General features: G+C 57.1%; 56 protein-coding genes (1 of these 56 running past the window's edge). 43 read left to right on the forward strand and 13 right to left on the reverse strand.

The window, feature by feature from the left end:
- The 26 genes from flgI to HCG46_RS15925 form a co-directional block, all read left to right on the forward strand.
- Window positions 1-41, forward strand: partial view of a flagellar basal body P-ring protein FlgI gene (flgI, locus tag HCG46_RS15800; RefSeq protein ID WP_055654466.1) — the end only. 1,066 nt of this gene lie to the left of the window's left edge; only the last 41 of its 1,107 coding nucleotides appear in the window; the start codon falls outside the window, past its left edge; it ends in the stop codon at window positions 39-41.
- Window positions 42-235: 194 nt separating this feature from the next.
- Window positions 236-778, forward strand: a complete 543-nt coding sequence (locus HCG46_RS15805; RefSeq protein ID WP_055654463.1) for a MotE family protein — start codon at window positions 236-238, stop codon at window positions 776-778.
- Window positions 778-1,482 carry a flagellar basal body L-ring protein FlgH gene (gene flgH, locus HCG46_RS15810; RefSeq protein WP_168686779.1) on the forward strand — a complete coding sequence of 235 codons (705 nt, stop codon included), beginning with the start codon at window positions 778-780 and terminating at the stop codon, window positions 1,480-1,482. Before HCG46_RS15805 ends, flgH begins: the two co-directional genes overlap by 1 nt.
- Before the next feature lie 30 nt (window positions 1,483-1,512).
- Window positions 1,513-2,013: a flagellar basal body-associated FliL family protein gene (locus HCG46_RS15815; RefSeq protein WP_055654461.1), complete on the forward strand. Its 501-nt coding sequence runs from the start codon at window positions 1,513-1,515 to the stop codon at window positions 2,011-2,013.
- Window positions 2,010-2,753 carry a flagellar type III secretion system pore protein FliP gene (gene fliP / locus HCG46_RS15820; RefSeq protein ID WP_022998502.1) on the forward strand — a complete coding sequence of 248 codons (744 nt, stop codon included), beginning with the start codon at window positions 2,010-2,012 and terminating at the stop codon, window positions 2,751-2,753. The genes HCG46_RS15815 and fliP overlap by 4 nt, the downstream gene beginning before the upstream one ends.
- Window positions 2,754-3,060: 307 nt before the next feature.
- Entirely contained in the window at window positions 3,061-3,963 is a 903-nt protein-coding gene (locus tag HCG46_RS15825) for a flagellin (protein ID WP_031268437.1), read from the forward strand.
- A gap of 167 nt (window positions 3,964-4,130) precedes the next feature.
- Window positions 4,131-5,777, forward strand: coding sequence for a flagellar basal-body MS-ring/collar protein FliF (gene fliF / locus HCG46_RS15830; protein ID WP_055654459.1), 1,647 nt, complete (start codon window positions 4,131-4,133; stop codon window positions 5,775-5,777).
- Window positions 5,777-6,415 (forward strand): hypothetical protein, encoded by a 639-nt coding sequence (locus tag HCG46_RS15835; protein WP_055654457.1) that lies wholly within the window; start codon window positions 5,777-5,779, stop codon window positions 6,413-6,415. The genes fliF and HCG46_RS15835 overlap by 1 nt, the downstream gene beginning before the upstream one ends.
- Entirely contained in the window at window positions 6,415-7,911 is a 1,497-nt protein-coding gene (locus HCG46_RS15840) for a MotB family protein (RefSeq protein WP_168686780.1), read from the forward strand. The genes HCG46_RS15835 and HCG46_RS15840 overlap by 1 nt, the downstream gene beginning before the upstream one ends.
- Window positions 7,911-9,146 carry a chemotaxis protein gene (locus HCG46_RS15845; RefSeq protein ID WP_168686781.1) on the forward strand — a complete coding sequence of 412 codons (1,236 nt, stop codon included), beginning with the start codon at window positions 7,911-7,913 and terminating at the stop codon, window positions 9,144-9,146. Before HCG46_RS15840 ends, HCG46_RS15845 begins: the two co-directional genes overlap by 1 nt.
- Window positions 9,136-10,425, forward strand: a complete 1,290-nt coding sequence (locus HCG46_RS15850; protein ID WP_168686782.1) for a flagellar hook-length control protein FliK — start codon at window positions 9,136-9,138, stop codon at window positions 10,423-10,425. Before HCG46_RS15845 ends, HCG46_RS15850 begins: the two co-directional genes overlap by 11 nt.
- A complete protein-coding gene (locus HCG46_RS15855) occupies window positions 10,379-10,954 on the forward strand; it encodes a transglycosylase SLT domain-containing protein (protein WP_062488687.1) in 576 nt (191 codons plus the stop codon). Before HCG46_RS15850 ends, HCG46_RS15855 begins: the two co-directional genes overlap by 47 nt.
- A 169-nt stretch (window positions 10,955-11,123) precedes the next feature.
- Window positions 11,124-12,398 carry a flagellar hook protein FlgE gene (locus HCG46_RS15860; protein WP_168686783.1) on the forward strand — a complete coding sequence of 425 codons (1,275 nt, stop codon included), beginning with the start codon at window positions 11,124-11,126 and terminating at the stop codon, window positions 12,396-12,398.
- Window positions 12,399-12,431: 33 nt separating this feature from the next.
- Entirely contained in the window at window positions 12,432-13,922 is a 1,491-nt protein-coding gene (gene flgK, locus HCG46_RS15865; protein ID WP_168686784.1) for a flagellar hook-associated protein FlgK, read from the forward strand.
- Between the two features lie 5 nt (window positions 13,923-13,927).
- Window positions 13,928-14,974 (forward strand): flagellar hook-associated family protein, encoded by a 1,047-nt coding sequence (locus HCG46_RS15870; protein ID WP_168686785.1) that lies wholly within the window; start codon window positions 13,928-13,930, stop codon window positions 14,972-14,974.
- Window positions 14,975-15,025: 51 nt separating this feature from the next.
- Window positions 15,026-15,376, forward strand: coding sequence for a flagellar biosynthesis regulator FlaF (flaF, locus tag HCG46_RS15875; RefSeq protein WP_022998513.1), 351 nt, complete (start codon window positions 15,026-15,028; stop codon window positions 15,374-15,376).
- Between the two features lie 4 nt (window positions 15,377-15,380).
- Window positions 15,381-15,854: a flagellar biosynthesis repressor FlbT gene (flbT, locus tag HCG46_RS15880; RefSeq protein ID WP_022998514.1), complete on the forward strand. Its 474-nt coding sequence runs from the start codon at window positions 15,381-15,383 to the stop codon at window positions 15,852-15,854.
- Between the two features lie 11 nt (window positions 15,855-15,865).
- A complete protein-coding gene (gene flgD, locus HCG46_RS15885; RefSeq protein WP_022998515.1) occupies window positions 15,866-16,261 on the forward strand; it encodes a flagellar hook assembly protein FlgD in 396 nt (131 codons plus the stop codon).
- Window positions 16,262-16,275: 14 nt separating this feature from the next.
- On the forward strand, window positions 16,276-16,542 hold the full coding sequence (fliQ, locus tag HCG46_RS15890; RefSeq protein WP_022998516.1) for a flagellar biosynthesis protein FliQ: 267 nt from the start codon (window positions 16,276-16,278) through the stop codon (window positions 16,540-16,542).
- Window positions 16,543-16,927: 385 nt separating this feature from the next.
- Window positions 16,928-19,018: a flagellar biosynthesis protein FlhA gene (flhA, locus tag HCG46_RS15895; RefSeq protein WP_055654445.1), complete on the forward strand. Its 2,091-nt coding sequence runs from the start codon at window positions 16,928-16,930 to the stop codon at window positions 19,016-19,018.
- Window positions 19,015-19,791: a flagellar biosynthesis protein FliR gene (gene fliR, locus HCG46_RS15900; protein ID WP_022998518.1), complete on the forward strand. Its 777-nt coding sequence runs from the start codon at window positions 19,015-19,017 to the stop codon at window positions 19,789-19,791. The genes flhA and fliR overlap by 4 nt, the downstream gene beginning before the upstream one ends.
- 30 nt (window positions 19,792-19,821) lie before the next feature.
- Window positions 19,822-20,202: a hypothetical protein gene (locus tag HCG46_RS15905; RefSeq protein WP_055656561.1), complete on the forward strand. Its 381-nt coding sequence runs from the start codon at window positions 19,822-19,824 to the stop codon at window positions 20,200-20,202.
- 179 nt (window positions 20,203-20,381) lie between these two features.
- Window positions 20,382-20,804 (forward strand): rod-binding protein, encoded by a 423-nt coding sequence (locus HCG46_RS15910; protein ID WP_031268441.1) that lies wholly within the window; start codon window positions 20,382-20,384, stop codon window positions 20,802-20,804.
- The gene (locus tag HCG46_RS15915; protein ID WP_055654443.1) at window positions 20,804-21,232 is read left to right on the forward strand and encodes a hypothetical protein; all 429 of its coding nucleotides are present in this window, start codon (window positions 20,804-20,806) and stop codon (window positions 21,230-21,232) included. Before HCG46_RS15910 ends, HCG46_RS15915 begins: the two co-directional genes overlap by 1 nt.
- Window positions 21,229-21,684 carry a hypothetical protein gene (locus HCG46_RS15920; RefSeq protein WP_168686786.1) on the forward strand — a complete coding sequence of 152 codons (456 nt, stop codon included), beginning with the start codon at window positions 21,229-21,231 and terminating at the stop codon, window positions 21,682-21,684. Before HCG46_RS15915 ends, HCG46_RS15920 begins: the two co-directional genes overlap by 4 nt.
- A 200-nt stretch (window positions 21,685-21,884) precedes the next feature.
- Window positions 21,885-22,079 carry a hypothetical protein gene (locus HCG46_RS15925; RefSeq protein ID WP_168686787.1) on the forward strand — a complete coding sequence of 65 codons (195 nt, stop codon included), beginning with the start codon at window positions 21,885-21,887 and terminating at the stop codon, window positions 22,077-22,079.
- Between the two features lie 67 nt (window positions 22,080-22,146).
- On the opposite strand, the gene HCG46_RS15930 is transcribed toward HCG46_RS15925, so the two are convergent.
- The 8 genes from HCG46_RS15930 to motA all read right to left on the reverse strand — a co-directional run bounded on the left by HCG46_RS15930 (window position 22,147) and on the right by motA (window position 28,167).
- On the reverse strand, window positions 22,147-22,404 hold the full coding sequence (locus HCG46_RS15930; RefSeq protein ID WP_022998524.1) for a hypothetical protein: 258 nt from the start codon (window positions 22,402-22,404) through the stop codon (window positions 22,147-22,149).
- A 229-nt stretch (window positions 22,405-22,633) separates the two neighbouring features.
- Window positions 22,634-23,080, reverse strand: a complete 447-nt coding sequence (locus HCG46_RS15935; protein ID WP_022998525.1) for a hypothetical protein — start codon at window positions 23,078-23,080, stop codon at window positions 22,634-22,636.
- Window positions 23,081-23,105: 25 nt separating this feature from the next.
- On the reverse strand, window positions 23,106-24,179 hold the full coding sequence (flhB, locus tag HCG46_RS15940) for a flagellar biosynthesis protein FlhB (protein WP_168686788.1): 1,074 nt from the start codon (window positions 24,177-24,179) through the stop codon (window positions 23,106-23,108).
- A gap of 52 nt (window positions 24,180-24,231) precedes the next feature.
- On the reverse strand, window positions 24,232-25,296 hold the full coding sequence (locus tag HCG46_RS15945) for a flagellar motor switch protein FliG (protein ID WP_022998527.1): 1,065 nt from the start codon (window positions 25,294-25,296) through the stop codon (window positions 24,232-24,234).
- Between the two features lie 69 nt (window positions 25,297-25,365).
- Window positions 25,366-25,758, reverse strand: a complete 393-nt coding sequence (fliN, locus tag HCG46_RS15950; RefSeq protein ID WP_022998528.1) for a flagellar motor switch protein FliN — start codon at window positions 25,756-25,758, stop codon at window positions 25,366-25,368.
- Window positions 25,758-26,327: a hypothetical protein gene (locus tag HCG46_RS15955; RefSeq protein WP_168686789.1), complete on the reverse strand. Its 570-nt coding sequence runs from the start codon at window positions 26,325-26,327 to the stop codon at window positions 25,758-25,760. Before HCG46_RS15955 ends, fliN begins: the two co-directional genes overlap by 1 nt.
- Window positions 26,308-27,267 (reverse strand): FliM/FliN family flagellar motor switch protein, encoded by a 960-nt coding sequence (locus HCG46_RS15960; RefSeq protein ID WP_006934597.1) that lies wholly within the window; start codon window positions 27,265-27,267, stop codon window positions 26,308-26,310. The genes HCG46_RS15955 and HCG46_RS15960 overlap by 20 nt, the downstream gene beginning before the upstream one ends.
- 3 nt (window positions 27,268-27,270) lie before the next feature.
- A complete protein-coding gene (motA, locus tag HCG46_RS15965) occupies window positions 27,271-28,167 on the reverse strand; it encodes a flagellar motor stator protein MotA (RefSeq protein WP_022998531.1) in 897 nt (298 codons plus the stop codon).
- Between the two features lie 185 nt (window positions 28,168-28,352).
- Here motA and HCG46_RS15970 point away from each other — a divergent pair, with 185 nt between their 5' ends.
- From HCG46_RS15970 to HCG46_RS16020, 11 genes are all read left to right on the forward strand, one after another.
- Window positions 28,353-29,141, forward strand: coding sequence for a DUF1217 domain-containing protein (locus tag HCG46_RS15970; RefSeq protein ID WP_022998532.1), 789 nt, complete (start codon window positions 28,353-28,355; stop codon window positions 29,139-29,141).
- A gap of 3 nt (window positions 29,142-29,144) precedes the next feature.
- Window positions 29,145-29,876 (forward strand): flagellar basal-body rod protein FlgF, encoded by a 732-nt coding sequence (gene flgF / locus HCG46_RS15975; RefSeq protein ID WP_022998533.1) that lies wholly within the window; start codon window positions 29,145-29,147, stop codon window positions 29,874-29,876.
- Window positions 29,873-30,664 carry a hypothetical protein gene (locus tag HCG46_RS15980; RefSeq protein ID WP_168686790.1) on the forward strand — a complete coding sequence of 264 codons (792 nt, stop codon included), beginning with the start codon at window positions 29,873-29,875 and terminating at the stop codon, window positions 30,662-30,664. The genes flgF and HCG46_RS15980 overlap by 4 nt, the downstream gene beginning before the upstream one ends.
- Window positions 30,633-31,979, forward strand: coding sequence for a FliI/YscN family ATPase (locus HCG46_RS15985; protein ID WP_022998535.1), 1,347 nt, complete (start codon window positions 30,633-30,635; stop codon window positions 31,977-31,979). Before HCG46_RS15980 ends, HCG46_RS15985 begins: the two co-directional genes overlap by 32 nt.
- A 328-nt stretch (window positions 31,980-32,307) precedes the next feature.
- Complete coding sequence (locus HCG46_RS15990) at window positions 32,308-33,084, forward strand: winged helix-turn-helix domain-containing protein (protein ID WP_022998536.1); 777 nt, start codon at window positions 32,308-32,310, stop codon at window positions 33,082-33,084.
- 442 nt (window positions 33,085-33,526) lie between these two features.
- Window positions 33,527-35,128 carry a HAMP domain-containing sensor histidine kinase gene (locus HCG46_RS15995; protein ID WP_209009497.1) on the forward strand — a complete coding sequence of 534 codons (1,602 nt, stop codon included), beginning with the start codon at window positions 33,527-33,529 and terminating at the stop codon, window positions 35,126-35,128.
- A gap of 7 nt (window positions 35,129-35,135) precedes the next feature.
- Window positions 35,136-37,373, forward strand: a complete 2,238-nt coding sequence (locus tag HCG46_RS16000) for an EAL domain-containing protein (RefSeq protein WP_208992338.1) — start codon at window positions 35,136-35,138, stop codon at window positions 37,371-37,373.
- A gap of 280 nt (window positions 37,374-37,653) precedes the next feature.
- A complete protein-coding gene (locus HCG46_RS16005; protein WP_055654423.1) occupies window positions 37,654-38,364 on the forward strand; it encodes a carbon monoxide dehydrogenase subunit G in 711 nt (236 codons plus the stop codon).
- A gap of 232 nt (window positions 38,365-38,596) precedes the next feature.
- Window positions 38,597-39,088 (forward strand): (2Fe-2S)-binding protein, encoded by a 492-nt coding sequence (locus HCG46_RS16010; RefSeq protein ID WP_031268448.1) that lies wholly within the window; start codon window positions 38,597-38,599, stop codon window positions 39,086-39,088.
- Window positions 39,089-39,304: 216 nt separating this feature from the next.
- On the forward strand, window positions 39,305-41,665 hold the full coding sequence (locus tag HCG46_RS16015; protein WP_168686791.1) for a xanthine dehydrogenase family protein molybdopterin-binding subunit: 2,361 nt from the start codon (window positions 39,305-39,307) through the stop codon (window positions 41,663-41,665).
- A 71-nt stretch (window positions 41,666-41,736) separates the two neighbouring features.
- Window positions 41,737-42,534, forward strand: coding sequence for a xanthine dehydrogenase family protein subunit M (locus HCG46_RS16020; protein WP_022998542.1), 798 nt, complete (start codon window positions 41,737-41,739; stop codon window positions 42,532-42,534).
- A gap of 133 nt (window positions 42,535-42,667) precedes the next feature.
- Here the strand turns inward: HCG46_RS16020 and glp are convergent, their stop codons facing one another.
- Genes glp through HCG46_RS16045 form a run of 5 tightly spaced genes read right to left on the reverse strand, consistent with a single transcriptional unit; the run spans window position 42,668 to window position 48,138 of the window.
- On the reverse strand, window positions 42,668-43,873 hold the full coding sequence (gene glp, locus HCG46_RS16025) for a gephyrin-like molybdotransferase Glp (protein ID WP_168686792.1): 1,206 nt from the start codon (window positions 43,871-43,873) through the stop codon (window positions 42,668-42,670).
- Complete coding sequence (gene moaC / locus HCG46_RS16030) at window positions 43,873-44,385, reverse strand: cyclic pyranopterin monophosphate synthase MoaC (protein WP_168686793.1); 513 nt, start codon at window positions 44,383-44,385, stop codon at window positions 43,873-43,875. Before moaC ends, glp begins: the two co-directional genes overlap by 1 nt.
- A 6-nt stretch (window positions 44,386-44,391) precedes the next feature.
- Window positions 44,392-45,204, reverse strand: a complete 813-nt coding sequence (gene trpC, locus HCG46_RS16035; RefSeq protein ID WP_168686794.1) for an indole-3-glycerol phosphate synthase TrpC — start codon at window positions 45,202-45,204, stop codon at window positions 44,392-44,394.
- A gap of 3 nt (window positions 45,205-45,207) precedes the next feature.
- The gene (gene trpD, locus HCG46_RS16040) at window positions 45,208-46,221 is read right to left on the reverse strand and encodes an anthranilate phosphoribosyltransferase (RefSeq protein ID WP_168686795.1); all 1,014 of its coding nucleotides are present in this window, start codon (window positions 46,219-46,221) and stop codon (window positions 45,208-45,210) included.
- Between the two features lie 24 nt (window positions 46,222-46,245).
- A complete protein-coding gene (locus HCG46_RS16045) occupies window positions 46,246-48,138 on the reverse strand; it encodes a peptidylprolyl isomerase (protein WP_168686796.1) in 1,893 nt (630 codons plus the stop codon).
- A 231-nt stretch (window positions 48,139-48,369) separates the two neighbouring features.
- Here HCG46_RS16045 and tpiA point away from each other — a divergent pair, with 231 nt between their 5' ends.
- From tpiA to HCG46_RS16075, 6 genes are all read left to right on the forward strand, one after another.
- Window positions 48,370-49,128, forward strand: a complete 759-nt coding sequence (tpiA, locus tag HCG46_RS16050) for a triose-phosphate isomerase (protein ID WP_055656557.1) — start codon at window positions 48,370-48,372, stop codon at window positions 49,126-49,128.
- Between the two features lie 125 nt (window positions 49,129-49,253).
- Window positions 49,254-49,637, forward strand: coding sequence for a preprotein translocase subunit SecG (gene secG / locus HCG46_RS16055; protein ID WP_022998549.1), 384 nt, complete (start codon window positions 49,254-49,256; stop codon window positions 49,635-49,637).
- A 133-nt stretch (window positions 49,638-49,770) separates the two neighbouring features.
- On the forward strand, window positions 49,771-51,399 hold the full coding sequence (locus HCG46_RS16060; RefSeq protein WP_022998550.1) for a CTP synthase: 1,629 nt from the start codon (window positions 49,771-49,773) through the stop codon (window positions 51,397-51,399).
- Window positions 51,400-51,427: 28 nt separating this feature from the next.
- Window positions 51,428-52,255 carry a VOC family protein gene (locus tag HCG46_RS16065; protein WP_062488702.1) on the forward strand — a complete coding sequence of 276 codons (828 nt, stop codon included), beginning with the start codon at window positions 51,428-51,430 and terminating at the stop codon, window positions 52,253-52,255.
- A gap of 295 nt (window positions 52,256-52,550) precedes the next feature.
- Window positions 52,551-53,711: an efflux RND transporter periplasmic adaptor subunit gene (locus HCG46_RS16070; protein WP_208984171.1), complete on the forward strand. Its 1,161-nt coding sequence runs from the start codon at window positions 52,551-52,553 to the stop codon at window positions 53,709-53,711.
- A complete protein-coding gene (locus tag HCG46_RS16075; protein ID WP_168686797.1) occupies window positions 53,712-56,867 on the forward strand; it encodes a multidrug efflux RND transporter permease subunit in 3,156 nt (1,051 codons plus the stop codon).
- Window positions 56,868-57,087 lie beyond the last annotated feature (220 nt).

Consider the following 57,087-nt stretch of genomic DNA (forward strand, 5'->3'; position numbering starts at 1 on the left):
AGACAGCCGGCGCGCTGCAGGCGGAACTCGTGGTGCAATAAGTCAGACTTGCTCCTAGCCCAACAGGGAAACCAGCACTCATGTGGTCTGAACCCCTGAAGGCCGGGGAGATGTCTCCTTCATGTGAGCAATTCTGAAACGCCGCTTTTTGAAGCGGCGTTTTTTTTGCGACAGCCTCACGCAAGCTCGATCTCCGATTGTGCGGTCAAAGAGGTTCTGCACAAGGGAAGGCCTTATGCCACGACATTTGGACCGCGGCCGCACATTCACGCTTCTGGTGCTTGCGGCAGTTTCGCTCACATTCGGCGGCCAGGCCATTGCCCAAGCGCCGCGTCAGAAGCCGCAGGCACGCGAAAGCGCGATTGCGCCCGTACCGCCACAGGACAGCGAGCTCTATTGCAAGAACATCGCCGAAGCGGCTTCGGATGCGCGCATCAAGTGGCAGACCTGGAAACTGATCAGCCTGGAGGCAAGCCTCCGGGACAGGATTGAAGAATTGCAGCGCAAAGAGCGCGAATTCGAAAAATGGGTCGAGCGGCGCGAAGACCTTCTCAACGAAGTCGAGGATCAGGTCGTCTCCATTATCGGGCGCATGCGTCCGGAAGCAGCTGCGGCGCAGCTGCAGACGACCGACGAGGAAGCCGCTGTTGGCGTTCTCCTGAAACTGAAGGCCCGTGTTGCAAGCAGCATTCTCGACGAGATGGAGCCTTCCCGTGCTGCCCAGCTGACCCAATCGATGATGGGCCTGACCCATCCCGAAATACAACGGAGTTTCTGATGCGCGCTTTTGTGATCTCCCTAGGAGCTGCGATGCTGACCGGCTGTGCCGGGCAGCTGGAAGACGTTGGCCGCGCACCGGAGATGTCTCCGGTCGGGTACGGCCTTGCCGTTCAACAGCCGGCAGCTTATCCGCTGAGCACTTTCGGGCAGGGCACGGTCAAGGATTACAACTCCTTGTGGGCCAGCGGTCGCGACAATTTCTTTGCAGACCCGCGTGCGAAGAAGGTCGGTGATGTGCTGACCGTGACCATCCAGATCAATGACCGCGCGAACATGGACAACAGTTCGGATCGCCGCCGCACTTCCGATATCGGTTGGGGTGGCACCTTGGATTACGACTGGGATGGCATCGGGCATGGCGGCAGCGGCAATCTTGGCGTTGATTCCGGCTCCGGATCCGCGGGTTCCGGCTCTATCGATCGGTCGGAAGAAATCCAGCTGTCCGTTGCGGCCGTGGTCACGGACCGCCTGCCGAACGGCAACCTGGTGATCTCCGGCTCGCAGGAAATGCGCGTCAACTTCGAGATGCGCATCCTGCAAATCGCCGGGATCGTGCGTCCGCGGGACATTCAGGCCAACAACACCATTCCTTACGACAAGATTGCCGAAGCGCGGGTCTCCTATGGTGGTCGCGGCAGGATCACCGAGGTTCAGCAACCGGCCTGGGGGCAGCAGATCTACGACATCGTGACGCCCTTCTGAGCCCTTCCTGAAAGTACCGGAAAGACCCAAATGCCTAATATCATTGAAGTTCCTTTTGAGGGGGCGCGGGAAAATCAGCGCAGCTCCGGTTTCGTCGCGGCGTTGGTGCTCCTGACGCTGATTGGCGGTGGCGCTGGAGCGGGCCTTGCAAAATATGTTGCGGACTATACGGAAGAGGAAGTTCATGGCCGGCTTCGCCAGCAACAGAGCTTCACCGAAACGCTGCCGTTTTCGCCTTCGACACGCCTGCAGACGCTTGAACCGCTCGTGACAAATCTGGCGTCGCCGCAAGACGCCTGGATCAGATTGCAGGCTTCAATTCTTCTGGAAGACGATCCTGACGGCGATGTTGGTGTGCTCAAGAAAAAGGTCGAGGATGATTTTCTAGGCTACATGCGCACGCTTACGCTCTCTCATCTGGAAGGGGGGATCGGTTTGCAGCATCTTCGCGAAGATCTCACCGAGCGCGCTCAGACACGCACCAAAGGTCAGGTGAACGAAGTCATTCTGGAATCGGTGGTTATTCAATGAGCCGTCTTCTTGTTGCCGGCCTTGTACTGGTCGCGATGACGGGGGCTGCGGCTGCCCAGGTGCCGGATCTTTCCGCGTTGCTACCTGCAGGAGAGGGCAGTGCCAGCGGCCGTATCATCCAGATGATTGCACTCTTGACGGTGCTTTCTCTGGCTCCGGGCATCCTGATCATGGTGACAAGCTTCACCCGATTCGTGATCGCTTTCTCGTTCCTGCGGTCCGGTATCGGTCTTCAAACAACACCGGGTAACCTGATCCTCATTTCGCTCGCTCTCTTCATGACTTTTTACGTCATGGCTCCAACTTTCGACAAAGCCTGGGAGCAGGGTGTTCAGCCTCTGATGAACAACGAGATCTCCGAGGAAGAGGCCTATGTGCGGATCACAACGCCATTCCGGGACTTCATGCTCAGCCAGGTGCGCGAAGAAGATCTCGTTCTCTTTGATGATCTTGCAGCCGGCCGCGTGACAGAAAATGAAGCGGCCTCTGCAGAGGAAGTTGAACTGCGTGTCTTGATCCCGGCTTTCATGATTTCCGAGTTGCGCCGGGGTTTCGAAATCGGATTTTTGATCGCGTTGCCGTTTCTCGTGATCGATATGATCGTCGCAACGATCACCATGTCCATGGGTATGATGATGTTGCCACCAACAGTCATATCGTTGCCTTTCAAGGCGTTGTTCTTTGTTTTGATCGACGGATGGAACCTTCTGGTCGGTAGTCTTGTGCGATCATTCTTGTAACCGACGGGGGCGTCGGGGCGCAAAAGGGCGGGGCCGAAAGGCTCCGCTTTTTTGTTTTTGGCGATAAGATCGTGCGCGACTATATCTTTTGGTCAAAGATTAGGTCTTGGAGAAATTCGAAAAAGATCAAATTGCCCGTATCGACGTAAGCTTCACGCAAGATTGAGCCGCTAGGGTCCTTTTCACAGCAGGTTGAACCCCAAACTACCCACGGTTCAAAAGCATGACGCTGCTCCTGCTGTGCCGGTGCAAACCCGGCATGTCCCAATCCAATCCAGTACACACTGACACATTGAAGGGACATATCATGTCTAGCTTGATGACGAACGCTTCCGCAATGACCGCTCTGCAGACTCTGCGGAACACCAGCGCCAACCTGGCAGAGACGCAGAACCGCATCTCCACCGGTTATCGCGTTGCCGGCGCGGAAGACAACGCTGCCTACTGGTCCATCGCAACCACCATGCGTTCTGACAACATGGCTCTTAGCGCCGTTGAAGACTCTCTGGGTCTGGGTGCTGCGACCGTCGACGTCATGTACACTGCTATGGACAGCACTGTTGATGTCATGAACGAAATCAAAGCCAAGCTTGTTGCTGCCCGTACTCCGGGTGTCGACCGCGGCAAGATCCAGTCCGACATCAACGAACTGCAGAACCAGCTTAAGTCGACTGCCGAATCCGCTGTTTTCAACGGTGAAAACTGGCTGTCTTCCGACGTGACCACCGTTACGTCGAAAGAAATCGTCAGCTCCTTCACCCGCGTCGGTGGTGCGGTTTCCGTTCTGACGACCACGGTTGATATCACCGCTACCCAGCTCTATGACACCACGGGTGGTGGTACCGGTATCCTCGATCGTGCTCTGACGAACGGTAACGTTGTCGACACCATCGACATCTCCGCTCTGACGGACAGCGCTGCCGACCTGACCACTCTGGAAGGCATGATCTCGGATGTCGACGAAGCTCTGGGCCTCATCACAGACTCCGCAACCCTGCTCGGTTCCACCAAGAAGCGCGTTGATTTGCAGAAGGACTTCGTGTCCGCTCTGATCGACTCGATCGACCGTGGTGTCGGCCAGCTCGTGGATGCTGACATGAACAAAGAATCGACCCGCCTCCAGGCTCTGCAGACTCAGCAGCAGCTCGGTATCCAGGCTCTGTCGATCGCCAACCAGGGTTCGCAGAACATTCTGTCCCTGTTCCGTTAATCCAACCAGTTTATCTGACCGGATTTCCAGGCAAGAGGACCGCGCCCTTCGGGGCGCGGTTTTTTTGTGTCCAGAATTTCCGTCTTCAGGCCCGGGTGACAGGCTCGCGCAAGGTCCAGTTCCGATAGTGGGTCAAACAGAACGTTACGTGCATGAAGGGGTTATGCATGCCGGGCCGTGAACACGCCGAAAAACTATGGGCAAACCTGATGGAACTGGGAGTGCGCAGACTTATCGCGCTCGCCTTGATCGGGCTCGCCACAATCGCGACCGTCGGCGCGGGAGCATATTACTTGAGCCGACCGGAACAGACCGTCCTCTATACGGGTCTCGATGGTGAAGACGTCACCCGCATCGGTTCCGCGTTGCGGGACGCCGGCATTCCTTTCGACATCAATTCGGAAGGCTCCGCCGTCATGGTGAGCCATGCGCAGACAGCCAAGGCGCGCATGCTTCTGGCCGAAAAGGGGCTCCCGCGTGGAGCCAACTCCGGCTACGAGCTCTTCGACGAGTTGGGGTCGCTTGGGTTGACGTCCTTCATGCAGGAAGTGACACGGGTGCGAGCGCTTGAAGGTGAGCTTGCCCGAACCATCCAGCTCATGAAGGGGATCCGGGCAGCGCGCGTTCATATCGTGTTGCCAGAGAAAGGATCTTTCAGGCGCGATCAGCAGCCGCCGTCGGCATCTGTCGTCATCCGTTCCGATGTGCCAGACGATGTGCGAACCGCCGATGCCATCCGCCACCTGGTTGCTGCCGGTGTTCCGGGCATGCAAGCCGACAAGGTTACTGTGCTCGACACGTCCGGTGGTATCCTGGCGGCCGGCCAGGATCCGACCAAGGCCTCCGCAGGCCAGCTCGCCAGCCTTGAGACGGCTGTCAGCAGCCGGATCCAGGAAAACATTCGCAAGACCCTGACGCCATATCTTGGCCTGGACAACTTCGAGGTCAGTGTCGCCGCGGAGCTCAACACGGACCGCAAGACGATTGCCGAGACGATTTTCGATCCGGACTCGCGGACCGAGCGCTCCATCCGGACCATTCGCGAAAACGAGAACGCTCAGAACTCCAGCGTCTCGGCACCGACAACGGTCGAGCAGAACCTTCCTGAAGAGGATGTGTCCGCGGACAACGGTGAGCGTTCCAGCGAAGAAAACGAGCGGCGCGAGGAAACCGTCAATTACGAGATCTCCTCCAAACGCATCGAGACGTCTCAGGATGGCTATCGTGTCGACCGTCTGTCCATTGCGGTTCTGGTTGATAAGTCCCGTCTTGCACAGTCTCTTGGCGGCGAACCGACCCAGGCTCAACTGGATGAACAGCTGACGGAAATCGAAGCTCTGGTTGCCTCTTCTGCGGGGATTGAAAAAGAACGGGGAGACCTGGTCAAGGTTGCTGTCGTCGACTTCATTGACGGCGGCCGGGCCATGGAGCCGATCCCGCCGATCAGCATCACTGAATATCTGATGCGCCAGTCCGGCAACATCATCAATGCGCTCGCAATCCTGACCGTGTCGATGCTGGTGATCTGGTTTGGTCTGCGGCCTGCCGTGGCTGCACTGGTGCCGCAAATGGCCAAGCCGCAGGTCGAAATGGCCGAACTCGGAATGCTGCCGGAAGCTGCGGAAGGGACTGCAGAAGCAGTCGACGGGGATCAGACCTTCCTGATGCCGCCGGATCATTCCGACATGCTGCAGGACCTCAACAGCCGGCGCAACAAGTCCGCGCTCCGGAAGCTGGAATCCTTGCTGGAGTTCAACGAGGAACAGTCTGCCGCGATCCTGCGCCAGTGGCTCTATGAATCGGAGCGCATCTAATGACCACCTCAATCGCTTCCCATATTCCCGTCCTGTCCGCCTCCAGATTCAAGTCCTTCGGTGCATTCGACCCCGCTCTCGTGGACGTTCTGGAGCCTTGCGAGGAAGCTGTGCCCGAACCCAGCCTGGAAGAACAGCTTCAGGCCGAATACGAGCGCGGCCTGGCGGAAGGCAGTGACCGCACGATGGCTCATTTTCAGGCCATCCTGGAACAGGAGCGCGAAGAGCACGCAAGGCAGCTCAAAGACGAGCGTGACCGGTTCGACATGCGTGAATCGGCCAACGTGAGCGCCTCCATCGAAGGCTTCCTCAATGTTATGGAGCAGCGGATCTCCTATTCGCTTTCCAAGCTTCTTCAACCTTTCCTGACAGAGCAGATCGTCGACCAGCTGGTCGATGCCTTTGCCGGCAATCTTCGGCAACTGACCGAGGAAACGGAGGGCAAAATGATCAGGCTGCGCGGACCGGAAACTCTGGTCAGCCGAGTGCTGGAGCAGTTGCCGGCCTTGAGAGACCGGATCGACGTTCAGCATGCTGATCAGGTCGAACTGGTGGCTCTGCTTGACGAGACAACCATTGAAACACGGCTCGGACAATGGCTCGGCCAGCTTGAAGCCTTGAAAGGGGAGGCAGACTGATGTTGGACGGCGTCCCGAATGAAATCGTAATTGTCCGGCGCAAGAACAGCTGGGAAGACGATCAGCTGCCACATGGCGTCTGGAAGATTGCCTACGCGGATTTCATGACCGCATTGATGGCCTTTTTTCTGGTCATGTGGCTGATCAACGTGACCGACGACAGCGTGCGTCGCGGCGTTGCGCAGTATTTCAACCCGGTCAAACTTGCCTCCACGGCTCCGAACCGTAAGGGCCTGAACGATCCGGAGATCAACGGCGATACCAACGAAGCCGGCACCAAGCTTTTCACCGGTAAATTGGGTGGGTCTGATGCGCCGGTCGATCAGGATGAGAACTTCGGTGATGGCCTGGACAAGGGACACAGACTGGAGGAGGTGGTCGAGACACCGGAGATGGGTGGGGCACCGGCCTCTGGGCAGTTTACCCAGACCCATTCGGAATCGATCCTTTTCACGGATCCCTATGCCGTACTCGACACCCTTTCGCAGAAAATCCGTGTCGCTGATGTGCGGGAGGACAACCCAAAGGGTATCGGTACAGGTCTTCAGAAAAACGAAGGCTTTCAGGGTGGGCAGGCCTATCGGGATCCCTTTGATCCGATGTTCTGGCAGTTCCGTCCTGGCCGAGGTGTCGCCAGTGCCGAGGCAGCTCCTGACGTAAGTTTGCCGGGCGATGGTACCGCGCCTTCTTCCCAGGCTCTGGCCGGCGAATTCGCCTTTGCTGCGCCGTTTGAAGATGGCTCTCAACCTGAGACCGGCATTACCCGGCAAAACGGAAACGCTGTCCCTGGAAATGGGCCTAGCAACGGGGACTACATGGCGGAACAATCCGGAACGACGTCCTTTGAATTTGTCGGCAACGGCGCACTTCCCGACAACGGGGATACGACGGATCAGGTCGTCGCTCATGTGCTTGGCAAGTCGCTTCAGGCGTCTTCAACCGAGGTGATCGCTGAAGTCCAGACAGAAACGGTCATTGGTACCGGAGACGGTGAGGGCACCTACGAAGAAGACTTCACGGAAAGCAGCGCCGAGGTACTGGTCGCCCGTCTTTCGGAAGTCCTTGCCCAGACTGAAGGGACAGCTCTTGAGGAAACCGCCAGTCAGATTACGGTGACGAGAGAAGGTGAGGGAGCCTTGATCAGCCTTACCGATGACCAGAACTTCGGTATGTTCGCCATCGGGTCTGCCGAGCCGCGCCCGGAACTCGTCAAACTGCTTGAACGGATTGGCAAGGTGGTTGCCGAAACTCCGGGACAGATTGTCATCAAGGGTCATACGGACGCGCGCCCTTTCAAAAGCAAGACCTATGACAACTGGCGCTTGTCGTCGGCACGCGCCCACATGGCTCTCTACATGCTCACTCGCGGAGGTGTCGGCAAGGACAGGTTCAACCGGGTCGAAGGCTATGCCGATCAGGATCTGAAAGTTCCGTCCGATCCTCTTGCTGCCTCCAACAGGCGGATTGAGATCTACTTGCTGGAAGGGGTTCGGTAATGCGCTGCCTCTCCAACAGGATCCCATGCTTCAAAGGTCTGTTCCTTGGCTTGATGGCGGCCGTCTTCTGGGTGTCGGCAGGCTGGGCGCAGCAGGTTGGCAAGCAGACTTCGGATCCGGAACCATTTGAAATGATCCGGTCGCTGCAGTCCTTGCAGGAGCAGATCGCACAGGGCAACAGCCATGCGATGCAGGCGCAGCGAGCCTTGCTGACTAAGATGGACGCAAGTTTCGTCGTGTTGCCAGCTGATGCGTGGCAGGAACCGCGCAACGCGCGGGCGGCCGTCATCCATCTTCTGAGTGGCGGACACCCAGACATAATGCGGTATCTCTTGTCCCTCGATCCGGCACCCGCTGTCGACCGCAAACTCATGGAAGCGTCGCTTGCCTATGTCGAAGGCAGGGAAGAGGACATGATCGTTCTTCTGGCGGAGATCGATCCGCTGGAACTGCCGGCAAGCCTGGGGGGGCATGTCGCACTGGTAAAGGCTGCACCCTACATCCGCACGGATCCGGAAAAGGCGATGGAACTGCTTCAGGTCGCCAGCCTACTGATGCCTGGAACGCTCGTCGAGGAAGCTGCTCTTCGCCGGGAAGTATTCGTCGCTGGGATGACCGGCAACGTCGATCGCTTTCGAGTTCTCAGCATCCGGTATCTTCGCCGGTTCCGCACGTCGGTTTACGCTGGTGATTTCCGCAGGCGATTTGCCCTGTCACTGGACACGCTCGGATTTGTCAAAAGCGAGGACAAGTTCGCGCTCCTGGATGACGTGCTGCACGAATTCGATGCCGACAGCAGGCGCGGTCTTTATCTTCGGCTGGCCCGTTCCGCCCTGCTGGCAGGCCATCTGAATGTCGCGCGAAAAGCAACGGGAGAAGCGTTGACGCTAACCGTCGACGGCACCAAGGAAAACGAAATCCTGAAGATCTATCTTGCGGCAACCCGTCTCGACCCGGAATTCATCACAGCCAACCGAGACCTGTTGTGGTCGATCGACAAGTCGATCCTGACTGCGCAGGACCTGGCGATGCTTGACGGCGTCTACACCGTGCTTAACTCGGTCCGGCATTTTCCGGAGCCGCCACCCAACGTGATCGGCGAATTCAACGTCGCGACCAATATGGACGCTCCTGAAGATCAAAGCTGGGTCAGCGCGGACATGGAACTTGCAAATGTTCTGTTGCGCCGGACGGGAAAGTCCCTCGCTCAATTGGGAGAACAGGATGAGCGTTAACACTCAGGCTTTCGTTCCGACTGCGCCGAAGTCCGGCAAGTCGACGGACGCTGGAACGGGCGAGCGCGGGCAAACCTCTTCCAAAGAAGCCGCGGCTGCATTCCAGGCCGTCATGCAGAACATGAAAAAAGGCGATGCTGCCGAAGATGCGGCAGGAAAACCCGGGTCTGAAACATCTGATCAGGCAGACGGGACTACGGGCGACGCCAACGGCAAGACCGGTTCCGGCAAGGAACAGGCGGCAGGTTCGGCGGCGTTTTCGACCAGCAATCTTGTCGACGCCCTGCGTCAGGCTTCCCAGAACGCACTGTCACGCAAGGCGAAGGATGGCGAAGGCCTGGATGGTGCGGCCAAGGGACAAACGGACCCGAAGGCAGAAACCATGTTGCAGAGTTCAGCAGCCCATGTGGGATTGTCGCTAAATGCGGTGCTGGCTGGAAAACCCGGGCAGGTTCCCTCGTCACAGGCCCAGCCTGGCGCGGCCCCTATGCCTTCGCTCCTGCAAGGGCAGGCCAACGGCATGCCGGTTGGCGATCCTGATGGACCTGCACAGACCGGAACTTCTTCGCTCTTCGCGCAGTTCGGCGTCGAACCGGAGGCAATTTCCGACGGCGAGGGACGTGGGGCTATTGGCCGGTCCATGTTGCCGGAGGAAGCGGCGGGAACCGTCAAGGTTCTGCGCCAGGAAACCCACTTTGCACCGAATATGCGACTCTCCCCCGCGCAACAGGTTGGTGACCAGATCGCCGCTGCGGTCAAGGATATGGCTTCCAGCTCCGCATCACTTGACGGTGGCATATCTGCCAAGGCGGAAGGCCCTGTTCTGAAAACACTGGATATCCAGCTCACGCCTCATGAGCTCGGCACCGTGAAAGTGTCTCTCAGGATGGTCGGTGATACAGTGGAAGTGTCGCTTGTAACGAGCAGGGTGCAAACTGCGGAACTCCTGAAGCAAGACCGGCAACTGCTCGATCAGATGCTCAGGGCGACCGGGGTCAAGGCTGATGCCATCACGATCCAGGCCGGAGACGACCGGATCCAGGTCCAGGCGGGAAGCAACGCTTCAGGCCCTCAGGCCCAGAACCAGAACCAGAGTGGCGCTGGTGGCGGTAACCCGTTTGACGGCCAACCGCAGAGTTCCGGCAACGGTGCCGGACAGCAGAATGGGCGTCCGGGTCAAAACTCCAGAGAAGACGCGTATCAGGCTTCTGAAACAACAAGAGGAACAGGTCATGAGGAAGGTTCTGACATCAGCCTTTCTGACGGCATCTATCTTTAGTGCTCTCGCCGTTAGCGTGCCTGCGGCTGCCGAGACCCAGAACGTTTGCGAACGCGAGATGATCTCGGCAGCGCGAAAATACAACGTGCCGCTCGGCGTGCTTTATGCGGTCGGGCTGACGGAAACCGGGCGGCGCAATTCGCTGTACCCCTATGCCCTCAATATCGAGGGAAAGTCCGTGTTTCCTCCCAGCCGGCAAGCCGCGAAGCAGGACGTGATTGATGCACAACAGCACGGCAAGAAGCTGATCGACATCGGCTGCATGCAGATCAACCATCATTACCACGGTGACCAGTTCCGTTCGGTGGATCAGATGCTGGAACCACGTGCAAATGTGCAATATGCGGCAAGGTTCCTGAAGGACCTGAGGCGGCGCCAGGGATCCTGGACGATGGCTGTTGCCCGCTATCATGCGGGTCCGAACAATGATCCCGCGCAAAAACGGTATGTCTGCACGGTGATCCGCAATATGGTTGCTTCCGGTTTTGGAAACTGGACACAGCAGTCAAAGCAATTCTGCGGCGCCTGATCTCTGAAAAGCACCGGACAGCTTGCCCGGTGCTTTCGTTTTGTTTGATAGATAAATTTTTACATAATTAAGTATCTGAATGGAAAGAATAACTATTTTCTCGCAACAGCTTCGCGCAAGTTAGGTCGGTTTGACTGTCTCCAGTTGATTTGGACACAGGAGACCTGTCATGGGCCTTTTCGGAGTTATGCGAACCGGCGTTTCCGGCATGAACGCACAGTCGAGCAAGCTCGGCACAGTTGCCGAAAACATTATGAACTCGAGCACGACAGGCTATAAGCGCGCCCAGTCGGAATTTTCCTCACTGGTTGTTTCGCAAGGGGCTGGCTCGTTCAACTCCGGCGGCGTCGAGGCGCACACCCAGTACCAGGTTTCCAAGCAGGGAAACATCAGCTTCACCACGTCGAAGCTTGATCTTGCGGTGGATGGCAACGGCTTCTTCGTTGTCGGCAACGAGGCAGGTGAAAGCTTTCTAACCCGCGCCGGTCACTTCGTTCCGGATGGAGATGGCTATCTCCTGAATACGGCCGGCTATTATCTCCAGGGCTATCCGATCACGGGCAACACCGCGCCAACAACCGTTGCCAACGGTCTTGGTGGTCTGGAGCGGATCAACATCACCCAGAACCAGCTGGAAGCCACTCCCACCAGCGAAGCGTTCCTGCGCGTGAACGTGAGTGAAGACGCGGCGATTGTACCGGCGGCGGATCTGCCCTCCGCCAACGCAGCAACCGCGAGCTATTCCCACAAGACGTCCATGATCGTGTACGATAACCTCGGCAACGAGGTGAAACTGGATGTCTATTACTCCAAGGTCACGGAAACGGCTGCAGACAGTGACTGGGAAGTCTCGATCTACAACGCGGCAGATGCCGCACCCGGTGGCGGGTTTCCCTATACCTCTCCGGCATTGAATACCCAGACGCTGACCTTCGACGTCACCACAGGCAATCTCACCGGTGCCAGTGCGACCGCAATCAATATCGCGGTTCCCAATGGTGGCACCTTCGACCTGGACCTTGATCAGTCGACCTACCTGAATGCCGATTTCACGGTCACCAACGTTGATGCGGACGGGAACGCGCCGAGTGCGGTGAAGAACGTTGAATTCTCTGACGACGGCACTCTGTTTGCCATCTACACCAACGGTGACCGTCGGGCGATCTACAAGATCCCGCTGGCGGATGTACCGAGCCCGGACAGGCTCTCCAACAAATCCGGCAACGTCTACAGCACGTCCTTCGATTCCGGTGATGTCCGGGTCGGTTTCGCGGGCGAGGGCGGCCTGGGCAGCATCAAGGTTGGTGGTCTTGAGGACTCCAACGTCGATCTCGGCAACGAGCTCACCTCGATGATCGAATCCCAGCGCACCTACACGGCCAATTCCCAGGTGTTCAAGGCCGGTTCCGACCTGCTCGAGCAGCTCGTCAACCTGGTCCGCTAACACGGCTCACCCGCCAATCGGAAAGTTATTGTCATGAGTTTGTCTGTAGCCCTCAAAGTCGCCCAGTCCGCGCTGGCCGCAAGGCAGACAGAATCCTCCGTGGTTTCGCGAAACATTGCCGGGGCTCAAGACCCCGGCTACTCGCGCAAATCCGTTCTGTTGAGCCAGACCTACACCGACACCGGTCAGGCCGGCGGCCTCAAGGTCGACGGTATCGGCCGGGTGACGGACAGCGCGCTGTATTCGTCGCTCCTGTCCTCCACCTCCACTGGATCCTCCCAGGAAGCGGTCTTGGCGGGCCTTACCCGTCTCGCTGAAACCACAGGCGATACCCAGAACCACATGTCCGCTGCGGCAAAACTCGGGGCGCTGAAGCTGTCGCTTCAAAACTATGCTTCCGACCCCAGCAACGCGATCCAGGCGCAGGACGTTCTGCAGGCCTCCAAGGACATGGTGCAGACGCTCCAGTCCGGAACGGCACTGGTGCAGGGTGTGCGTACTAACGCGGATGCGGACATGGCGACCTCCGTGCGTGAGATCAACACGCTGTTGAAACAACTCGAAGATCTCAACTCGGTTATCGTGCGGGGAACGCAATCGGGGGCTGATGTCACCGATGCCCACGACAGCCGCGACCAGGTTCTGCTCAAGCTGTCCGAGGAAATCGGCATTACCACGCTGAACCGCAGCAATGGCGATATTGTGGTCTACACGGACAGCGGCGTGACGCTGTTTGAAACCAAGGCCAGAGCGGTCACCTTCGAGCCGACCATTGTTTATGGTGCTGCTACCACGGGTAATTCCGTGATGGTGGACGGCGTTCCCGTGGCGGGACCGGGCGCTCTCATGGAGATCAAGTCCGGCAGGCTGCAAGGTCTTGCTGAACTGCGCGACGAAGTCGCGGTGACCTACCAGAGCCAGCTCGACGAAATCGCGCGTGGTCTGATCGAAGCCTTCGCCGAAAGCGATCAGAGCGGTGGCGGCAATCCGGATCAGGCTGGCCTGTTCACGTGGTCCGGTGCACCGGCGGTGCCGGCATCCGGCACCCATATCACCGGGCTTGCTGCGGAAATCGTCGTCAATGCTAACGCCGATCCGGATCAGGGCGGCGACCTGGACAGGTTGCGCGATGGCGGCATCTCCGATCCGTTCGATCCCAATTACAACTACAACCCGTCCGGCGCTGCCGGGTTCTCCGACCGTCTGCAGGTACTGGTTTCCGCGTTTGACAAGGACACCGTTTTCGACAGCGGCGTGGAACTCGATCCGACCGACACGTTGTCCGGCTTTGCCGCTTCGTCCGTCAGCTGGCTGGAAGCCGGCCGAAAGACCATGACGAGCAATGTCGAGGTGCAGACCGTCATTCTCAGTCGGACGGCTGAAAACCTCAACAACAAGACAGGCGTCAACATCGACGAAGAAATGACGCTGCTACTGGAAATCGAGCGATCTTACTCAGCGGCGACACGGCTCATCAGCGCCGTCGACGGCATGCTGGAAGACCTTCTGGCCGCGGCGAGGTAACAGTTATGAAAACCACCTATATCTCCACGATCACACTCGCCGATGCGTCTCGCCGGCAGATCCAAAACCAGTCCAGCCTCGTGCAGAAGCTCAGCATTGAGCTGTCCTCCGGCCGCAAATACGACGTCGGCCTGGATCTTGGGACCAAGACCGGCGAAAGCGTGTCGCTTCGGTCCGAGTTTCATTTTCTTAATGGCATCATGGATACCAACGCGCTTACCGCGTCGCGGCTCGATGTCAGCCAGGCGGCAATGGGCGACATTCTGACCGATGCGCAGGACTTTCTGGCGACCCTTGTGGCCCTGCGTGAGAACAACGGCAGTTCGGACATCGTCAAGGCGGATGCCGTCGGCAATCTGGAGCTTCTGACGTCCCGTCTGAACACCCAGCTCAACGGCAATTTCGTCTTTGCCGGCATCAATACGGACCAGGAACCTTTCGCGGATTATTCCGATCCGACGTCTCCGAACAAATTGGCCGCCGATGCAGCGTTCATGACCGAGTTCGGGATGGCGCAATCCAACCCGGGCGTTTCGGGCATCACACCTGCGGCAATGTCCACTTATCTGAACGGTGCCTTCGAGACGATGTTCCAGAACCCGGCCTGGGGCACGTCCTGGTCGAGTGCGTCCAGCAACGTGATGGTCAGCCGTATTTCGGCGAGTGAAACGGTGTCCAGTTCCGTCAGCGCCAACGAGAAGGCCTTCAGAGACCTGGCCGCGGCCTACACGATGATGTCCGACCTCGGTAACGAGGACCTTGATCCCGAAACCTGGAAGGTCGTGGTCAACAAGGCCATCGAGAAGCTCGGCACCGGTATTGCCGATGTCACCAGCCAGATGGGCAAGCTCGGCAATGTGCAGGAGCAGGTCAAGTTGGCGAGTGAACGGTTGAAGGTTCAAACCGACATCCTGAACCGGCGCATCAACGACCTTGAAAACGTCAATCTGGAGGAAACGTCGGTGCGTCTCAACACGGCTCTGACACAGCTTGAGACCACCTATGCGGTCACGGCCCGCATGCAGGGTCTGAGCATTCTCAACTACCTGTGATCGTGGCCGAATGTCTGATTTTTCGTATCAAACCCAACCTTGAGAGGGCCCATGTACAATTTGTCTTACGCTGAGGTTATGGACGATCTTTGCTCTGACCAGCGGCTCAACGAACATGAGGCAATGTCGATCGTGATCGGCAAGCTCAACGTCGCCCAGGAGCGCGGCGTCAAGTCTCCCGAAGCCGTCGACGCGCTGTTCTACACACGGCGCCTGTGGAGCTACTTCCTGGAACACCTGGCGGACGACGCCAACGAATTGCCGATCGAAACGAGAGCCAATCTGATCTCTGTCGGCATCTGGGTCCTGAAAGAGGTCGAATCCTTGCGCCAGTGGGAGCAGGAGGACTTCTCCGACATCATCCAGATCAATTCCATCATCCGCGACAGCCTGGACGGTTAAACTCATGAAAATCGGTTTGAAAGCGGGCGAACGCCTGTTCATCAACGGTGCGGTGATCCGGGCCGAACGGAAAACCAACATCGAACTGCTGAATGATGCCGTATTCCTGCTGGAAGCCCATGTGCTTCAGCCAGAAGAGGCGACGACGCCGCTTCGCCAGCTCTACTTCATTCTCCAGACCATGATCATCGATCCGGCAGCCGCCGGTGCGGTTCAGGACATGTTCCATCTCGTGCTTGGTTCCGTGAAGTCGGCGTTCTCGAACAAGGAGGTGCTGATGCATCTCGACAAGGTTGAGGAGCTGGCAAAAACGGATCGGTGGTTCGAGGCAATGAAGGTTGTGCGTGCGCTCTATCCGCTGGAGGCAAGCCTGATGCTGGCCGAAAAGAACCGGCGCGCGCAGGAAACCCGGCAGACCGCCCCCCGGCCGGCGCCAAGAGAAAATTTTCAGTACGGCCCCAGGCTGGCCGTTGTTTAAGGAGTGATTAGATGACCAGTGTTGAAGGCGTCAGCGCCACCCAGGGTGCTGCCTCGACTGCATCCGCTCAGAAGCAGCTGACTGTCGACTACGACACCTTCCTGCATCTGATGATGGCTCAGATGCAGAACCAGGATCCGACCAATCCCATGGACGCGTCCGAACAGCTCGCGCAGCTCGCAAGCTTCAGCCAAGTTGAGCAGTCTATTCAGACGAACGCCAAGCTGGAAACGCTTCTGACCAACCTTTCGTTCGGTCAGGTAGATGATCTTATCGGGCGGACCGTGACCGACGCCAACGGCACGACGGGTGTCGTGGAAAAGGTTGAAGTCTATTCCGACGGCACCGTGCTCGCGCTCGACAACGGTCAGGGTGTTCTGCTTGGACCGGGTGTAACCATTTCCTGAGCGGATGGAATGATATGAATGAAGTTGATGCCCTGGACCTGGTCCGGACTGCAATCTGGACGATCCTTGTCGGATCTGCCCCCGCGATCGTACCGGCGATGATTGTCGGTATCGGAATTGCATTGCTGCAGGCCCTGACCCAGGTTCAGGAAATCACTCTTACCTTCATTCCGAAGATCGTGGCGATCCTGGTCATGATCGTGGTCGCCGGACCTTTCATCGGCGGCCAGATCTACTCGTTGACGACCCTGATCTACAATCGGATCGAAACGGGGTTCTAGCGACGGTCTGCAGGACTATTCTTGCATGGTTTCAGGTGCCGTCGTGGTCCTGAATTTATTTGTCGTCCAGTTTTGCAGCGAAAGCTGTAAGCCGGGATCAGGTCCTTTGCGTTGTCGGCGAAACCTTTCACCTTGGCGCATGTCGCTAATGGATACAGGCCTTTGCCGCGATGACAAGGTAGATGCGTTTCTCGCATCCATTTCTCCTTGAACCACGACTTGCTTCAAGTGCGAAGGCCGCTCCCTTCAGAGCCTGGAGCGACCATCGTCGGTCAGAGCGCTCACCCTTTCCCGAACTTCCCTCCTGAAATCCTTCTTCAAAAAAGCCTCGCGCAAGCTTCAAGGGCGAGGTTGCCAGGTATCAGACCTGCAGCAGAGAGAAGGCATGACAGACACCTCCCTTTCGCCGGCTGCCGGCAATGCGCCGGACAGCCGCCGCGACGTCGGCTTTGCCATAGGCATCGTCCTAATCCTGGCCGTTCTTTTTCTGCCAATCCCGACATTCCTGATCGATATCGGCCTGGCCATGTCGATCGCGCTGTCGGTCTTGATCCTGATGGTCTCGCTCTGGATCCAGCGTCCGCTCGATTTCTCGTCTTTCCCGACGATCCTGCTGATCGCCACCATGCTGCGACTGTCGCTCAATATCTCGACAACGCGCATGATCCTTGCCAACGGCCACGAAGGGCTGAATGCGGCAGGCTATGTGATCAACGGCTTTTCGCAATTCGTGATGAGCGGTGACTTTGTCATCGGTCTGATTGTTTTTGCGATCCTGGTCATCGTCAACTTCATGGTCATCACCAAGGGCGCAACCCGTATTGCGGAAGTCGGCGCACGCTTCACTCTGGACGCGATCCCGGGCAAGCAGATGGCGATCGATGCGGATCTTTCCGCAGGCCTTATCGATGACAAGGAAGCACAGCGTCGGCGCAAGGAACTGGAAGAGGAAAGCTCCTTTTTCGGCGCCATGGATGGTGCCTCCAAATTCGTCCGCGGCGACGCGATTGCCGGCCTGATCATCACGGCTGTGAACATCCTTGGCGGCATCGTCATTGGCGTGACCCGCTATGACATGACGGTTTCCAACGCGGCAGACGTTTTCACCAAGCTCTCCGTAGGCGATGGCCTCGTCTCCCAGATCCCGGCGCTGATCGTTTCGCTGGCGGCCGGTCTGCTGGTGTCCAAGGGCGGCACCAGAGGGTCGACCGACAAGGCTGTTCTCGGCCAGCTTGGCGGCTATCCGCGTGCCCTGTTCGTCGCAGCTATCCTGATGGCCATCTTCGCGTTGATGCCTGGTCTGCCCATGTTGCCGTTCCTGCTGCTGGCGATCCTGATGGGCTTTATCGGCTATGCCATTCCGCGGCGTTTGGCAGCGGCGAAAAAGGTCGAGGACGACAAGATACGCGCAGCGGAGGAACAGGCAAAGCTTGAGGAAAAGGACTCCGTCAAGGAAACGCTCAAATCGGCTGAGGTCGAACTGGTGCTTGGCAAGCAGCTTTCCGCCGAGCTGCTGACGCGAACCGGTGAACTGTCTCGCCGCGTTGCCAAGATGCGCCGGAAGTTTGCCGAGCAGTATGGTTTTGTCGTGCCCGATATTCGGGTCACCGACAGTCTGACGCTTGATCCGAAGAGCTACCAGATCAAGATCCACGGCACCATCATCGCCTCGCAGCATCTGAAAGTGGGTGAACTGCTGGTCATTCCGAACAATGATGAGGCACTGCCGGTACCGGCTGACCAGACGCGTGAGCCTGCATTCGGGATGCCAGCTTACTGGGTGCCGCCTGCGTACAAGGACGAACTCAAGCGCCGCGGCATGACGCCGGCCGAGAACATCACGGTCATCCTCACGCATCTGAGCGAAGTGATCCGCAACAACCTGCCGCAGCTCTTGTCCTACAAGGATATGCGCAAGCTGTTCGACAGGCTGGACCCGGAGTACCAGAAGCTTCTCGACGATATCTGTCCGGCGCACACGTCTTTCTCCGGTCTGCAAGCGGTGCTCAAGCTTTTGCTGGCGGAACGGGTTTCGATCCGGAATCTAAACCTGATCCTGGAAGCCGTTGCCGAGATCGTTCCACACGTCCGCAGATCGGAGCAGGTGGTGGAGCACGTTCGAATGCGCATCGCCCAGCAGATTTGCGGCGACCTTGCAGAAGGCGGCCCTCTGAAAGTGCTGCGTCTCGGAAACCGATGGGATCTAGCCTTCCACAATGCCCTGAAACGGGACGGGAAGGGCGACGTCATCGAGTTCGACATCGAGCCGCAACTGGTGGAGGAATTCGGCACGCAAATGTCCGACGCGGTAAAGAAACACATGAAGGACGGCAGCCGCTTCGCGGTGGTAGCGGCACCTGATGCCCGGCCATACGTACGCATGATCGTGGAGCGCATGTTCCCGACCTTGCCGGTCCTGTCGCATCTTGAAATCGCACGCGGAGTGGATGTTTCCGCGCTCGGAAGCGTCTCGTGATTTCCGGCGGCCTCTTTTTCAGCACCTTCAGCTCCTCGCTGCTTCTGGCGGTCTTCCTGTTGTTTTGCCGAATAGGAGCGTGCCTGATGGTGATCCCGGGGTTCGGTAGCAACCGTGTGCCGGTGCATGTTCGCCTGTTCATCGCGCTTTCCGTGGCGTTGGCCTTGTCGCCCCTGTTGGCGCCAGGCGTACAGGCGTCCCTGCCGGATGAGCAGCTCGGCACTGTTGCCGGCTTCATCGGGGCGGAGTTGCTGACCGGAGCCTTCATCGGTTTTCTGGGACGCATCTTTCTGGCGGCCCTGGAGACGCTGACGACGCTGGTGTCCATGGCAATCGGCCTGTCGAACATGCCGGGCATGCCGATCGATGGCGTGGATTCCCTGCCGCCTGTCGCAAACCTTTTCACGGTGACGGCAACGGCGATGGTCTTCATCACCAACCAGCATTGGGAAATTCTGCGCGGGCTGGCAGCCTCGTATGAAGCGATCCCGGTCGGGCAGCCGCTGGCGGCCGTGACGAGCCTGGAGCAGTTTGCCGAGCAGTTGGGCCGAACCTTCATCCTGGCATTGCGGGTTTGCAGCCCGTTCATCGTCTACACGGTTGTTGTGAACTTTGCCGTCGGCCTCGTCAACAAGCTGACACCGCAGATCCCGGTCTACTTCATCTCCATGCCGTTCGTGATCGCGGGTGGTCTCTACTTTCTTTATCTCGTCATCGCGGAGGCCATCATGATCTTCCTCGACGGCTACTTCACTTGGCTCCAGATAGGTTAGGCAAACCTGACCGTGAAAGGTTCCTGTTCCATGGCAAGAAAAAGTCAGGATATTGAACGTTTGTTCCGGATGCAGAAGCAGATTTTCCTGTTTTCATCCTGGCTACTTCAGAAGCTTGACGCTCAGGTCTATCAGCTGAACGAAAAGGAAAGACGCATTTTGCTGGCCCTTTCGAATGGCGACCTGGCACAGCACGACAGGTTTATCGCCAACGCTGCCGAGCGGCTGAGACGCATCATCGAGGAGATGTCACGGCTCAGCGAAGCGCGCGCAAAGGTGAACTCCGAATACGATCGCCAGCGGCTGATGCTGAAACTCATGGCTGAACGTCTCGCCAGGATGCGTGGGGAGGAACAGCGTGCTGAAGAAGAACGGGACCTGATGGATCTCCTCGACCGCAGATACGGGTGAAAGCCGCTTGGCGTGAACGGGGCATATTCGTCGCCGTCCAGCAAGAAGACGCAAGCCTCCCGCAAGCTGCGCAGGCTATTCCTGAGGATGCAAACAAGGTTCGGTTCAAGTGTATTGCTTGCCTTGCCCTGTCGCCTGCCGGGCCTTGTTTGCACCTTATGTTTTTCGAGGAGCCCAGCATGGCGATTTCGCCTCCTTCAGATCTGATCCTGGATGTGTCCAAGGCTGCCGATCCGGTGAACCTTGCTGACGCCACGAACCGTCTCAGGTCCATTTCCGCTGGTGGTTCGGGAGATGGCTTTGCACTTGCCTATGCCGGTGCGACGAACCGGGCAGGAGCCACTGAAGGCAGTTTTCGAACCGCCAATTACGAAGGACCGTCCCAAAAGTCTCCTGCGGAGAAATTCGAGGCGATGATCCTCAGCCAGTTCGTCGAAACAATGCTTCCAGATGACTCCGAAGCGGTCTTCGGGTCCGGAACCGCCGGGGAAATCTGGAAATCGATGCTTGCCGAACAGGTCGCAAACCAGCTTGCCGCCAGTGGTGGCGTCGGTATCGCCGGCCTGATTTCAGATACGCTTGAAAAGGGAGTTAAAGCCTGATGGACGCTGCCAACGATGTTGAATTTCAGGACGTTGCCGTGACCGATCTCGCACTTCAGGAATTCACCCCCGATCCGGTGCGATCCATGCCGCTTGTGGTCGCCGTTCGCCGAGCAATCGGCGCTGTGCGCGAGGAAACCCGGGCGCTTCGTGCAAACCCGACAGCGGACCTGAAGATCTTCGAATACGGCAAGAGCCAGGCTTTGCTTGACCTGTCCAGGGCTCGGACACTCGTGCCGCCGGCGTTCTATTCTGAAGAGCTGCGCGAAGACATCGCCGAATTCAAGGAAGTGCTCGATGAGAATGTCGGCCTGTTGCAACTGCATATGAATGCGGTGACGGAAGTTGTCGGCATGATGTCCAGAACCATGATCGACTATGAATCCGACGGCACGTATCAGGCACCGTTTCCGGAGAGGGCTCGATGATAAAGACCATCGTTGCCGGCCTCTGGATGTCTGCCACCATGCTGGCGTCCGGTTACGGCACCACGCAGTATCTGGCAGCCCAGAAAAGGGTCGGCGACGATGAGCCGGCGTTTGTAGGGCTGGATTATGAGACAGTGAACCCGGTCAACGTGCCGATCCTGTTTGATGGCACGCTGCAGGGATATGTGGTGATCAAGATGGTCTTCACAGCGGATGGCGATACATTGCGCCGCCTGCCTGTACCGCCACACCCTTTCCTGGTGGATGAAGCCTTCCGGGTACTCTATTCGGACGAAACCCTCGATTTCCGTAGCCTGGAACGTTACGACCTGGAGGCTTTCACCGAAAGTCTCAAGAAAACCACCAACGCTCGTCTCGGCCGACCCGTGGTGCACGACGTCCTGGTGGAGGAATTCAACTATTTCGACAAGGAAGACGTGATCACGCACTAGCCGCTGATCCTTGTCTTGTACTGAAAAACTTCTTCTGCCGCCTCCCAGGCAATTGGCGCCCAGGTTCGGTTGGGCGCTTTTTTTTGATCCTCACCGCGGCCTGTTTTGTGCTTGATGGAACAGGACTATTCGGAAAACCTACGGAATAGACCGGGCGCAGAGAGCGCTACTTTGCCTGGTACGGTTTGGAGGATAAGCCCATGAAGACGATAACGGTATCGAGCAGTAGTGGCTCAGTCGATCTGACTTCCGATGATATCCAGGTTTTGGAAAACGCAGTTGAAATCCTGCTTTATTCCGATGTTGAAGATGGTGAGCAGGCGAGGGAAATGCGGCTAACCGGAAAAAGCCTGCACGAAATCATGGAGCGCTTGTCGACGCTTCTGGGAGAGTGAATTGGTACAATAGCTGGTCAATATAAATTCGTGGTGCTTGTTTCGCGGCATTTAGCGAATGCCGATTTCAGCCATCGGTATCGAAAATCGTGTCGATCGCCTGGAAGATGGTCTTGTAGACACCGATTTCGTCTTTGGCGAAATCTCCATGCGGCACCGCTCTTTTTGCTTCGGCAATCAAGTCGGCCTTGATGGCTTCCAAATCCACTTGCGTACCCATCGGCCGATTTGAGAGCTCCACGTGCAGGCGTTTGGCGATCCCGGCATAGGCGACGATTGCAGTCACCATGTGGGCGGGATCTTCCGGGATCTGGATTTTCTTCATACGCGCCGTTTCTCTGGTTTCAGTTGCAGGTAGTTTCCAGGTCCGGAAGACCCGAAACGCGCGGCAGGGCCAACTGCATATGGTGCTAGGCTGGCAGAATTGAAGCAAGTTGGCGAATTTCGGTAAGTTGCCGATGGGTCATGCGAAATAGCGGGCCGGCACACTGTTCGCATCTGTGCGGACGAGCTGCCTGACAAACCGGAAATTATTTGGGATGCCTGAAACGCAACTACCGCAACCGGGCGTCCTTCAGGGCCTCAAGCAGCAGTTCCGTTTCTTTCGCCTTGTTGCCACCGGCGTCCGGCACTTCGACATAGGAAACGTTGACTGCATTGTCCGGCCAGGCGAGGACGGCGGTAAAATAGATCCAGACACCCTTGTTGAAGAATTCCAGATCCAGGGAAATGCGCGGGGTGGTTTCCCACTCGACATCTGCCTGTGCGGCCATGGAATAGCGCAAGGAGCCTTCCTTGAAGAAGAGCTCGGCCGATGTCTTGATCAATTCATCGATATTGCCGTGCTGGTCTGTTCGGATATAGGCGACGAAGTCGACCACATCGACGAGTTTCAGATCTTCGATAAATTCGGTCAGAGCAGAGGCAATTGCTTCCTGGCGCTGCCGGTCGCATTCCAGTGGCGACGGTTTCGTGCCGTTGCCTTCAGGCATATCGTGCATTCCCCGGACCTCCAAATACATTAAATTATACAGCAGTTTTGGTCTGGCGTGAGTACACGTAGCAAATGATTTCCGCAACTGCCCTGTAGAATTCCGGCGGGATCATCCTTTCAACTTCTGTAGCGGCGTAGAGAGACCGTGCAAGTTGCCGGTCCTCGATCACGGGAATATTGTTCGCCTCGGCGATCTCCCTGATCTTCAGCGCAATCAGATCCTGCCCTTTAGCTACAACAATCGGGGCAGGGTTTTGGTCCCCGTCGTAGCGCAAGGCAACAGCGAAGTGTGTCGGATTGGCAACAATGAGGGTTGCTTGCGGCACGGCTGACATCATGCGATTTCGTGCCCGGTCGCGTGCGAGCGAGCGTTGCCGGGCCTTGACGATCGGGTCGCCTTCCATCTGCTTGTGCTCGTCCTTGATCTCCTGCTTGCTCATGCGCAGGTTCTTGCGCCAGTGCGAGCGGGACCAGAGAATGTCGACTGTAACCAGTAGAATGGTAACGATGCAGACGCCGGCGATCAGCTTCATCGATATCTGAAGGATCGCTTCGGGAAGTGCGCTTGGATCTGTGAACATGGCGTTGATCAGTTCCGCTTCATTCGCCCGGAACTGGCCATAGACGATGGCACTGACCGTGGAGAACTTGAAGACTGCCTTGAGGAACTCCACAAGGCCCTGGGCTCCGAATATGCGGCTCCAGCCCTTGGCCAGCGAGAGCTTGGAGGCATCCGGCTTGATGCGGTGAAAAACGATGCTGGGCGTGTTCTGCAAAAAAGCGGACGCAAGACCGGACGCGGCAAGCAGTGCGACAATCGGGGCGAGGAAGACCATGACCTCGATCGACACCGCATGTGAGAGCAGCAATGCGTCGGCGCTGTTTCCAAGATCCACTCCTCCCGAAAGGTCCAGAAGATGCGTCAGCGTTTGCACGAGCTGACTCGATGCCGATGTAACAACGAAACTGCCGATCAAGAGCGTCGCGATAAATGTTGCCAGAACGGGGGCTTCCCGTGAGACCGGGGTGTTGCCCTTTTCTATGGCATCGCTGATCTTTTTCTCGGTCGGTTCCTCTGTTTTTGAATCCTTGTCTTCTTCCGACATCCAGCCACCCGGTGTTCAGGCTCAGATCACGTCGAACCGCTTGCAAAGACGATTACGCAAAGAATGCGCCTTCGTCCTGCTTCGGATTCAGCTCGATTTCGCCACGCGACGCCATTTCCAGTGCGAGGTTGGTGATCGCACTGCGGGCATCCAGAACGTCGCGCTGAGCGGCCGGTTCGCCGGCTGCAAGTTCGTGTTCGGCGATACGACGTGCGCGTGATGTCAGCGATGACAGGATCACTTCCCGGAACTGGGCATTGGTTCCCTTCAGTGCCAGCACGATCCGGTCCGTCGGGATCTGATCGAAAATCGCCATGCGGGTCCGGGCGTTGAGATTGGTGATGTCGTCGAAGGTGAAGAGCAGACCCTTCAGAAGTTCTGCGGTTTTCGGTTTCACCTCGTTCAAGTTCTCCAGAGCGTCTTCCATGTGCTCGCGGTCCATCTTGTTGAGAATGTCCGCCATGCGAGCATGGGAGTCGGCTTCCAGGGTACCCGACAGGTTGAGCATGAAATCCTCATGCATGGTCTTTTCGACGTCGCGCATGATTTCCGGTACAACCGCCTTGATCGACAGCATGCGCCGGACAAGAGAGTTGCGCGTCTGGTTATTGATCTGGCCGAGAACCTTTGCTGCTGCGCTCGGCTTTATTTTTGTCAGGATCAGCGCTGCGGTTTGCGGGTGTTCCTTCAGGAGATAATTTGCGAACACCGTTTCGGAAACCGTGGTCAACCGGTCCCAGATGGACCGGTTGGAGTTGCCGAGCACGTCCGACATGATGTCTGCAAGCTGATCGTCCGGCAGGACACCTTCCAGCATTTTCTCCACTTCGTTGGCCGAACCATAAAGCGTCGTGCCATGAGAGAACTGCTCGATGAATTCCTCGGCCAGCCGATCAAGTTCTTCCGATGCCACCGTGCCGAGCTGAGCTGCCGAGACGGTGATCATCCGGATTTCTTCCTGATCGAAATGCCGGAGCAGTTTCTGCGAACTCGTCTTGCCCAGCGACAGCAGCAGAGCGGCCACGCGCTGTGTACCGTTCATTCGGCGGGCAGGCGGAGCTGGCGGCTTGGCCAGGTTTGCAGCGGTTGCTGCGGCGGCGTTAGCGGAATTCATCATTTTGTCACTTCAATCCTAAGGAGACAGCCTTGGGCAAACCGGAGAATGTGAGGCCGGAGAAATTCGACCTCAGATATCCATACCGCCGGCCTGGGCGCTCATGATCTCCGTCAACGAAACGCCGAAGCGCGAGTTGTCGTCTTCTACGACCACTACTTCTCCGCGGGCGATGACACGGCCGTTGACCACGATGTCGATCGGTTCGCCGACACGATGATTGAGCGGAATGACCGCGCCGCGACCGAGTTTCAGGAGGTTGGAAACCAGCATGGTCGCAGATCCGAGAACCACCTGGATGTTCACGGGAATGCCGAGGATGGTGTCGAGATTTCGGTCGTCACCGATTGTATCGCCATTCTGGTTCTTTTCCGGCGATTCCACCTTGGCGAAACTCGCGGCATCGGCCGGGCGGGTTTTCGGGCCTTTTTCAGCGTCGATGTGATCGATGATTGTTTCGGACATTACATCTTATCCTTCTGGTTCATGGAGACCGTGCGGAACGGGCTTTGCAGCGAATTGTCGATACGGTGGACGCGCGTGGGCGCCTGTTGATGGACCTGGCCGCGATGAATGGTCGTTTCCTTGCGCCCGCCGGACTGAGCGGAACCGGCGGCGCCAGCTGCCTGCTCGCCTGCCGTGTCTTCGGCGAAGATGTCGATGTCGTCGCGAACGGGCGCAAAGCGCTTCGGGTCATGCAGGACGGCGGTCGCCTTGGAGAGCTCTTTCAGCTCCGCGCGCAGCACGGACTGCTGGCGTTTTGCCTCACGGGTCAGACCGTCGATTTCCGCGATCAGCTCCCGAGCATCGTCCATCCGGTTGCCGAGCGCATTGAGGATCTGTGCACCCTTGACGTTGATCTCCTGGATCGAGACCTCGATGCCGTCGAGCGCGAGGGCGGTCTGATCGAAGATACGCTGGTAGTCATCGTGGTAGCTGCCCAGTCGGCGCAGCTCCCGGTGCATGGAAAGCATCCGGACCGTGGTCGCGACAAGCGCGAGCAGGAGAACGCCATCAACGATTGCGGAGATCATCGAACAGATCCTTTTCTTCCTCATGGATGAGCTCATCGATCTGCAACGTGTAGGATCCGTTCAACTGTCCGAGCTGGCAGGTGAAGACGGGTTGGTCGTTGCAGGCGAGTGTGACCGGAGAGCGGGCTGTCGCCTGAAGTTCGATGACCTGTCCGACCCGGAGGTTTGCCAGGTCGCCGAGCGACATTTCACGTTCTTCGAGAATGGCTTCCAGCTTGACTTCGGTGCGCTGGATCTCGTTGTGGAAATGCTGGGTCCACTGTTTGTCGCGGCTCGACATCTCGCCGGACAGAACCTGGGAAAGGCGCTGCCGCAGCGGGTTGAGTGTCGAGTGCGGCATGACGATGAACACTTCGCCGCCGCGCCCGATTGCCTGTTGCAGAAGGCGAGCCACCACGGCAGGGTTGTTCCGCCGGCCTACCACCGCAAAGTCCATGCGGCTTTCGATGCGCTCGATCTTCAGCGTTGTTTCGGCAATCGGGGCAAAGCTTTCGGCCAGTGCCTTGGCAGCTACCTCGAACATGGTGCGCGCGATCCGCGTTTCGATGTTCGAGAAGGGGCGCTCGTCGTCGATGGGAGGCTCGGTCCCGTCAGCACCGAAGAGGACATCCACCAGTGTGAAGATGAAGTCCCGGTCGAAGCCGACGAGTACACGGGCGTCCCATTCCGGAGAATAAAGCACGGCCACCAGAGCATTGGATTCGAACTCGTCGAGTACGTCGCCGATGCGGTTGTTTTCAACGTAGCTCACCGAAATGTAGGACGGTGAGGGGGACTTCTGGCGCATGGCGTCGGCCATCAGGCGGGCCATGCGGTCGAACACCACCGGAAGCATCGGCAGGCGGTCAACGGAAATTCCGGCGGCATCCAGCAGTCTGTCGGCGATCATCGCGCGTTCGGAGCTGGAAGCATTGGAGCTTGCGGTCGCTGCTTCGATCATGGCTTAGGCGGCTCCCTGCAGATCCTGGACGTTATCGGCACCAGCGCCGCCAGCACTCATCGTCTCGTTTTCAACTTCGTCGATGGTTGGACGGTCGTAGTCGGAGATGGTCTTGCGGCCATGCTCCAGGGCGATCTGCGGATCGGCGCCGTTCATGAAGGCAAGCAGGGTCTGCTTGACGACGATGTAGGTACGAAGGCGGGACTCGCGAACGTTGCGGATCTTGGAGGCGATCGGGCCGAACAGCGAGTAGGAGAAGAAGATGCCGACAAACGTGCCCACGAGTGCCGCGCCAATCAGGCTGCCCAGCAGCTGAGGGGACTGGTCGATGGCGCCCATGGCCTTGATGACACCGAGCACGGCCGCGATGATGCCGATGGCAGGCAATGCATCAGCGATGCTGCTCATCGCATGGTACGGCTTCATCTGGTCGCGGTGGATCGTGTGAAGTTCTTCGTCGACCAGCGCTTCGATTTCGTGAGCGCGGGCATTTCCGACAATGATCAGTCGGAAATAATCGCAGATGAAGGTTGTCAGGCTGGCATTGCGCAGGACCGACGGATACTTCTGGAAAATCGGAGAAGTATTCGGGTCTTCGATGTGCGGCTCGACCTGGTTACGGCCCTTGGCGCGCAACTCACGCATCAGGCCGTAGAGAAGTGCCAGAACGTCGAGATATTCCCGCTTGTTGGGAACTGCGTTGCGCAGCGCATCCGACACGGCAACCAGGGTTCCCCTGATTACCTTCATTGGATTGGCAACGACAAAAGCACCGATAGCGACGCCAAGAATAATGACGAGCTCCCACGGCTGCCAGAGGACGGAGACCTTGCCTCCGAGTGCGGCAAAGCCGCCTATAAGGGACGCGCCTGCTATGATCAGGCCGATAAGAATAGTCACCTAACAGCTCCCAACTGGTGTGGATTGCAACTCTGATTGGGAGGACGCTAGCGGCCGAGACTTGCCTGAAGCTGACGCGCGAAAGCCTTTTGGAAATCATCTCCGGTCGTCAGCCTGGCGTAAGGTTTGCGAGTGAGTGTTCCCCGAAAGCCTGCCCGCCATGGGCCCGCAATGGGGATAGAACCATGATCAATACATTGAGCCAGGTTCAGCTGGTCAGAACCAATATGGAACGCTCGCTGAAGACGGTCGCCGCGGACCCTATGGTCGAACGTCAGACCGAATATTATCGCGAGAACATCCGCAATATTAAGTCCATCGACGAATTCCTGGCTGATGATCGCATCTTCAACTACGCAATGACTGCCATGGGTCTGGAGGACATGATCTACGCGAAGGCATTTATTCGGAAAGTGCTGGAAGAAGGCACGGACGAACGTGGCGCTTTCGCCAATCAGCTGGCCGACACCAAGTACAAGAATTTTGCTGAAACCTTCAATTTCAAGCGGTATGGCGAAACGACGACTTCTTTTGCCCGGACGCAGGACGCGATTGTACAGAAGTATCATCGGCAGACACTGGAAGTGCGCGAGGGTGAACAAAATCAGGGTGTCCGTCTGGCACTCTATTTCGAACGCCGTGCGCCCGATATCACCAACGCGTACGATGTTCTGGCTGATCGCGCGCTTGCCGAGGCCGTTTATACTTCCCTTGGCCTGCCGCAAGAATTTGCGATGACCGACATCGACAAGCAGGCAGCCTATCTGGAAGAACGTCTGGATTTCAGCAAGTTCGGAGATGCGGACTACCTGGCGAAATTCCTCAACCGGTTTTCGGCTCTCTATGACCTTTCCAACGGCCCGTCCGGCAACATGTCGCCAACACTTGCTCTTTATGGCAACGGCCGAGGGGTTATCCAGATGGGCGAGGGACTGTTGGCAAGCATCCAGAATTTCCGCCTCGGAGGCTTTTGATCAATGGAATCCGCTCTTTATGTTGCGCTGTCTGCGCAGGTAGCACTTTCGAACCGTCTGGAAACGGTTGCCAGAAACGTTGCCAACATGAACACAGCCGGCTACCGGGCAGACGAGGTCAAGTTCGCAGAGCTCGTCTCAAAGGCAGCTCAGGACAAGGTCAGTTTCTCCACCGGTGGCGAGAAATACATTTCCCGGCAGTACGGCAGTCTGAACAAGACCGACAATCCGCTTGATCTCGCAGTGGAAGGCGAAGCCTGGTTTGCAATCCGCGATGTCAACGGCAACTTGTCCTATACACGGGACGGGCGCTTGCAGATCGGCAATGACGGAACCTTGCGTACCTTGACCGGACAACAGATCCTGGGAGCAGGCGGGCAGCCGATTGCACTCGATCCGGATGCCGGGACACCCTTGATCACGCAGTCGGGGGAGATTTCCCAGGGCGACGTTGGAATTGTCGGCCAGGTCGGTCTGTTCCTGATCCCCGACGATGCCCAGCTCACGCGTGCTGAAAACTCGGCGGTTATTCCCGACAAGCCGGTTATTCCCGTGCAGACCTATGACACAAACGGCGTTCGCCAGGGATATGTCGAAGGCTCGAATATCAATCCCGTCCGGGAAATGACCAAGATGATCATGATCTCGCGCGCCTTTGAGAGCGCGACGAAGATGATCGATACCAGTAACGAAAGCCAGGAGAAGGCCATTCGCGAACTGGGGGCAACCTCATGACGGCGGTGGATGCAACACAGGCGGTGGGCAAGCCGATGGACCTCAATGCTGTCATGGATGGTTCGCCCGTCAAGGCAGCGCGGTCCGGGGTTTCGTCCAAGGCTGAAAACTCTGCCTTCAGTTTCGGTGACTTCATCGACGTGATCAATCCCTTGCAGCATATTCCGGGGATTGCGGAACTCTATCGATCGGTAACGAACGACGAGATTTCCGACAACGCCCGCAAGGCCGGCAATGCTCTTTACGGCTTCGCACTCGGCGGGCCGGTCGGGCTGGGTGCCATGCTCGCCTATAACGAAGTCGGCGATCGCCTGAACAGCATTCAAGAAAATGTCACGGCACAGCCCGTCGAAGTTGCGGAAGCGGCTCCTGCCGGCGAACCGGCGGCAGCAGGCGATGTTCCTGTGCCAGTGCGCAAGCCTGGTGTTGAGCCAACTGCAACCGAAGCCGATAAGGCTGCTGCCACAGCCGTACTTGGTGAAACCGTGGCATCTGCTGGTCGCAAGGGCGCTCCGCCAACTGCTCTTGTCGATCTCATCAACAGCACTGGTGCGGCTCCCGGGCCGGATGGGGAAACAATGACATCACCCGACAAGTCTTCTTCGGGTAATGCCTCATCCGTTTCCTATCTCGACATGCCGGATAGTGCCACGCCATCGGGGCCGGTAATGCCTGACCAGCAGGGGCTTGACCGTCTCGCTTCGCACAAATCCAACCATCTGCCTCTCGATGTCTTGAAAGCTCTTCAGGAACGCCATGCCGAACGCTCCGTATCTGAACGCACTTGATCAAATCTCCGCGTCTTTGTCGGCCCTGGAAACTGAGATCGGGCCCGTCAAACTCAGCGGACGTGTGACCCAGGTTTCTTCCGAATCCATTCGCGTCTCCGGTCTTTCCCGCGTGGTTTGCCTGGGCGATCTGGTGCAGTTCGAGGGGCGGGCCGGCATCCGGCAGGGCGAGATCATCCGGCTCGACCAGAAGGACGTAGTAATCAAGCCATTGGAGCGCGTGACCGACATTGGCATCGGCAGCGTTGCTTCGGTCATGGGCGGACTTGCCATTCATCCGGACATGAGCTGGCGCGGCCGGATCGTGAATGCGCTTGGTGAACCGATCGATGGGGCAGGGCCGCTTGCCCATGGTGTGGAAGCGTTTCTTCTTGACCGCGCACCACCGCCGGCGATGAACCGAAGCAAGATTTCCGAAGGCGTTCGAACCGGTGTGCGGGTGATCGATCTGTTCACACCACTGTGCGTCGGTCAGCGTGTCGGCGTTTTTGCGGGGTCCGGCGTTGGCAAATCCACACTTCTTGGCATGCTGGCCGGGTTTGGGGACTTTGACACGGTAGTGGTCGGTCTCGTTGGCGAACGCGGCCGCGAAGTGCGCGAGTTCATTGATGACATCCTGGGCGAGACCTTGGCGCATTCCGTTGTTGTCGCCTCGACTGGCGATGAAAGCGCCATGCAGCGCCGGCTTGCCCCCAAGACGGCCATGAGCGTTGCCGAGTACTTTCGTGCGCAAGGTCACAAGGTGCTGCTCATTCTGGATTCCGCCACCCGATTTGCCCATGCTGCACGGGATGTGGCTCTGGCGGCTGGAGAACCTCCTGTCGCCCGCGGGTTTCCGCCAAGCGTCTTTGCTGATCTTGCCCGCCTCATCGAACGCGCAGGACCTGGAAGCAGCGGCGAGGGCTCAATCACAGGGATCTTTTCCGTTCTTGTCGACGGTGACGACCACAACGATCCGGTTTCCGATGCAATTCGTGGTCTTCTGGACGGACACATCGTACTGGATCGTCAGATTGCCGAGGCCGGCCACTATCCGCCGGTCAGCGTATTGAAATCCACCTCGCGGCTTGCCGACCGGGCCTGGACACAGGATCAGCAGGAACTTATCCATCGGATCAAGGGGCTGATATCCTACTATGAAGATACAAAGGATCTCCGCCTAATGGGCGGTTTCCAGACTGCGGGCGACGAAAAACTGGAAAAGGCCTGCAGACTTGTGCCCAAGATTTACGAAGCGCTGAGACAGCGCGCAGACCAGGTGGCACCGTCCGATCCCTTTGCAGACCTGGCCCAGGCTTTAGCTGCCGATACGTAAACCATTTTCCACATCTCTAGTATAAATACGAAATTGCCGCCTTGTCTGGCGGCGATTTTTGTATATATCAGTGTTACATCTTATTAAGGATTGCGGAAAAACGCGGTCCCCGGCATTTTAATAAATTTTTCTCTCAGTTTATTGGTAATGTCCGTGATTTTTTATTTAGTTTTCTATGTGGATATAAGAACTTCCCCCACTATAAATTCTGAAATAGTTGTCGAGTTAGGGAAGAAACGTTGACCTTGTGAAGCTCCAAAATTACGGATTCTACATTGGTAAAATCCAAGGGGCTGATATGTTCATAATCGTAGACTCAAGAGAGATAGTGACCGCAGGCTATGCCTCGGCATTCGACCGGGAAGGCTATGCCTCCCTGGAACTTCATCCATCGGAACTTCTTGACTGGCTGGAAATCACCTGTGCCCAGGATCTGGGCTCGGTTGACGCCATCCTTCTGGGAGAGTGTGAAGAAAGATGCGGCTACGTTGCATCGATCCGAAGCCGGTGTCCGGAAGCCCAGATCGTGGCTCTGGAAGATACCGCCAACCTTGAGAGCACGCTCGACCTGTTTTCCGCAGGTATGGACGATGTTCTGAAGAAGCCGGTTCATGTTCGGGAAATCATTGCCCGCGTCGGAGCTTTCCGCCGCCGGATCACTTCCCGGAACAATTCTGCAGGTACCGGTGCCATCGAAGTCTTCTTCGACGGTCGCGATCCAGTCGTCGGTGGGGACGTCATGGAACTGCCGCGCCGGGAACGCCGCATTCTTGAATATCTCGTCAAGAACAAGGGACGGCGTGTCACCAAGACACAGATCTTCAATGCTGTTTACGGCGTCATGAACGACGGCGTGGATGAATGTGTCGTGGAAAGCCACATCTCCAAGCTGCGCAAGAAATTGCGGAAAAAGCTTGGCTACGATGCAATCGAGTCGACGCGCTACATCGGCTACATGCTGAAAGACGCCACGGCCACCAAGCAGAAGGTTGCAGACACCCGGCGTCAGGTTCAGGCCTCGCCAGCAACCGCACACGCTGTAGAGGTTCCGGTTGACACCCGCACCACCACCAACAAGCCGTTTTTGTCAGTGGTCAATGCCTAATCGGAATAAGCTCAGAATATGAAGACCTTGCAAGGAACAATAATTTGCAATGGCAACGATCGAGCGGACTGGTATGAAAGTTTTGCCGGAGACAATTGCATGATGCGATGCCGCTCTAATTCGTCGAATTCAGGTTTTTTGTAGATGCAAGACTATCTGTTTTGCTGTGGAAAGAAGGCTCTTTCAATTTACAATTGATTTTTATGGAAAATTTAGAAAACCTACCCAGAATATACGACACACTGACGCTCTAATCACATGATCTCCGCTGCGCGGCGCATTGATGGGGCGAGGGGCAATATAGATGTGTCTGTGAATCAAGTATTGAAGAGACGGTCCGCAAAGGCGGTTCGGTTTTCGTCCTTGACTGGAAGCCATTTAAATCGGCGTTCTGCCGGAGTTTTATGAGCTGGAACGGACACCGCGAATTGAGGTGGGCGTCTTGACACTGAACGGCAGTACGTCGTTGCCATATACTCCCAAGGAGATGGGCCGTTCCAGCCTGTCCCGGACATTCATTCTCTATACGCTCGGTCTTTTCGCTGTTCTTGGCGTCATATTCATCGGCATTCTCACGAAGATCACGTGGGACGCCTCTCACGCTCGCGCCATTCGTGTGACTGAGGCCTTCTTTCAGGCAACCAAACGCCCGTTTGAACGCGCCATCTGGACAGTCAATGCGGACGCGACCCTGCAGCTCATCCGCGGGTTGGAAAGTCTCGAAGTTGTCGAGAAAGTCTGGGTTGAAACACCGGACACAGGCAATTTCGGTGAACCTGTTACCGGGCCGCGCGCTGCCGAAGCTCTCAGTTATACACTCAATTCGCCCAGCACCATCCTGCACAAGGATGCAATCGGGCAGGTGTTCATTCTCATCGACCGCAACACGATTTCCTATGAAATCGTTTCGACTGTCGGGTTCATCGTCACCGCGATCATTGTCTATCTGCTGTTGCTCGCCATTGTGATCAGAACAGTCTTTCGCCGTCTGATCGGTCAGCCGCTTTCTGCAATCGTGGAGTATCTTTCCACGCCGCGCCTGATCGAAGATCCACCCAAGGCCGAACTGATGCCTGGCCGAGCGGACGAAATCGGTATTCTCGCCGCCAGTCTCCAGTCCATGGTTCAGCGCCGGCATCTGGATTTGCAGAAAATTCAAGAATACCAGACTAATCTCGAGGACTTGGTCGCCCACCGGACGGAGCAGCTTAAGTTGGTGCAGGAAGAGCTTATCCAGGCAGATAATCTGGCCGCGCTTGGTGCGCTGGTTGCCGGGGTTTCGCACGAGCTGAACACGCCTCTTGGAAACGCGTTGATGGCGGCCACGACCATCAAGGATTCAACCGGTTACTTGCGTACCGAACTTGAAGAGCAGAAACTGAGCAAGGAAGCCCTGGAAAACGAAGTCGAACGTATCTCCGATACCGCACATATCATCGAGAAGACACTCGGCCGGGCCCGTGAGCTTGTCGGAAACTTTCGTCAGGTGGCTGTCGACAGGCAGAGCGAGAAGAAGCGGTCCTTCAATTTCGACCACATCATTCGTGAAACTCTTGCAACACTGCAGCCGACGCTCAAGAAAACGCCTTTCAAGGTCGAGCTTGATCTCCATGCGGACGAAATCATCGACAGCTATCCTGGTGCGGTCAGTCAGCTCGTTTCGAATTTTGTCGAAAACGCCATCAAGCACGGATACGAAGGGCGAAGCGAAGGTCTGATCAAGCTGTCTTCCCAGGTGGTTCACCCGAAGGACAAGAACCGAAACAATTTGAACGAACGCAAGATTATCTTCAAATGCCAGGATTTCGGTGTGGGCATTCCGGAGAAGAATCTGAAAAAAGTATTCGAGCCGTTCTTCACGACGAAGTTCGGCAAAGGAGGATCCGGTTTAGGGATGGCGATTTGTTACCAGCTGGTCACCGAAGCCTTGAACGGAACCATCTCGGTGTCTTCCAGCGTCGGGTCGGGAACGGAATTCATTATCGAATTCCCCGCCATGGTCGCTCAGGATACCAGGAAGCCTCTCGGACAGAAGGTGCATTGAGATGGTGATGGACTTTCTTGCCCCCTCCGAGCCGGAAGTGAAGAAGATCACGAAGGCGCCCTGGAAAATCCTGATTGTCGATGACGATCCCGACGTACATGAAGTCACCAAGATCGCCGTTGGTGGATGCATCTTCGAAAATCGTCCGTTTGAACTTTTGCATGCTCTGTCGGCTCAGGAAGCCCGGCAGATCCTGTTGAAACACCCAGATATCGCGGTGGCACTTGTCGATGTCGTGATGGAAAGCGATACGGCAGGTCTCGGGCTTGTGAGCTGGATCCGTTCCGAACTCGGCAATCATTTCACGAGGTTGATCCTGCGCACAGGTCAACCCGGATATGCACCGCAGACCGACGTGATCATGAAATTCGACATCGACGGTTACACCGAAAAAGCCGAATTGTCGCGAACCAAGCTGATTACAGCCATCGTTACAGGTCTGCGCGGTTACAAGCTTGTCATGTCGCTTGAGACCAACCGCAAGAAGCTCAAGCAGTTAAACGAGCATTTTGCAGCTATTGTCGAAAAGAACGCCCTGAGTGAATTTGCTGCAGCAGTCCTGAAGCATTTCACGGTTCTTGTCGGGCAACCTGTCGACAGCCTGTTGTGTGGTCTTGAGACGCTTCCCGACTACGGGTCCTTCGACAAGTCCAACGTCCGTGTGCTCGCGGCAACGGGAAATTTCGAAGACAAGATTGACCTGCCGGTGGACGTCATCAGTGACGATGCGATCCGCAATGCCGTGGCAAGATGCGTCGAGACACAGGCAACATGCGCGTCGCCCAAAGGACTTGCTCTTCCGCTTGTCACCCGTAACGGCATGACAGGCGCGCTTTATCTCGGTATTTCCGAGGAGTTGCTGGAGGAGCTCGTCGGGTCGGAAGTCGTGCAGTTGTTTGTTTCCAACGTCGCGCTTGGCTACGAGAAGACCGGCCTTTTGGAGCATATTCGCAACCTTGCCTATGTTGATCGCGTCACTGGACTGTCGACATTCTCCGGTTTCATCGAAACCTTTCAGCGTCACGCCGCCAACGGTGCCAAGCTGCTGGTCGTTCATTCCGACATCCAAAGGTTCCGTGTCATTGTCGACGGGATCGGCGACGAAAAGGCCGGCGCGGTCTTGAAACGGACCGGCCACCGCCTGTCGCAGACCTTCCCCGATGCGCTCACCATTGCCAGGAAGGAAAAGGACGAATTTCTGATCCTTCTGAAGGGCGGTGAAGAGAATACGATTCAGGATGTGGTTGCGCGGATCGAAGGTGCTTTCCAGCAACCGATAACGCTCGAAGACAACCAGATCACCCTTCGACTGCGGCTGGGGTTTGCATCCACCGGCACCGAGACGCAGGGCGCGGAAGAACTCGTGCGTTTTGCCTCCATCGCCCTTAACGATGTGCGTCAGAAAGGGGTGACCAACCACGCGGTTTTTCATCCGCTGATGCAGGAGGCTGCCTTTGAGCGCCTGCGGCTTGCTTCACTGCTTACCGGTAGTTCCAACCAGACGAAGTTTTCGCTGAATTATCAGCCGATCATGCACGCCCGGGACGAAAGCCTTGCGTCCTTCGAGGCCCTGATGCGGTTCCGTACCCCCAGTGGAACGTTCCTGAATACCGCTCGGATGATCGAAGCTGCCGAAGCCAGTGGTCTTATTACCGAAATCGGCGCATGGATGTTCAAGACGTCCTTTACCGAGTTCAGCAGCTTGACCGGAATTTCCGATGACGTTCGGTTGAATGTGAACCTGTCTCCCAGGCAGGTTCAGGCAAACCGGATCTACAAGGACATCGAAGATGCTGTGACAGCCGCCGAATTGCCGCTGGATCGCCTGGTATTCGAGGTGACCGAAGGGTTGTTCCTCAGCAACGATCAGGTGACCCTGGCCTTCCTGACGTGGCTGCGTGACAAGGGGGCGCGCGTCGTTATTGACGATTTCGGCACCGGGTATTCCTCGTTCAGTTATCTGCGCAAGCTGCCGGTTGACGGTATCAAGATCGACCGAAGCTTTATCATGAACATGGATCAGGATGCGGATGCGCTTGCTGTCGTGAAGTCCATCATCGCTGTTGCGCAGGCGCTGGATCTGAACGTTACAGCAGAAGGTGTCGAGACTGTTGCCCAGAGAAATATCATGCAGGAGCTGCATTGCGACTACCTGCAAGGATATTTCTACGCCAAGCCTCTGGCGACCAATGACCTGTCCGGTTTCATCCAGAAGGCTGTCGAACCGGGCGTTGCCTTCGGATAAAACAGTTTATCCGTCCGTTTATCAAATTCTGGCCGGAACTGTCAGGACAGAAGTGCCTTTTTGGCGCATACTGCGACAGCTAGGTCATACGTTGAATTGAAGACATCGGACAGCCTGTCAAGGATTGCGTTCTGCAATTCTGTTCACATAAGCGATTGAAAATTTGTACGAAACACGCTCTCATGCGGGAAAACGTGTTTGCGGCGGACGCGTCAATCGCGTTGAATGTCGACTGAACCTTTGTAAATATGCGCTAAAGCGCAACTTGGGGAGAAAACATATGGACATGAGCGGCTCCCACCGGATTCCGGCCAAACGGGAAACCGTATGGCAAGCCTTGAACGATCCGGATGTCTTGCGGGCCTGCATCCCGGGCTGCGAAAGCCTCGAGAAGACCTCGGACACCGAAATGACCGCCGCGGTCACATCGAAAATCGGGCCTGTCAAAGCCAAGTTCAAAGGGGAAGTGACCCTTGAGAACATCAATCCTCCGGAAAGCTACACGATCTCGGGAGAAGGCAAGGGCGGCGTCGCCGGGTTTGCCAAGGGGTCTGCGGATGTGAAGCTTACGGAGGAAGGTGACGAAACCATACTTTCCTACGAAGCCAAGGCACAGGTCGGGGGCAAACTTGCCCAACTCGGCAGCCGGCTGATCGATTCTACCGCCAAGAAAATGGCGGAAGACTTTTTCACGAAGTTCTCCGAGATGGTCGGTTCACCGGCAGGACAGGACGAAACTGCGACCGCAGCTGGTACTGATGATGATCTGGATCCCGGTGTGGCCGAGGAAGCCAAGCGGATCGCGATCGAAGAGTCCCCTGGCGAAGTCATGCACGCAATTGAGGATGCGGAGCATGCAGTCGAGGAAAAGATCCATCAGGCGGAACAAAATATTGAAGCCGCTGCGGGACGCAACGTGTTCGGCGGCCCCATGGTCTGGGGACTTGTGTTGCTCGCCGCCGTGATTGTCGTGCTTGCACTTGCAAGTTGACCGGGTAGGACAAATCTTGAAATGATCGGGCTCTGACAATTTAGGACGCGCCAGGGCCCCAGCACAAAACACGGTGACAAGCCGGGAAATTGGGTCAGTGACACGCAATCGAATTCGATTGTTTATTCGTACGCTGGTCTGGATCGGACATCAGAGGTCTTGCCTGTCATTTCATGCAGGTGGGCCGGCTTGATCGCTCCGGTTCAGGGAATTTCATGAGGGAGAGGAATTCATGTCGAAAGTATCGATGGTATTGAACGGCAAGACGGTTTCGGCTGATGTCGAAGACCGGACGCTGCTCGTATCGTTTATCCGGGACGTGCGCGGATTGACTGGTACGCACGTTGGCTGCGACACCTCGCAATGCGGTGCCTGCGTTGTGCATGTCGACGGCAAGGCCGTAAAGTCTTGCACCATGCTCGCAGCCCAGGCCGACGGCGCAGAAGTTGTAACACTTGAGGGGATCGGCACAGCCGACAGCCTGCACCCCGTACAGGCAGCTTTCCGTGAACATCATGGGCTTCAGTGCGGCTTCTGTACCCCCGGCATGATCATGACCGCCGTGGACATGATCAAGCGTCATGGTGCTGGTAATCTCGACGAGGCAACCATTCGCCACGAGCTGGAAGGCAATATCTGCCGCTGCACCGGCTACCACAATATCGTCAAGGCGATCAAAGCCGCCTCCGATCAAATGGCCGGTATGGCTCAGGCCGCCGAATAACGGCGTTGGCCTGAACTCCCAAAATTGATGCGCGAACACGTTCGCGCAGCAGGACAGCAAGACCGATCAATCGAATGAGATGCCGGGAGGAACAGGCATCTTCGTATTGACCGCCAGGTCTTGAGAGACAGTTGCCTTGATGGCAGCAGCCGGATTGTCCGGCGAGTGGAGGATGTCCGGTACTGGTGGAGCCGGCAGATATTCGGGAGAGAAGAAATGGCAGTTGAAGGGATTGGCGCCCGTGCCTTGCGCAAGGAAGACAAGCGCTTCATTACGGGCAAGGGCAAATACACCGACGATATGACCATGCCGGGCATGGGGTATGCTGCTTTCGTTCGCTCGCCGCACGCGCATGCAAAGGTCAAGGGGATCGATGCGAGTGCTGCTCTGGCAATGCCGGGTGTGGATGCGGTACTCACCGGCGACCAACTGGTGGGTGATGGTATCGGCAACCTGATCTGTGGCTGGATGATCCATTCCAAGGATGGTTCGCCGATGAAGATGGGCGGTTGGCGCGCATTGGAACCGGAAATTGTCCGCCATGTCGGGCAGGCCGTTGCCGTGGTTGTGGCCGATACGCAGGCTCAGGCACGTGATGCCGCTGACGCGGTTGTGGTTGATTATGAGGAATTGCCTGCCGTTATCGATCCGCTTGCGGCACTCGAAGCAGGTGCCCCGCAGATTCACCCGGAAGCCGAAGGCAACCTGATCTACGATTGGGAAATTGGCGACGAGGCGGCCACAAACGCGGCCTTCGAAAAGGCTGCTCATGTCACGCGCATGGAGATCCATAACAACCGCCTCGTCCCGAACGCGATGGAGCCGCGCGCAGCTCTTGCAGGTTACGATGCGGCCGAGGAGCACTATACGCTTTACACCACTTCGCAGAATCCACATGTGGCTCGCCTGGTGTTGTCAGCCTTCTACAACGTTGCTCCTGAAAACAAGCTGCGTGTGATTGCGCCTGATGTCGGCGGCGGCTTTGGTTCCAAGATCTACATCTACCCGGAAGAAATGGTCTGCCTGTGGGCGTCCAAACGTGTCGGTCGTCCGGTCAAGTGGGTGTCTGACCGGACCGAAGCCTTCCTGACGGATGCACATGGCCGCGACCATCGCTCTGAAGCGGAACTCGCTCTTGACGCGGACAACAAGATCCTGGGCCTCAGGGTCAAGACGATCGCCAATCTCGGCGCCTACATGTCGTTGTTCTCGTCTTCCGTGCCGACGTATCTCTACGCTACGCTTCTTTCGGGTCAGTACGACATTCCGGCTATCCACGCCAACGTGAAGACGGTCTACACCAACACCACACCGGTGGATGCCTATCGGGGCGCCGGCCGGCCGGAGGCGACCTATCTTCTGGAGCGGATCATGGAAACGGCAGCCCGTGAAGTGGGCCTGTCGCCAGCAGAGTTCCGTCGCAAGAACTTCATCCGTGCGTTCCCGCATCAGACACCGGTGATCATGTGCTACGACGCAGGTGATTATGATGCGACGCTGGATGCAGCCCTCAAGGCCGCGGACTACGACGGCTTTGCCGCCCGCAAGGCGGAAGCAGCTTCCCGCGGCAAGCTGCGCGGTATTGGTCTGTCCTGCTACATCGAGGCGTGCGGTATTGCACCGTCCGCTGCGGTTGGTTCACTTGGTGCCGGTGTCGGTCTTTGGGAATCTGCCGAAGTGAGGGTAAACCCTGTCGGATCGATCGAGGTTCTGACGGGATCGCACAGCCATGGTCAGGGACACGAGACAACCTTTGCCCAGCTGATCAGCGAACGTTTTGGCCTGGATACCAATGCGGTGTCCATTGTTCATGGCGATACCGACAAGGTTCAGTTCGGTATGGGAACCTACGGCTCGCGCTCCGGTGCGGTCGGCATGTCGGCAATCGTCAAGGCGCTCGACAAGGTCGAAGCCAAGGCGAAGAAGATTGCTGCTCACCTGATGGAAGCCTCCGAAGGAGACATCCAGATCGAAGGTGGCGAATTGAAAGTAGCCGGTACCGACAAGAAGCTGACCTTCACCGAGGTGGCTCTCGCTGCCTACACGGCGCACAACCTGCCTGAAGGCATGGAGCCGGGCCTGAAGGAAGGTGCCTTCTACGATCCGACCAACTTCACCTTCCCGGCAGGTACCTATGTCTGCGAAGTCGAGGTGGATCCGGATACGGGCAAGACGGAAGTGGTCAACTTCGTCGCGGCTGACGACTTCGGCAACATCATCAACCCGATGATCGTGGAAGGTCAGGTGCATGGCGGTATTACGCAGGGCATTGGCCAGGCACTTCTGGAAAATGCGTCCTACGACGAAAACGGCCAGCTGCTGACGGCGTCCTACATGGATTACTGCATGCCGCGTGCCGATGATGTGCCGTCCTACAATCTGTCGACGCATGTCACGGCCTGCCCAGGCAACCCGCTTGGCATGAAAGGTTGCGGCGAAGCCGGGGCTATCGGATCTCCGCCGGCAGTTATCAATGCGATCACGGATGCGATCGGGGACAACAGCCTGTCGATGCCAGCCTCTCCTGAAAAGGTCTGGGCGCTTTACCATGCAGGTGTGAAGCAGGCGGCCGAATAACGCCACAACGGGATTTTCGGGCGGGGCAACCCGCCCGCCATTGAACAGTTCGAAATCCGGGGAGACCCAGCATGTATGAAACGACGTATCACAAGGCCGGATCGGTAGCGGAAGCTGCTTCACTAATGGCCAATGCCGATGACGGCAAATTCCTTGGTGGTGGCCAGACTTTGCTGCCAACCATGAAACAGCGGCTTGCAGCCCCCAGCGATCTGGTGGATGTCACCAAGATTGCGGACATGAAGGGGATCAGCGCAAACGGCGATGGTGTGACCATCGGCGCAGCAACGAGCCATTTCGAAGTCTCGACTTCCGATCTGGTGAAGCAGAAGCTTCCTGGACTGGCGTCACTCGCCGGTGGCATTGGTGACCCGGCGGTTCGTCATATGGGCACCATTGGCGGCTCGATTGCCAACAATGATCCTGCAGCCGACTATCCTGCTGCGCTGGTTGCGCTCGGTGCTACCGTTGTCACCAGCAAGCGGGAACTGGCAGCGGAAGAGTTCTTCACCGGCATGTTTGAAACCGCGCTTGATGAAGATGAAATCGTCGTCGCCGTCAAGTTTCCGGGTGCTGCGGCCAGTGCCTATGCCAAATACCCGAACCCGGCATCGCGTTATGCCATGGCCGGTGTCTTTGTTGCCAAAGGCAACGATGGCTCCGTCAAGGTTGCGGTGACCGGAGCAGGGCAGGGTGGTGTCTTCCGCATGTCCGCCATGGAAACGGCGCTTGCAAGTAATTTCTCAGCCGACGCCGTCGCCGGCATAGCACCCGACGCAGACGATCTTCTGTCAGACATTCACGGGTCTGCTGCTTATCGTGCGAACCTGGTTACCGTTATGGCAAAGCGCGCCGTCCAGAAGGCGTAACCGACCTCGTGCTGATTTAAGAATAAGAACCCGGCCGACACTCGGCCGGGTTTTGTTTTCCTGAGGGAGGAGTAATCAGCTTCTCGATTGGGGCACGAGCGCAGACAGTCGCACGGCTAGCTGCCACGTCACGTCAGAGTACCAGTATGGGCACTTCTGCTCCGGCTTCCAGCGCCGGTGCATGAGGTGGACGGACCACAAGTGCGCCGGATTTGGCGAGCAGGTTCAACATGGAACTGTCTTGCCGGGAAAACGGCGTTACGATCAGATCGCCGTGTTCCGAATTGGAAAGCGTTGCCCTGACGTAGTCCTGCCTGCGGTCGTTCTCGGGCAAGGGAGAAGCGAGTATGGCTCGTTGAGGTCCGGACTGTTCCGGCGTCTGACCGAGCATTGCCTGCATGAGTGGCTTCAGAAACAGCAAGCCGCATATAAGGCTTGAGACGGGGTTTCCGGGCAGACCAAGAACCTTTGTGCCGCCAAGACGGCCTGCCATCAGCGGCTTGCCCGGACGCATTGCAATTCGCCAGAACGCCAGGTCCATGCCTTCCTGTCCAAGGACACTTTGAACAAGATCGTGGTCGCCGACTGAGGCCCCCCCAAGCGTGACGAGAATGTCGGCCTTCTCCGTAATCGCACGCCTAACGTGGTTCGCAAGTGCCACCGGTTCGTCGGGTGATATTCCAAGATCGAGTGGCTGACCGCCACAATCTTCCACGAGTGCGGCGATACCTGCGTGGTTCGAGGCGATTATCTGATCCGGTCCCGGTTCCGTTCCTGGGCGAACGAGTTCATCCCCGGTTGCGAGTATCGCAACCTTCGGTCTGCGGTGCACCGGCAGGACCGCGTGGTTCATTGCAGCGGCAAGGGCGAGATGCCGGTAAGCAAGTTTGAGCGGCGGTTGCAGAAGCACATCACCTTCGGAAAAGTCCAGGCCGGCCGGACGGACGAATGCGCCCTTGGCCGGGTTCTCCAGAACGGTTATGCGCTCGCCTTCACGCTCAGCGTTTTCCTGGATCAGGATCGTGTCCGTACCGGCCGGCACAGGAGCACCGGTAAAGATCCTCACCGTTTCACCGTTGCCGACCGTTCCGGAAAAACCATGGCCGGCCGGTGCTTCGCCGACAACGGTCAAGGATGTTCGGGAAGCGGAAAGATCTTCATGACGAATGGCGTAGCCGTCCATCGCAGACGCTGCGAAAGGCGGTTGGGTTCGGGTGGAAACAAGGGGGGCGGACAGATATCTGCCGTTGGCGCTCTCGAGCGGAACATATTCCGTTTCAAGAGGATTTACGCCGGAAAGGAGCTTCGTCAGCGCTTCGTCGACAGGCATCAGGCTCATCAGGTGCCACCCAGGCTGCCGTCCTTGTCGAGTGTCCAATGGCCGGATTTGCCACCGGATTTTTCGACCAGACAGATATCTCCGATGACCATGCCACGGTCTACGGCCTTAGCCATGTCGTAGATCGTCAGGCAGGCCAGCGAGCATGCGGTCAAGGCTTCCATCTCGACACCTGTCTGGCCGCTGACCTTGGTTGTCGCTGTCACTATGAGGCCGGGAAGATCATCATCGGTATCGATGTCGATGGACACCTTGGACAACATTAGTGGATGGCAGAGCGGTATCAGTTCGTGGGTCTTCTTGGCGGCCAGGATGCCGGCTATGCGTGCCGTGCCGATAACGTCGCCTTTCTTGGCGTTACCGGACCGGATGAGATCCAGGGTTTCCGTCCGCATGGTGACGGTCCCGCGCGCCACAGCAATCCGATGCGTTACGGACTTCTCGGATACGTCCACCATGTTGGCAGACCCTGCCGCATCCAGATGGGTCAGTTTGGCGTCCTTGTTGGCCATGTCCGCCTAAACCGCTTCGGAGAGGGCCGGACGGGCCAGGAGCGTTCTGGTAGCCGAGGCGACGTCTTCCTGACGCATCAGGCTTTCGCCGATCAAGAACGTTGAAATACCAACCTTGTTCATTCGGGATAGGTCGGCGGGGGTGAACAGGCCGCTTTCGCCGACAATGATTCTGTCGTCCGGAATGCGCGGTGCGAGCTCTTCGCTTGTTTCCAGCTTGGTCTCGAATGTCTTGAGATTGCGGTTGTTGATACCGAGCAGACGAGACGACCGCTTGAGCGCACGCTCCAGCTCATCAGCGTCATGTACCTCGAGCAAGACATCCATTCCGAGTTCGAACGCGGTGTCTTCCAATGCTTTGGCGGTGTCGTCATCAACAGCGGCCAGAATGATCAGGATGCAATCGCCCCCCCAGGCTCTGGCTTCATATACCTGGTAAGGATCGTAGAGGAAATCCTTGCGCAGCGCCGGAAGGGCAACAGCGTCACGTGCAGCAGCCAGAAATTCAGGCTTTCCCTGAAAAGAGGGCGTATCGGTCAGGACCGAAAGACAGGCTGCGCCGCCTACTTCGTAAGCCTTTGCCAGGAGAGGTGGATTGAAATCTTCCCGAATGAGCCCTTTCGAAGGGCTGGCCTTCTTGATTTCCGCAATGAGTGCGTATTCACCGGTATCGTGTTTGGCTTCGATCGCCTTGAGAAACCCACGTGGAGCACTCACGTCTTTGATGCGTGCCTTGAGTTCGTCGATCGGAACGGATGCCTTTGCAGCGACGATTTCCTCGCGCTTGTAGGCTTCGATCTTTTGAAGAATGTCTGCCATGTCTTACCCGTTCGATGCTGCGACAAGCTTTTCCAAGGTGTCGGCTGCGGATCCGCTGTCAATGGATTGCGCCGCCAACTCGACACCATCCTTCAAGGTTTCCACCTTGTCTGCAACCAGCAGGGAGGCAGCCGCATTGAACAGCACCACATCGCGATAGGCGTTCTTTGCTCCGGCGAGGACGTCGCGCAGGGCTTTCGCGTTTTCCGAGGGAAGTCCGCCCTTGAGATCTTGCGGATCGGAAACGGAAAGGCCGACATCTTCGGGTGAAATTTCAAACGAACGGATTGTCCCGTTCTTGAGTTCGGCAATTGCGGTTGGACCGGTTGTGGTTATCTCGTCCATTCCGTCGGACCCGTGAACGACCCAGGCCTTTTCGGACCCTAGCTCGCGAAGAGCTTCCGCAAGCGGCTCCACCCATTTGCGGGCAAATACACCAACCATCTGGCGCTTCACACCTGCGGGATTGGTCAATGGGCCAAGCAGATTGAAGATTGTGCGCGTGCCGAGTTCCATGCGGGTTGGACCCACGTGTTTCATGGCTGCATGGTGCAGCGGGGCGAACATGAAACCGATACCCGCCCTGTTGATGCAATCGGATATCTTCCTGGCATCGATATCGATGTTGACGCCAAGTTCGGCGAGCGCTTCTGCAGCGCCCGACTTGGAAGACAATGACCTGTTGCCGTGTTTGGCGACCGGTACGCCGCTGCCGGCGACGACCAGGGCCGTGCACGTGGAAATGTTGTAGCTGCCGGAATTGTCGCCACCCGTTCCCACTATATCCATCGCGTTGGCCGGGGCCCTCACGGGGATCATCTTGGACCGCATGGTCGCGACTGCACCCGTGACTTCGGCAATGCTTTCGCCGCGCACACGCAAGGCCATCAGAAACCCGCCAAGCTGCGATGGTGTTGCAGATCCCGACAGGATCACCTCAAAGGCTTCGCGGGCTTCTTCAGGGCTCAAGGCGTGACCGTCTGACACCTTGGCGATGAAGTCCTTGAATGTGCTCATGTCGTCATTCCACTTTCAAACGGATCAATTCCGGTCCAACCCGATCATCTGGGCGATACCGGCATTGTTTATCTCGACCCCTGCCTTGGTTTCCCGGTCGGAGATGAACTGGCCGAGCAACGTGTCCTGAATTTGCTGGGAAAGCTGCTGACCCAGGGCCGCTACTTGCGGTGCGTCGCTCTGGAAGTCCGGTACGTTGGAACCGCTCACCTTAAGCACGATCCGACCGTTGCCATCGTTGGTTTCGGTGACCGCGCTTGTTCCAACGGGGCCGTCGAATACTGCCGAAACAGCTTCGCGGCCGAAATCCCCGGACGGCGTGTTGCGCTTCAGGTCAGTTGCGGATTTCACTTCCAGCCCGGTTTCTGCGGAAAGGGTGATGAACGGCGTGCCGCCCTCTGCCTTGGCCAAGAGGTCTGCCGCAGTGTCGCTCAAGCGTTTGCCGAGTTCATCCTGCTTCCAGGCGGCAATGACGTCTTCGCGAACTTCGTCGAGGGTGCGTTCGCGCGACGGAATAACCTTTGCAACGTCATACCAGAGAAAGCCTTGCTCACCGAGCTGAAGGACATCGTTTTCGATGCCGATGTCACTGTCGAACGCACCTGCTACAAGTCCCTCAGCATCAGGCAAGGTTACGGGTTTACCGTCTTCACCGTTTCCGGATGCATCAAAAGCTGGCGGAGTTTCTACAGTCAGGGAGAAACGCTCGCCGATTTCGTCCAGCGGAGCACCGCCTGCCCGGGCATCCTCGACTTCGTTAAGCAGATCCAGAATTTCCCGTTCCGCCTGTTCCTTTGCGAGGCTCTGGACGATCTCGTCCTTCACGTCTTCGAAGGGTTTGGTGCTTTCCGGAAGGATTTCTTCGACATTCAGAATGACAGTCGAGAACCTGCCTTCCACCGTACCGCTGGTGGCGCCTTCTTCCAGGCTGAAAGCGGCGTCGCCGATAGCTTCATCGAGAAAATCGGCCTTTGCCATGACGCCAAGGGCAACGTCGTTGTTGGCAAGGTTCCGGTCAGTCATGAGTTCGTCAAAGGTCTTGCCGTTCGCGATTTCTTCGGCAGCTTCTTCCGCAGCCTGTTGAGACGGGAAGGACATTTGACGGATCTTGCGGCGTTCGGGCTGGAAGAAATCTTCCGACCGGCGCTCAAACTCAGCGCGAGCGTCTTCGTCGGAAATGTCATCCGGACGAGAGAGAGACGTCGGCGTGAGTGAGACGTATTTGATTTCACGGAACTCGGGTGCGCGGAAATTGTCCTTGTTCTCTTCGAAGTAGGTTGTCAGGACACCTTCAGCCGGATCCTCGATGTCTCCGATGAATTCCGGTGTGACGACCAGGTAATCAACGCTTCGCGTTTCGCCCTGATAGGCGTCAAGAACTTCCAGATAGGCAATCGGCGCCTTCATGCTGCCGGCGAGGCCTTCTGCAAGCTGCGCACGCTCTGCAACCTTGCGGCGTTCGACGACATATTCGTCTTCCCGGTATCCGTTTGCCTGCAGAACCTGCTGTAGTCGGTTCTTGTCGTACCTGCCGCCAAGGCCCTGAAATGCAGGGTCACTCTGGATAATGGTCGCCAGGCGTTCGTCCGAAACACCGAGTTTCATGTTTTGAGCGGTGTTGTTCATGGCCGCTTCGGCCACAAGCTTGCCCAGCGTTTGCTGCGGAACACCGAGGGTCGCACCTTCTGCCGGCGTCAGCGGCCGGCCGAACTGTTGAGCCAGCCGTCCGAGGTCCTGCCTGTAGGCCCGGTCAAAATCGAACAGGGAGACTTCCGTGTCACCGACCTTGGCGGCGGTGTTCTGGCCGACACCGGTCAAGAAACCGCTAATGCCCCACACGGCGAAGCTAAAGATCAACAGAGCAATAAACAGTTTGGCAACCCAGGTGCCAGCGCCCTTGCGCAGCGCGTCAAGCATGACGACTCCCGTATTCTTCTTCGTTCCGGCAGCCGGTGTCACCGGCTGAATTCAGGACCGGCCTTGGCCGGAGCGGGCGGATCATAAAGACGCCGCGCCGCCGCCGCAAGGCGGCCTTTTACAAACTTCGGAAGCGATTTGGGTTTTCCCGTCCTCAGGGTGATTGCAACGCGTGTGCGCTTCTGCTCTATAGGCGGCAAATCAAGGATCATGCCGCGGGAGAAACTGAACATGAGCGCAGCGATCAAGCCGCTGGTTGCCGGTAACTGGAAAATGAACGGTCTGAAGGCAAGCCAGGCTGAAGTCTACAAGATGATCGCCGGCATCAGTGACGATCTGGCGGATTCGGTTGATGCGATGATTTGTGCGCCTGCAACGCTGATCGCAGCAATTGCGGAAAAGGCTGGCAGTGGCGCTCTGTCTGTAGGTGGTCAGGATTGCCATACCGCTGTTTCTGGTGCTCACACCGGTGACATTTCTGCTGAAATGCTTGCAGATGCCGGCGCAAAGGCCGTCATCGTTGGTCATTCCGAACGCCGGACGGATCACGCTGAAAGCGATGTTGATGTCAATGAAAAGGCTCGGGCGGCCTGGAGAGCCGGTCTTGTGGCGATTGTGTGTGTCGGCGAGACAGAAGCCGAGCGCAAGGCAGGCCAGGCACTTGCTATTGTCGACCGCCAATTGAACGGATCGGTTCCGGATGGGGCGACTGCCGAAAACTGCGTGATTGCCTACGAGCCGGTCTGGGCGATCGGTACAGGTCTGACACCCACCGCAGGTGATGTTGAGGAAATGCACAAGGCAATGCGGGACAATCTTTCCGCAAGGTTCGGCGGGGAAGGAGCTTCCATGCGCCTTCTTTACGGCGGGTCTGTGAAACCGGGCAATGCGCGTGAACTGATGTCTGTTGCCAATGTTGACGGCGCCCTTGTTGGCGGCGCCAGTCTCAAGGCTGAAGATTTCCTTGGCATACTTGCTGCTTATTCCTGAAGACACCGAATATATTGTGCCTGGCCTTGAAGCTTCTGTGTCGAAGGCGCAATTGAAGGGTGGAAAGCTGGCGGCGTCTGGTGTAGAAGGCCGCCAATCTTGAATTCAATGAAGAATGGCGTTCGATGGAAACCGTAGTCATCGTAATCCACTTGATGGTCGTCCTGGCCCTGGTGCTTGTTGTCCTCCTGCAGCGTTCCGAAGGCGGCGCGCTTGGCATTGGTGGCGGAGGCGGTGGTCTGATGTCCAGTCGTGGGACTGCGAATATCCTGACGCGTGCAACTGCCGTTTTGGCGGTCGCTTTCTTCGCTACATCGCTGACGCTCAGCCTTATTGCAAAGAATCAGGACCGGCCCGGTTCGATTCTTGATGCTGTTCCGACGGCAACCCAGGAAGCGCCTGCCACGACGGACGGCACGACCGAAGGCGGTTCAGGCGGTGTTCTCGATTCGTTGAAACAGCTGAACCAACAGCAACCTTCCGGACCTCAGGTCCCGGCCGCCCAGTAAGGCGGCCGAACGGGTCTTCTGGCCCATTCACCCGACATATGCCCTGCGGCTTAACTCGCAGGGCATTTTTATGTGTTGAGAACGCAACTCCCGAGTGGCCAAGGCGCCCTCGGCAAGGATATGGTATTGGTCCATGGCGCGATATATTTTCATCACTGGCGGCGTGGTCTCCTCGCTTGGAAAAGGTCTTGCTTCTGCAGCACTGGGCGCATTGCTCCAGGCTCGCGGTTACAAGGTCCGTCTCCGTAAACTCGATCCCTACCTGAACGTCGATCCGGGCACCATGAGCCCGTATCAGCATGGCGAATGCTTTGTGACCGACGATGGTGCGGAAACAGACCTCGATCTCGGCCACTACGAACGGTTCACCGGTCGTCCTGCGAACCAGCAGGACAACATCACCACCGGGCGGATCTATCAGGACATCATCGCCAAGGAACGGCGCGGCGATTATCTGGGCGGAACCGTCCAGGTCATTCCGCACGTGACTGATGCGATCAAGAACTTCGTTCTGACCGGCAACGAGGACTACGATTTTGTTCTCGTCGAGATCGGCGGAACTGTGGGCGATATTGAAGGCCTGCCGTTCTTCGAGGCGATCCGCCAGCTTGGCAACGATCTTCCGCGAGGCGATGTCGTCTATGTGCATCTGACCCTGATGCCCTACATCCCGAGCGCCGGTGAAATGAAGACCAAACCGACGCAGCACTCCGTAAAGGAACTGCGGTCCATCGGTATTCAGCCGGATATCCTGATGATCCGTTGTGATCGCCCGATTCCGGAAACGGAAAAACGGAAGCTGTCGCTATTCTGTAACGTGCGCGAGAGCGCGGTCATTCCGGCCTATGACGTCAAGTCGATCTACGACGTGCCGGTTGCCTACCACAAGGAAGGGCTGGACGACGAAGTTCTGGCTGCATTCGGCATCAAGGGGGCACCTGCACCGGTGCTCGATCGCTGGAACGGCATTTCCGAGGCGGTTGCCAATCCGGAAGGCGAGGTCAAGATCGCGATTGTCGGCAAGTACACCGTTCTGAAGGATGCCTACAAGTCGCTGATCGAAGCATTGGTCCATGGCGGTATCGCCAACCGGGTCAAGGTGAACCTTGAATGGATCGAATCGGAGACCTTCGAGAAGGAAGACCCGAGCCCTTATCTGGAAGGTGTTCACGGAATTCTGGTTCCCGGTGGTTTTGGGGAACGGGGTGCCGAGGGCAAGATTGCTGCGGCACACTTCGCCCGGACGCGCAAGATCCCGTATTTCGGAATTTGCTTCGGCATGCAGATGGCGGTTCTGGAAGCGGCGCGTAATCTCGCCGGGATCGCCGAAGCCAATTCCACCGAATTTGGTCCGGCGAAGGAACCTGTTGTCGGCCTGATGACCGAGTGGACGAAGGGCAACCGCAAGGAAGTGCGCGACGCCGAAGGCGATCTGGGCGGTACGATGCGCCTTGGAGCCTATCCTGCTGCGCTCAAGACCGGTTCCAAGATTGCTGAAATTTATGGAACGACCAGCATTTCGGAGCGTCATCGCCACCGGTATGAAGTCAACATCGGCTACCGCGATGAACTCGAGAAATGCGGACTGATTTTCGCCGGGACATCGCCAGACGGTGTTTTGCCGGAAACGGTCGAAATCGCGGATCATCCCTGGTTCGTCGGTGTTCAGTACCATCCGGAACTGAAGTCCCGTCCTTTCGATCCGCATCCGCTGTTTGCATCCTTCATAAGCGCAGCGATCCATCAGGGCCGTCTGGTCTGATCGGCCAAGGCGGGAAGGGGACAAGATAATGGTGCGCGGGCTCGATCACGTCGTTGTAGCGGTGAGGGATCTGGAGGCCGCGGGCCAGGTGTGGGCGGACCTTGGTTTCACGGTTACTCCTGAAAATCGCCATTCCTGGGGAACGGCCAACCGTTTGGTTCAGCTCGACGGTTTTTTCGTCGAGTTGTTGAGCGTTGCCGATCGGGATCTCATTTTCGAGGCTTCTGAAGAGGTTTTCTCGTTCGGAGCTTTCAACCGAGATTTTCTGTCCCGGCACGAAGGGGCCAGCATGCTGGTGCTGGACAGTTCCGATCCTGCGAAGGACAGGGACGATTTCAGCAAGGCTGGACTGAAACTCTACGAGCCGTTTTCCTTCGAGCGCACCGCCAATCTGGCGGATGGCGGCAAGGTGCAAGTTGCCTTCGACCTGACATTTGTCAGTGATGCACTTGCACCGGAGATCGGCTATTTCACCTGCAGGAATCGATTTCCCGAAAATTTCTGGAAAGAAGCCTTTCAGGATCATGCCAACGGCGCGTCAACGATAAAGACAGTCTATCTCGTTGCCGGCGATCCCTCGGATCATCACGAGTTTCTGGGTGGGTTCACGGGCCAACGCGAAATGCGCGCCACCAGTCTGGGTCTGGAGCTCAAGACTGCCCGTGGAACAATATCCGTGCTAACGCCATCTGCGTATGCGTCACTGGTCGGCACTGATGCAGCTGCGCAAATTGCCGGTTCCCTGCCGCAGATTGTTGCTCTGGAAATCGGCTGCAAAGGCCTGGATGAGCGCAAGATAGTGCCGGCAGGCCAGCTCAACGGGCTCACGCTGATCCTGTCGCCAGTTGTCTCGTAAATGAAATACATTCTTTTTGAGAAGGCTTAGCCGGGAGACGTGTTCCGCCCACGGCTCTCTGGCTGGATTTGCTGCACTTTATCGCATTCAGAAAATTTGCCGACGCACAAACCATTAGGTGTGTTTCGTGATTGCCGTGTCGGGCAATGTATACGTGACTTTGAAAACGTTAAGGAATTTTTCCCGCCAAGACCACACGGCAAGGGCACTATTCACTTGTTGAATCAACCAGTCCTTTTATAGTGAACCCCAAATTATGCGCCTTGACCTGATGGTCGGACTGCGGAGTTCCCGAATGACTTTTTTGCCTTTTGCCTCTTTCCCTCGCAATTTTGCACTCGTTGCTGCAACCTCGGCTCTGTTGGCCGCGTGCTCTGACGACTCGCAAAAGGCCGCTCCGGCAGCGCCGCCACCATCGGTGACCGTTGCGAAGATTGCGTCCCAGGATATTCGCCAAAGCGCACGTTTTGTCGGGCAAGTCGCTGCAATCGACCAGGTCGATCTCATGGCTCGCGTCAAAGGTTTCCTGGAAGAGAAAGCTGTGCCGGACGGCTCCGTCGTCAAGAAAAACGACCTGTTGTTCACGATTGAAAAAGCGCAGTATCAGGCCGCACTGACAAAAGCCAAGGCGGATCTTGCAAGCGCAAAGGCAGACGCTGCACTGAAGGCTGCTGACGAGAAGCGTGACAGGGACCTCCGAGACAAGGGGCATCTCTCCGAGGCTGCTTACGAAGCGACCTTGGCGCAAAAGCAACAGGCGGAAGCCTCTGTGGAGGCAGCGCAATCATCTCTGCAGGAAGCGGAACTCAACCTCAGCTACACCGACATTTCGGCACCTTTCGACGGCCAGCTCGGCAAGACCACCTACAGCGTTGGCGAGGTCGTCGGACCCACGACGAATTCACTGGCCAGCTTGATCAGTCTTGCTCCTGTCTATGTCAATTTTTCCGTCAGCGAGGCGCAGTACCTCAACGCGGTCAAGACACACGGGATAAACCCTGCCGATATCCAGCCGGATGAGTCTCCAGACCTGAAACTGGTTCTGCCCAACGGGCAGGACTATAATGAAAAGGGCAAAATCGTCTTCATCGACAATCAGGTCGATACGGCGACAGGCACCATCTCCTTCCGCGGACAATTCGACAACAAGGACATCCGCCTGATTTCCGGCACGTATGTGACGGTGGTTCTTGAAGCGCCGAAAACGGAAACGGCGCTGGTTGTGCCGCAGGCTGCCATTCAAAGGGACCAGGAAGGTGCGTTTGCACTGGCAATCACGTCGGACAAGAAGGTCGAACAGCGCTACGTGACACTGGGTCAGCAGGAAGGCACGGATTTTGTCGTCTCTAAAGGCCTGAAGGAAGGTGACGAGGTCATCATCGAAGGGTTGCAGAAAGTGCGCCCCGGCGTTGTCGTGAACCCGGTACTTGCTTCCAAGCCGGCGGAGAAAAGCTAAATGTTTTCACGCTTTTTTATCTACCGGCCGAAATTCGCGCTGGTCATTTCCATTGTTATCACTATTGCCGGTGTGCTTGGGTATCTGTCGCTTCCGGTTGAACAGTTTCCGAATATCACCCCGCCGGTCGTAAATGTTACGGCGACCTATACCGGCGCCAATGCCGAAGTGCTGGAAGAAACTGTTGCCGCCCCAATCGAAGGGCAGGTCAACGGCGTCGACGACATGATCTACATGCAGTCGACCAGTAACGACAGCGGCAACTATTCGCTCAACGTTACCTTCGCTGTCGGAACAGACCCGGACATTGCCACGGTCAACACGCAGAACCGGGTCAGTCAGGCCAACAGCCAGCTGCCAAGCGATGTGACCAACAACGGTGTGACAGTGCAGAAAGCCAGCACGAACATGTTGCTGGTCATCACACTGTTTTCGCCAAACGGCAGTTACGATCCGGTCTTCCTGTCAAACTATGCTTCGATCAACCTGAAGGATGCACTTGCCCGTGTGCCTGGGGTTGGTCTGGCAGACGTCATGACCGACTTTTCCTACGGCATGCGCATCTGGCTTGATCCGGACAGGTTGACCAGCCTGGGCATGACGCCGACCGATTTCATCACCGCCGTACGTGACCAGAACATTCAGGTGGCTGCCGGTCAGATCGGTGCACCTCCGGTTCCGGACGGACAGCAGTTCCAGTACACGATCAAGGCAAAGGGCCGTCTGGCCTCACCGGAAGAATTTGAGCAGATCGTTCTGCGAACCGGTGCAGACGGCGCAGTCGTAACGATTGGCGATGTTGCCCGTGTCGAACTCGGCGCGCAGGTTTACAACGCCTCCGGCGAATACAACGGCAAGCCCTCCACGGTTCTGGCAATCTATCAGGCACCAGGTGCTAACGCGCTTCAGGTATCGGAAAACGTGCTGGCTCGCCTGGATGAACTGGCCAAGAATTTTCCGCCGGACATGCAGTACGGCGTTCCCTTCAACACCACGGATTTCGTTCAGGCTTCTCTCAACGACGTCATCACCACACTTTTCCTGACCTTCCTTCTGGTGGTCTCGGTGGTGTTCATCTTCCTCGGGAACTGGCGAGCGACAATCATTCCAACTGTTGCCATTCCAGTGTCGCTGATCGGCACGTTTGCGGTCCTGCTGGCACTTGGCATGACGCTCAACACGATTTCGCTGTTCGCACTGGTGCTGGCTATTGGTATCGTTGTGGATGATGCCATCGTCGTCGTGGAAAACGTGGAACGCATCATTGCCGACGAAGGCTTGTCGCCGAAAGAAGCCACGACGAAAGCGATGGAACAGATCACCAGTCCGGTGATTGCCACGACGCTGGTGCTGCTGGCGGTGTTCGTTCCGACTATCTTCATGCCAGGCATTACCGGCCGTCTCTATTCCCAGTTCGCAGTCACCATCTCGGTCTCTGTGTTGATTTCCTCAATCAACGCGCTGACGCTGTCTCCGGCTCTCTGTGGCCTGATCCTGAAAGCCCGTTCTGGCCCGCCGCGCGGCATCATGGGGCTGTTCGACCGTGGCATCACCTCGGTACGCAACGGATATACCGGTATTATTCGCCGCCTTGTTCGCTTCGCCGTGATTGGGCTTGCCGTTGTTGCAGGGGCGGTCGCCTTGATCGTGACACTCGGCGGATCACTGCCTCAGGGCTTTCTGCCTTCGGAAGACCAGGGCTACCTGATGGTCGACGTTCAGCTTCCCGATGGAGCGTCGTTGCAACGGACGGAGAACGTGACCAAGCAGGTGGTTGACCTGACCTCCAAAACGCCGGGTGTGGAAGACGTCGTCATTGTCAACGGCTACTCAATCCTCAACGGCGCAACGTCCTCGAATGCGGCGCTGGTGATTGCGACTATGAAGAACTGGGAAGACCGTCAGGCACCCGACCTTCGCATTGACGCGATCCTTGCAAAGTTCTGGGCGGAATTTTCGACTATTCCCGGTGCGAATATCATTGCCTTCAACCCCCCGCCGATTCCGGGCCTTGGCACGACCGGTGGTGTTCAGGTGATGCTGCAACAAACCGGTGGAGGTTCGCCGCAGGACTTGTCATCGGCACTTGGCTCGATGATTTATTCTGCCAACCAGAGTGCCGAAGTTGGGCGCGCCTACTCGACTTTCCGGGCCAATGTGCCTCAGGTCTTTATCGATCTTGATCGTGAAAAGGCCAAAACGCTCGGCATCAATGTGTCGGATGTGTTCACGACACTGCAGGCTTATCTGGGCTCGTACTATATCAACGACTTCAACATCTTCGGCCGGGTCTACAAGGTGATGATCCAGGCGGAAGGCAAGTTCCGCGATCGGGTGGAGGATATCGGTGCACTTTATGTGCGGTCGAGCGACGGCACCATGGTGCCCATGCGCAGCATTCTGACGACACAGAATGTCCTCGGTCCGCAGATTCTGACCCGCTACAACATGTTCCGTGCTGCTGCCGTGATGGCTGATCCGGCACCTGGAGCCTCAACAGGTGTGGTCATCAACGAAGTCAATGCCGCGGGGGCTGAAGCTCTTCCGGACGGGTATGCTCTCGAGTGGACCGGTACAGCACTGCAGCAGCTCGGATCGGGGCAGATCGTTCTTTTCATCCTGCTTTTGTCGATCTTGTTCACGTATCTCTTCCTTGTCGCTCAATATGAAAGTTGGACGATGCCGATTGCGATCTTGATGTCGGTGTCGTTTGCAATCCTCGGGGCGCTTGTTGCGGTCTTTGCGACTGGGGGGGATGTCAACCTCTACACGCAGATTGGCATGATCATGCTTGTCGGGATGGGCGCCAAGAATGCCATCCTCATCGTCGAGTTTGCGATGGAGCAAAGGGCCGATGGCAAGTCGATCAAGGATGCAGCAGTAGAAGCGGCTCATCTTCGGTTCAGGGCGGTCATGATGACGGCCTTGTCGTTCTTGCTCGGTGTCGTGCCTTTGATGACCGCATCAAGTGCTGGTGCGGCCAGCCAGAAGGCCATTGGCTTCGCGGTGTTCGGTGGCATGCTGTTTGCGACCTGCATCGGCATTCTCATGATCCCGATTCTTTATGTGAACATGCAGACCATGCGTGAAACCGTCAAAAGCTGGTTTGGCGGAAAAGGAAAAAACCAGACGGAACAGGAGCCTGTTGCGTCCTGACGTGAGAAAATTTTCAATACGCAAACGGTTTTGCGTTGTTTGAATCTTACTTAAGGTTAGTTTGGCCGGGCGATCCAGATGGGTTGTCCGGCTTTGCTTTTAGGTCAAATGCCAGCAAGTGCTCAGGTCTCGGGATCGCGAACTTGGATAGTGAAAACACAGATCTCGTCCACCGTGCGACGCGCAAGCGGTGGATACTACAAGCTTAAAATTTTTAAGG

It is taken from the genome of Labrenzia sp. PO1, from assembly GCF_012273635.1.
Taxonomy (GTDB): domain Bacteria; phylum Pseudomonadota; class Alphaproteobacteria; order Rhizobiales; family Stappiaceae; genus Roseibium; species Roseibium algicola.

Excerpts from the sequence above, each read along its gene's own strand:
- HCG46_RS15980 (WP_168686790.1), top strand. The coding sequence starts at position 29,873 with ATGACGGCGGTGGATGCAACACAGGCGGTGGGCAAGCCGATGGACCTC.
- HCG46_RS16065 (WP_062488702.1), top strand. The coding sequence starts at position 51,428 with ATGGTGCGCGGGCTCGATCACGTCGTTGTAGCGGTGAGGGATCTGGAG.
- HCG46_RS15945 (WP_022998527.1), bottom strand. The coding sequence starts at position 25,296 with ATGATGAATTCCGCTAACGCCGCCGCAGCAACCGCTGCAAACCTGGCC.
- HCG46_RS16070 (WP_208984171.1), top strand. The coding sequence starts at position 52,551 with ATGACTTTTTTGCCTTTTGCCTCTTTCCCTCGCAATTTTGCACTCGTT.
- secG (WP_022998549.1), top strand. The coding sequence starts at position 49,254 with ATGGAAACCGTAGTCATCGTAATCCACTTGATGGTCGTCCTGGCCCTG.
- fliF (WP_055654459.1), top strand. The coding sequence starts at position 4,131 with ATGCCGGGCCGTGAACACGCCGAAAAACTATGGGCAAACCTGATGGAA.
- tpiA (WP_055656557.1), top strand. The coding sequence starts at position 48,370 with ATGAGCGCAGCGATCAAGCCGCTGGTTGCCGGTAACTGGAAAATGAAC.
- HCG46_RS15855 (WP_062488687.1), top strand. The coding sequence starts at position 10,379 with ATGAGGAAGGTTCTGACATCAGCCTTTCTGACGGCATCTATCTTTAGT.
- HCG46_RS15955 (WP_168686789.1), bottom strand. The coding sequence starts at position 26,327 with ATGATCTCCGCAATCGTTGATGGCGTTCTCCTGCTCGCGCTTGTCGCG.
- HCG46_RS15910 (WP_031268441.1), top strand. The coding sequence starts at position 20,382 with ATGGCGATTTCGCCTCCTTCAGATCTGATCCTGGATGTGTCCAAGGCT.
- HCG46_RS15970 (WP_022998532.1), top strand. The coding sequence starts at position 28,353 with ATGATCAATACATTGAGCCAGGTTCAGCTGGTCAGAACCAATATGGAA.
- HCG46_RS15840 (WP_168686780.1), top strand. The coding sequence starts at position 6,415 with ATGTTGGACGGCGTCCCGAATGAAATCGTAATTGTCCGGCGCAAGAAC.
- fliQ (WP_022998516.1), top strand. The coding sequence starts at position 16,276 with ATGAATGAAGTTGATGCCCTGGACCTGGTCCGGACTGCAATCTGGACG.
- flhB (WP_168686788.1), bottom strand. The coding sequence starts at position 24,179 with ATGTCGGAAGAAGACAAGGATTCAAAAACAGAGGAACCGACCGAGAAA.
- HCG46_RS15985 (WP_022998535.1), top strand. The coding sequence starts at position 30,633 with ATGCCGAACGCTCCGTATCTGAACGCACTTGATCAAATCTCCGCGTCT.
- glp (WP_168686792.1), bottom strand. The coding sequence starts at position 43,873 with ATGAGCCTGATGCCTGTCGACGAAGCGCTGACGAAGCTCCTTTCCGGC.
- fliP (WP_022998502.1), top strand. The coding sequence starts at position 2,010 with ATGAGCCGTCTTCTTGTTGCCGGCCTTGTACTGGTCGCGATGACGGGG.
- flgK (WP_168686784.1), top strand. The coding sequence starts at position 12,432 with ATGAGTTTGTCTGTAGCCCTCAAAGTCGCCCAGTCCGCGCTGGCCGCA.
- HCG46_RS15835 (WP_055654457.1), top strand. The coding sequence starts at position 5,777 with ATGACCACCTCAATCGCTTCCCATATTCCCGTCCTGTCCGCCTCCAGA.
- HCG46_RS15930 (WP_022998524.1), bottom strand. The coding sequence starts at position 22,404 with ATGAAGAAAATCCAGATCCCGGAAGATCCCGCCCACATGGTGACTGCA.
- HCG46_RS15915 (WP_055654443.1), top strand. The coding sequence starts at position 20,804 with ATGGACGCTGCCAACGATGTTGAATTTCAGGACGTTGCCGTGACCGAT.
- HCG46_RS16075 (WP_168686797.1), top strand. The coding sequence starts at position 53,712 with ATGTTTTCACGCTTTTTTATCTACCGGCCGAAATTCGCGCTGGTCATT.
- HCG46_RS15925 (WP_168686787.1), top strand. The coding sequence starts at position 21,885 with ATGAAGACGATAACGGTATCGAGCAGTAGTGGCTCAGTCGATCTGACT.
- HCG46_RS15815 (WP_055654461.1), top strand. The coding sequence starts at position 1,513 with ATGCCTAATATCATTGAAGTTCCTTTTGAGGGGGCGCGGGAAAATCAG.
- trpC (WP_168686794.1), bottom strand. The coding sequence starts at position 45,204 with ATGGCAGACATTCTTCAAAAGATCGAAGCCTACAAGCGCGAGGAAATC.
- HCG46_RS16010 (WP_031268448.1), top strand. The coding sequence starts at position 38,597 with ATGTCGAAAGTATCGATGGTATTGAACGGCAAGACGGTTTCGGCTGAT.
- flbT (WP_022998514.1), top strand. The coding sequence starts at position 15,381 with ATGAAAATCGGTTTGAAAGCGGGCGAACGCCTGTTCATCAACGGTGCG.
- HCG46_RS16015 (WP_168686791.1), top strand. The coding sequence starts at position 39,305 with ATGGCAGTTGAAGGGATTGGCGCCCGTGCCTTGCGCAAGGAAGACAAG.
- HCG46_RS15920 (WP_168686786.1), top strand. The coding sequence starts at position 21,229 with ATGATAAAGACCATCGTTGCCGGCCTCTGGATGTCTGCCACCATGCTG.
- HCG46_RS15805 (WP_055654463.1), top strand. The coding sequence starts at position 236 with ATGCCACGACATTTGGACCGCGGCCGCACATTCACGCTTCTGGTGCTT.
- flaF (WP_022998513.1), top strand. The coding sequence starts at position 15,026 with ATGTACAATTTGTCTTACGCTGAGGTTATGGACGATCTTTGCTCTGAC.
- HCG46_RS15860 (WP_168686783.1), top strand. The coding sequence starts at position 11,124 with ATGGGCCTTTTCGGAGTTATGCGAACCGGCGTTTCCGGCATGAACGCA.
- HCG46_RS16045 (WP_168686796.1), bottom strand. The coding sequence starts at position 48,138 with ATGCTTGACGCGCTGCGCAAGGGCGCTGGCACCTGGGTTGCCAAACTG.
- HCG46_RS15850 (WP_168686782.1), top strand. The coding sequence starts at position 9,136 with ATGAGCGTTAACACTCAGGCTTTCGTTCCGACTGCGCCGAAGTCCGGC.
- HCG46_RS16005 (WP_055654423.1), top strand. The coding sequence starts at position 37,654 with ATGGACATGAGCGGCTCCCACCGGATTCCGGCCAAACGGGAAACCGTA.
- HCG46_RS16020 (WP_022998542.1), top strand. The coding sequence starts at position 41,737 with ATGTATGAAACGACGTATCACAAGGCCGGATCGGTAGCGGAAGCTGCT.
- HCG46_RS16000 (WP_208992338.1), top strand. The coding sequence starts at position 35,136 with ATGGACTTTCTTGCCCCCTCCGAGCCGGAAGTGAAGAAGATCACGAAG.
- HCG46_RS15845 (WP_168686781.1), top strand. The coding sequence starts at position 7,911 with ATGCGCTGCCTCTCCAACAGGATCCCATGCTTCAAAGGTCTGTTCCTT.
- flgH (WP_168686779.1), top strand. The coding sequence starts at position 778 with ATGCGCGCTTTTGTGATCTCCCTAGGAGCTGCGATGCTGACCGGCTGT.
- moaC (WP_168686793.1), bottom strand. The coding sequence starts at position 44,385 with ATGGCCAACAAGGACGCCAAACTGACCCATCTGGATGCGGCAGGGTCT.
- HCG46_RS15870 (WP_168686785.1), top strand. The coding sequence starts at position 13,928 with ATGAAAACCACCTATATCTCCACGATCACACTCGCCGATGCGTCTCGC.
- HCG46_RS16060 (WP_022998550.1), top strand. The coding sequence starts at position 49,771 with ATGGCGCGATATATTTTCATCACTGGCGGCGTGGTCTCCTCGCTTGGA.
- HCG46_RS15905 (WP_055656561.1), top strand. The coding sequence starts at position 19,822 with ATGGCAAGAAAAAGTCAGGATATTGAACGTTTGTTCCGGATGCAGAAG.
- flhA (WP_055654445.1), top strand. The coding sequence starts at position 16,928 with ATGACAGACACCTCCCTTTCGCCGGCTGCCGGCAATGCGCCGGACAGC.
- flgF (WP_022998533.1), top strand. The coding sequence starts at position 29,145 with ATGGAATCCGCTCTTTATGTTGCGCTGTCTGCGCAGGTAGCACTTTCG.
- HCG46_RS15960 (WP_006934597.1), bottom strand. The coding sequence starts at position 27,267 with ATGATCGAAGCAGCGACCGCAAGCTCCAATGCTTCCAGCTCCGAACGC.
- HCG46_RS15935 (WP_022998525.1), bottom strand. The coding sequence starts at position 23,080 with ATGCACGATATGCCTGAAGGCAACGGCACGAAACCGTCGCCACTGGAA.
- HCG46_RS15825 (WP_031268437.1), top strand. The coding sequence starts at position 3,061 with ATGTCTAGCTTGATGACGAACGCTTCCGCAATGACCGCTCTGCAGACT.
- trpD (WP_168686795.1), bottom strand. The coding sequence starts at position 46,221 with ATGAGCACATTCAAGGACTTCATCGCCAAGGTGTCAGACGGTCACGCC.
- fliN (WP_022998528.1), bottom strand. The coding sequence starts at position 25,758 with ATGTCCGAAACAATCATCGATCACATCGACGCTGAAAAAGGCCCGAAA.
- flgD (WP_022998515.1), top strand. The coding sequence starts at position 15,866 with ATGACCAGTGTTGAAGGCGTCAGCGCCACCCAGGGTGCTGCCTCGACT.